Origin of the sequence: Candidatus Defluviibacterium haderslevense (genome assembly GCA_016712225.1) — a bacterium.
Taxonomy (GTDB): Bacteria; Bacteroidota; Bacteroidia; order Chitinophagales; family Saprospiraceae; genus Vicinibacter; species Vicinibacter haderslevensis.
The window spans coordinates 801,029-858,699 of record JADJRL010000003.1 but is presented as its reverse complement, the minus strand read 5'-3'; the positions used below and the strand labels follow the sequence as shown (position 1 = coordinate 858,699).

The 57,671-nt window shown below is 33.7% G+C and carries 50 protein-coding genes and 2 tRNA genes (1 of these 52 cut by a window edge); 16 read left to right on the top strand and 36 right to left on the bottom strand.

What is annotated here, in order from left to right; genetic code table 11:
- Positions 1 to 565 carry the 3' end of a multicopper oxidase domain-containing protein gene (locus IPK88_03600; protein ID MBK8242486.1) on the top strand. It extends 1,922 nt beyond the left edge of the window, so 565 of the gene's 2,487 nt are visible here — the last part of the coding sequence; its start codon lies off the left edge, out of view; the stop codon is at positions 563 to 565.
- 27 nt (positions 566 to 592) lie between these two features.
- On the opposite strand, the gene IPK88_03595 is transcribed toward IPK88_03600, so the two are convergent.
- The 6 genes from IPK88_03595 to IPK88_03570 all read right to left on the bottom strand — a co-directional run bounded on the left by IPK88_03595 (position 593) and on the right by IPK88_03570 (position 7,487).
- Positions 593 to 1,033 carry a RecX family transcriptional regulator gene (locus IPK88_03595; protein ID MBK8242485.1) on the bottom strand — a complete coding sequence of 147 codons (441 nt, stop codon included), beginning with the start codon at positions 1,031 to 1,033 and terminating at the stop codon, positions 593 to 595.
- Between the two features lie 34 nt (positions 1,034 to 1,067).
- Positions 1,068 to 1,694, bottom strand: coding sequence for an HAD family phosphatase (locus tag IPK88_03590; GenBank protein MBK8242484.1), 627 nt, complete (start codon positions 1,692 to 1,694; stop codon positions 1,068 to 1,070).
- A 24-nt stretch (positions 1,695 to 1,718) separates the two neighbouring features.
- A complete protein-coding gene (locus IPK88_03585) occupies positions 1,719 to 2,276 on the bottom strand; it encodes a thioredoxin family protein (GenBank protein MBK8242483.1) in 558 nt (185 codons plus the stop codon).
- Position 2,277: 1 nt separating this feature from the next.
- Positions 2,278 to 2,952, bottom strand: coding sequence for a M15 family metallopeptidase (locus IPK88_03580; protein MBK8242482.1), 675 nt, complete (start codon positions 2,950 to 2,952; stop codon positions 2,278 to 2,280).
- 100 nt (positions 2,953 to 3,052) lie between these two features.
- The gene (locus tag IPK88_03575) at positions 3,053 to 4,165 is read right to left on the bottom strand and encodes a GyrI-like domain-containing protein (GenBank protein ID MBK8242481.1); all 1,113 of its coding nucleotides are present in this window, start codon (positions 4,163 to 4,165) and stop codon (positions 3,053 to 3,055) included.
- A gap of 160 nt (positions 4,166 to 4,325) precedes the next feature.
- Complete coding sequence (locus tag IPK88_03570) at positions 4,326 to 7,487, bottom strand: hypothetical protein (GenBank protein ID MBK8242480.1); 3,162 nt, start codon at positions 7,485 to 7,487, stop codon at positions 4,326 to 4,328.
- Between the two features lie 84 nt (positions 7,488 to 7,571).
- Here IPK88_03570 and IPK88_03565 point away from each other — a divergent pair, with 84 nt between their 5' ends.
- On the top strand, positions 7,572 to 8,780 hold the full coding sequence (locus IPK88_03565; protein MBK8242479.1) for a M20/M25/M40 family metallo-hydrolase: 1,209 nt from the start codon (positions 7,572 to 7,574) through the stop codon (positions 8,778 to 8,780).
- A 472-nt stretch (positions 8,781 to 9,252) separates the two neighbouring features.
- On the opposite strand, the gene IPK88_03560 is transcribed toward IPK88_03565, so the two are convergent.
- A complete protein-coding gene (locus IPK88_03560; protein MBK8242478.1) occupies positions 9,253 to 11,001 on the bottom strand; it encodes a M28 family peptidase in 1,749 nt (582 codons plus the stop codon).
- Positions 11,002 to 11,110: 109 nt separating this feature from the next.
- Positions 11,111 to 13,606, bottom strand: a complete 2,496-nt coding sequence (locus IPK88_03555; GenBank protein MBK8242477.1) for a hypothetical protein — start codon at positions 13,604 to 13,606, stop codon at positions 11,111 to 11,113.
- A 290-nt stretch (positions 13,607 to 13,896) separates the two neighbouring features.
- Here IPK88_03555 and IPK88_03550 point away from each other — a divergent pair, with 290 nt between their 5' ends.
- Positions 13,897 to 15,933, top strand: coding sequence for a T9SS type A sorting domain-containing protein (locus tag IPK88_03550; protein ID MBK8242476.1), 2,037 nt, complete (start codon positions 13,897 to 13,899; stop codon positions 15,931 to 15,933).
- A 36-nt stretch (positions 15,934 to 15,969) separates the two neighbouring features.
- On the opposite strand, the gene IPK88_03545 is transcribed toward IPK88_03550, so the two are convergent.
- The 6 genes from IPK88_03545 to IPK88_03520 all read right to left on the bottom strand — a co-directional run bounded on the left by IPK88_03545 (position 15,970) and on the right by IPK88_03520 (position 20,459).
- Positions 15,970 to 16,353, bottom strand: coding sequence for a hypothetical protein (locus tag IPK88_03545; protein MBK8242475.1), 384 nt, complete (start codon positions 16,351 to 16,353; stop codon positions 15,970 to 15,972).
- A 180-nt stretch (positions 16,354 to 16,533) separates the two neighbouring features.
- Positions 16,534 to 18,087, bottom strand: a complete 1,554-nt coding sequence (locus tag IPK88_03540; protein ID MBK8242474.1) for a T9SS type A sorting domain-containing protein — start codon at positions 18,085 to 18,087, stop codon at positions 16,534 to 16,536.
- 173 nt (positions 18,088 to 18,260) lie between these two features.
- A complete protein-coding gene (locus IPK88_03535; GenBank protein MBK8242473.1) occupies positions 18,261 to 18,557 on the bottom strand; it encodes a helix-hairpin-helix domain-containing protein in 297 nt (98 codons plus the stop codon).
- 9 nt (positions 18,558 to 18,566) lie between these two features.
- Positions 18,567 to 18,863, bottom strand: a complete 297-nt coding sequence (locus IPK88_03530) for a hypothetical protein (GenBank protein MBK8242472.1) — start codon at positions 18,861 to 18,863, stop codon at positions 18,567 to 18,569.
- Positions 18,864 to 18,897: 34 nt separating this feature from the next.
- Positions 18,898 to 19,617, bottom strand: a complete 720-nt coding sequence (locus tag IPK88_03525; protein ID MBK8242471.1) for a hypothetical protein — start codon at positions 19,615 to 19,617, stop codon at positions 18,898 to 18,900.
- A gap of 128 nt (positions 19,618 to 19,745) precedes the next feature.
- On the bottom strand, positions 19,746 to 20,459 hold the full coding sequence (locus IPK88_03520) for an outer membrane beta-barrel protein (protein MBK8242470.1): 714 nt from the start codon (positions 20,457 to 20,459) through the stop codon (positions 19,746 to 19,748).
- A 333-nt stretch (positions 20,460 to 20,792) separates the two neighbouring features.
- Between IPK88_03520 and IPK88_03515 the strand changes: the two genes are divergently transcribed.
- Complete coding sequence (locus IPK88_03515) at positions 20,793 to 23,111, top strand: CotH kinase family protein (GenBank protein ID MBK8242469.1); 2,319 nt, start codon at positions 20,793 to 20,795, stop codon at positions 23,109 to 23,111.
- Positions 23,112 to 23,163: 52 nt separating this feature from the next.
- On the opposite strand, the gene IPK88_03510 is transcribed toward IPK88_03515, so the two are convergent.
- The 6 genes from IPK88_03510 to IPK88_03485 all read right to left on the bottom strand — a co-directional run bounded on the left by IPK88_03510 (position 23,164) and on the right by IPK88_03485 (position 28,576).
- Positions 23,164 to 24,054 carry a helix-turn-helix transcriptional regulator gene (locus tag IPK88_03510; GenBank protein MBK8242468.1) on the bottom strand — a complete coding sequence of 297 codons (891 nt, stop codon included), beginning with the start codon at positions 24,052 to 24,054 and terminating at the stop codon, positions 23,164 to 23,166.
- 164 nt (positions 24,055 to 24,218) lie between these two features.
- Positions 24,219 to 25,628 carry a beta-lactamase family protein gene (locus IPK88_03505; GenBank protein ID MBK8242467.1) on the bottom strand — a complete coding sequence of 470 codons (1,410 nt, stop codon included), beginning with the start codon at positions 25,626 to 25,628 and terminating at the stop codon, positions 24,219 to 24,221.
- A gap of 249 nt (positions 25,629 to 25,877) precedes the next feature.
- Positions 25,878 to 26,504 (bottom strand): carbonic anhydrase, encoded by a 627-nt coding sequence (locus IPK88_03500; GenBank protein MBK8242466.1) that lies wholly within the window; start codon positions 26,502 to 26,504, stop codon positions 25,878 to 25,880.
- A 72-nt stretch (positions 26,505 to 26,576) separates the two neighbouring features.
- Positions 26,577 to 27,020, bottom strand: a complete 444-nt coding sequence (locus IPK88_03495; GenBank protein MBK8242465.1) for a GNAT family N-acetyltransferase — start codon at positions 27,018 to 27,020, stop codon at positions 26,577 to 26,579.
- A 42-nt stretch (positions 27,021 to 27,062) separates the two neighbouring features.
- Positions 27,063 to 28,016: a PD40 domain-containing protein gene (locus IPK88_03490; GenBank protein ID MBK8242464.1), complete on the bottom strand. Its 954-nt coding sequence runs from the start codon at positions 28,014 to 28,016 to the stop codon at positions 27,063 to 27,065.
- 68 nt (positions 28,017 to 28,084) lie between these two features.
- Positions 28,085 to 28,576, bottom strand: coding sequence for a DUF4199 domain-containing protein (locus tag IPK88_03485; GenBank protein MBK8242463.1), 492 nt, complete (start codon positions 28,574 to 28,576; stop codon positions 28,085 to 28,087).
- Between the two features lie 119 nt (positions 28,577 to 28,695).
- On the opposite strand from IPK88_03485, the gene IPK88_03480 reads away from it, so the two are divergent.
- Positions 28,696 to 29,952: a T9SS type A sorting domain-containing protein gene (locus tag IPK88_03480; protein ID MBK8242462.1), complete on the top strand. Its 1,257-nt coding sequence runs from the start codon at positions 28,696 to 28,698 to the stop codon at positions 29,950 to 29,952.
- 224 nt (positions 29,953 to 30,176) lie between these two features.
- On the opposite strand, the gene IPK88_03475 is transcribed toward IPK88_03480, so the two are convergent.
- Positions 30,177 to 32,603 (bottom strand): TonB-dependent receptor, encoded by a 2,427-nt coding sequence (locus IPK88_03475; GenBank protein ID MBK8242461.1) that lies wholly within the window; start codon positions 32,601 to 32,603, stop codon positions 30,177 to 30,179.
- Positions 32,604 to 32,889: 286 nt separating this feature from the next.
- On the opposite strand from IPK88_03475, the gene IPK88_03470 reads away from it, so the two are divergent.
- Complete coding sequence (locus tag IPK88_03470) at positions 32,890 to 33,909, top strand: AI-2E family transporter (GenBank protein MBK8242460.1); 1,020 nt, start codon at positions 32,890 to 32,892, stop codon at positions 33,907 to 33,909.
- A 35-nt stretch (positions 33,910 to 33,944) separates the two neighbouring features.
- Here IPK88_03470 and IPK88_03465 read toward each other — a convergent pair whose 3' ends face one another.
- The 12 genes from IPK88_03465 to IPK88_03410 form a co-directional block, all read right to left on the bottom strand.
- On the bottom strand, positions 33,945 to 34,118 hold the full coding sequence (locus IPK88_03465; protein MBK8242459.1) for a type II toxin-antitoxin system PemK/MazF family toxin: 174 nt from the start codon (positions 34,116 to 34,118) through the stop codon (positions 33,945 to 33,947).
- Positions 34,094 to 34,354: an AbrB/MazE/SpoVT family DNA-binding domain-containing protein gene (locus IPK88_03460; GenBank protein MBK8242458.1), complete on the bottom strand. Its 261-nt coding sequence runs from the start codon at positions 34,352 to 34,354 to the stop codon at positions 34,094 to 34,096. The genes IPK88_03465 and IPK88_03460 overlap by 25 nt, the downstream gene beginning before the upstream one ends.
- 217 nt (positions 34,355 to 34,571) lie before the next feature.
- Positions 34,572 to 35,435 (bottom strand): alpha/beta fold hydrolase, encoded by an 864-nt coding sequence (locus IPK88_03455; protein ID MBK8242457.1) that lies wholly within the window; start codon positions 35,433 to 35,435, stop codon positions 34,572 to 34,574.
- Between the two features lie 76 nt (positions 35,436 to 35,511).
- On the bottom strand, positions 35,512 to 36,078 hold the full coding sequence (locus IPK88_03450; protein MBK8242456.1) for a Crp/Fnr family transcriptional regulator: 567 nt from the start codon (positions 36,076 to 36,078) through the stop codon (positions 35,512 to 35,514).
- Between the two features lie 561 nt (positions 36,079 to 36,639).
- Positions 36,640 to 37,134: an SRPBCC domain-containing protein gene (locus tag IPK88_03445; GenBank protein MBK8242455.1), complete on the bottom strand. Its 495-nt coding sequence runs from the start codon at positions 37,132 to 37,134 to the stop codon at positions 36,640 to 36,642.
- Positions 37,135 to 37,491: 357 nt separating this feature from the next.
- The gene (locus IPK88_03440) at positions 37,492 to 38,373 is read right to left on the bottom strand and encodes a restriction endonuclease (protein MBK8242454.1); all 882 of its coding nucleotides are present in this window, start codon (positions 38,371 to 38,373) and stop codon (positions 37,492 to 37,494) included.
- Between the two features lie 179 nt (positions 38,374 to 38,552).
- Positions 38,553 to 38,936: a hypothetical protein gene (locus IPK88_03435; GenBank protein ID MBK8242453.1), complete on the bottom strand. Its 384-nt coding sequence runs from the start codon at positions 38,934 to 38,936 to the stop codon at positions 38,553 to 38,555.
- Between the two features lie 329 nt (positions 38,937 to 39,265).
- Positions 39,266 to 40,252: a HipA domain-containing protein gene (locus IPK88_03430; GenBank protein MBK8242452.1), complete on the bottom strand. Its 987-nt coding sequence runs from the start codon at positions 40,250 to 40,252 to the stop codon at positions 39,266 to 39,268.
- Positions 40,252 to 40,578, bottom strand: a complete 327-nt coding sequence (locus tag IPK88_03425) for a HipA N-terminal domain-containing protein (GenBank protein ID MBK8242451.1) — start codon at positions 40,576 to 40,578, stop codon at positions 40,252 to 40,254. The genes IPK88_03430 and IPK88_03425 overlap by 1 nt, the downstream gene beginning before the upstream one ends.
- Positions 40,575 to 40,793 (bottom strand): helix-turn-helix transcriptional regulator, encoded by a 219-nt coding sequence (locus IPK88_03420; GenBank protein ID MBK8242450.1) that lies wholly within the window; start codon positions 40,791 to 40,793, stop codon positions 40,575 to 40,577. The genes IPK88_03425 and IPK88_03420 overlap by 4 nt, the downstream gene beginning before the upstream one ends.
- 465 nt (positions 40,794 to 41,258) lie before the next feature.
- A complete protein-coding gene (locus tag IPK88_03415) occupies positions 41,259 to 42,527 on the bottom strand; it encodes an adenylosuccinate synthase (protein MBK8242449.1) in 1,269 nt (422 codons plus the stop codon).
- Between the two features lie 346 nt (positions 42,528 to 42,873).
- Complete coding sequence (locus IPK88_03410) at positions 42,874 to 43,692, bottom strand: class I SAM-dependent methyltransferase (GenBank protein ID MBK8242448.1); 819 nt, start codon at positions 43,690 to 43,692, stop codon at positions 42,874 to 42,876.
- A gap of 58 nt (positions 43,693 to 43,750) precedes the next feature.
- Here IPK88_03410 and IPK88_03405 point away from each other — a divergent pair, with 58 nt between their 5' ends.
- On the top strand, positions 43,751 to 46,579 hold the full coding sequence (locus IPK88_03405) for a CRTAC1 family protein (protein MBK8242447.1): 2,829 nt from the start codon (positions 43,751 to 43,753) through the stop codon (positions 46,577 to 46,579).
- Between the two features lie 592 nt (positions 46,580 to 47,171).
- On the opposite strand, the gene IPK88_03400 is transcribed toward IPK88_03405, so the two are convergent.
- A tRNA-His gene (locus IPK88_03400) sits at positions 47,172 to 47,247 on the bottom strand.
- A gap of 62 nt (positions 47,248 to 47,309) precedes the next feature.
- A complete protein-coding gene (locus IPK88_03395) occupies positions 47,310 to 48,083 on the bottom strand; it encodes a phosphopeptide-binding protein (protein ID MBK8242446.1) in 774 nt (257 codons plus the stop codon).
- Between the two features lie 76 nt (positions 48,084 to 48,159).
- On the opposite strand from IPK88_03395, the gene IPK88_03390 reads away from it, so the two are divergent.
- The 8 genes from IPK88_03390 to IPK88_03355 all read left to right on the top strand — a co-directional run bounded on the left by IPK88_03390 (position 48,160) and on the right by IPK88_03355 (position 54,537).
- Positions 48,160 to 48,702: an RNA polymerase sigma-70 factor gene (locus tag IPK88_03390; GenBank protein ID MBK8242445.1), complete on the top strand. Its 543-nt coding sequence runs from the start codon at positions 48,160 to 48,162 to the stop codon at positions 48,700 to 48,702.
- A 52-nt stretch (positions 48,703 to 48,754) separates the two neighbouring features.
- Positions 48,755 to 49,759, top strand: a complete 1,005-nt coding sequence (locus tag IPK88_03385) for a FecR domain-containing protein (protein ID MBK8242444.1) — start codon at positions 48,755 to 48,757, stop codon at positions 49,757 to 49,759.
- Between the two features lie 35 nt (positions 49,760 to 49,794).
- Positions 49,795 to 52,443, top strand: coding sequence for a TonB-dependent receptor (locus IPK88_03380; protein ID MBK8242443.1), 2,649 nt, complete (start codon positions 49,795 to 49,797; stop codon positions 52,441 to 52,443).
- Positions 52,443 to 53,408 carry a DUF4249 family protein gene (locus IPK88_03375; GenBank protein MBK8242442.1) on the top strand — a complete coding sequence of 322 codons (966 nt, stop codon included), beginning with the start codon at positions 52,443 to 52,445 and terminating at the stop codon, positions 53,406 to 53,408. The genes IPK88_03380 and IPK88_03375 overlap by 1 nt, the downstream gene beginning before the upstream one ends.
- A 59-nt stretch (positions 53,409 to 53,467) precedes the next feature.
- Positions 53,468 to 53,552, top strand: a tRNA-Ser gene (locus IPK88_03370).
- A 33-nt stretch (positions 53,553 to 53,585) separates the two neighbouring features.
- Positions 53,586 to 53,834 carry a GIY-YIG nuclease family protein gene (locus IPK88_03365; GenBank protein MBK8242441.1) on the top strand — a complete coding sequence of 83 codons (249 nt, stop codon included), beginning with the start codon at positions 53,586 to 53,588 and terminating at the stop codon, positions 53,832 to 53,834.
- 104 nt (positions 53,835 to 53,938) lie between these two features.
- Positions 53,939 to 54,187 carry a GIY-YIG nuclease family protein gene (locus tag IPK88_03360; protein ID MBK8242440.1) on the top strand — a complete coding sequence of 83 codons (249 nt, stop codon included), beginning with the start codon at positions 53,939 to 53,941 and terminating at the stop codon, positions 54,185 to 54,187.
- A gap of 104 nt (positions 54,188 to 54,291) precedes the next feature.
- Entirely contained in the window at positions 54,292 to 54,537 is a 246-nt protein-coding gene (locus IPK88_03355) for a GIY-YIG nuclease family protein (GenBank protein MBK8242439.1), read from the top strand.
- On the opposite strand, the gene arr is transcribed toward IPK88_03355, so the two are convergent.
- Complete coding sequence (gene arr, locus IPK88_03350; protein MBK8242438.1) at positions 54,493 to 54,921, bottom strand: NAD(+)--rifampin ADP-ribosyltransferase; 429 nt, start codon at positions 54,919 to 54,921, stop codon at positions 54,493 to 54,495. The genes IPK88_03355 and arr overlap by 45 nt on opposite strands.
- A gap of 811 nt (positions 54,922 to 55,732) precedes the next feature.
- Between arr and IPK88_03345 the strand changes: the two genes are divergently transcribed.
- Positions 55,733 to 57,478, top strand: a complete 1,746-nt coding sequence (locus tag IPK88_03345; protein MBK8242437.1) for an outer membrane beta-barrel protein — start codon at positions 55,733 to 55,735, stop codon at positions 57,476 to 57,478.
- Positions 57,479 to 57,671 lie beyond the last annotated feature (193 nt).

Below are 57,671 nucleotides of genomic sequence, written 5' to 3'. Positions count from 1 at the left end.
TTTTGCAGATGATCGAAAATTTCATTTAATGGCAAGAATGGGTTTAGAAAGTAATGGCACTGATGGTGAGGCTATGATTGCAAATACTCGATGGAAGCTAAGTACCCTTTGGCATTTGGGATTACATGCACGCCACGGGTACGAAAGTGAAACCATGATAGGAAGATATTTTGGCAAAATGCAATGGCTATATGCTTATACAGGTTTTGATTATCACTTCAAACAAATGAATCCTTCTGAAAACAATATTTTCGGGAATGATGATACTAATTTATTTGGCCAAAAGAGCGATAAAAATGATCGTAAGACAGGAGTTATAGGCATCACTTATACTTTGCCAATGTTATTTCTCGCAGATGCCAGAATTGACCTTGAAGGTAAATTTCGTCTTCAATTGGGAAGAGAAGATATTCCAATTTCAAAACGACTACGAATGAATATTATGTTTAATTCAGACAAAGAGTATATGATTGGAGGGAGATATATTTTAACAAAATACTTTTCTTTATCATCACATTATGATAGCGATATGGGAATTGGAATTGGATGCACGTTGATGTATTGATCTTATTAAATATAGTCAGAATAAAAACTATTTTCCATGGTCCAAATTCATATTTTTGGCTATCTGAAAAACGAGTGGTTGTTCATATCCTTTTTGTACCAGAGATAATATTGTTTTTTGAAATCTTTTGAAGGGAAGTTCATGAGCTAAAGCATCATATTTTTTTTGAATGAGCATTTTTATTTTTTGGATATAGTCTTCGTCATTGATTTCTGTTAAAGCTACATTTATAAGTGAGTCGATGATGTGGTGTTGTTTTAACTGTTGTTTGATTTTTATTTTGCCCCAATCATTCATTCTGAATTTGCCACGAACGATCGCTCTGGCAAATCTTTCTTCATTGAGAAAATTTTGCTGAATGAGTTCATAAGTGATTTCATCACGCAATTCAGCATCCAATTGTAATTCGTAGAGTTTCTTATTGACATCAGCATGGGAACGCTCTTGATAGGAGCAATATTTTTTCATTTTTTCTAAAAAGACATCCCGGGTAGAATATATTTTAGCCATTGAACTTTGCTACTATATGTTCAAAAATATCAGCTATATCATCATTATAATTATGATGATAACTATTTATTCCAAGTTTTTGTGCAGCTTCAATATTTTCTATTTTGTCATCTATGAAAAGACATTCATGGGGTTGCAAGGATGCATCTTGTAGAACATATTCATAAATTTTTGGATCTGGTTTTCTCAAATGGATATCATGTGAAAAATACATTTTATTAAACAGAGCTTCGAAATCTAATGTAGGATAGTTTCGTTTTATCTTATGTTGTACTGATCTTAAATGGGTGATGTTGGTATTACTCAATAAATAAATGTTGTAATCAGATTTAAGTTTTTCTAAAAAATGAATTCGATGTTCCGGTAAATCGAGCAACATGGCATTCCATATTTTAACATACACGTCGCCTTGTAAAACCTGTAATGATCTTCGCTGTAATCTATTGAAAAAGCTATCTTCAGAAATGAGGCCACATTCGAAAGGAAAAAAAACTTGTTCGTTGATATCTTCACAAAGTTTGGGATCTAATATTTCTTCCAGCCCTTGCCAGGTTCTGTGCTCATCTAAATTGAGCAGAACATTTCCAAAATCAAATAGCAGATGTTTAATGTGATTCATATTAGAAATGAGTTTGGCAGAAGCTTATTTTTTCCATTTTATATTGCAACCCATACTTGGGTATTGTATTTCTGAAGGTGCTTCATTGAGTAATAAAGCGTCTAATGCATGACGTATATCAGCACCATTTAGGGGTAAATCATTTCCGGGTCTGGATGCATCCAATCTTCCATGATATGCAAGTTTTAACTCAGCATTGAACACATAAAAATCCGGTGTGCATGCTGCGTCATATGCTCTTGCTACTTCTTGACTTTCATCATAGCAATATGGAAAAGGATAATTTAATTGTTTAGCTTGAACAAGCATGAGTTCAGGAGAATCATCAGGATAGTGAGTTACATCATTTGAACTGATAGCTATAAAGTGAACGCCTTTAGGAATATAATCATTAGCTAATCGAATTAATTCCGGATTAACATGAATGACATAAGGACAATGGTTACAGATGAACATAATGACTGTTGCCTTAAATTCATTCTGTTTAGGCAAGCTTATCCATTGATCAGTAACGACATTTTTTAATTGAAATTCAGGAGCAACTGAATGTAATGGAATGGGATTCGAATCCGTTAGGGCCATATTAGTGACAGGTGTTTATTGACAATATAAAGTCATGTAGAAAATTAGTTTTTTTAACCGATTCAGCTCCTTTGAAATTGTTAATATCTCTTAATTCAAATTGCGCAATTTGTTCGCGCCAGATCTGATCTGCTATTTTTGCATAGGACCAATGCCATTTTTCTTCTTTATATCCTTTTGGTCTTAAATGATCTTTTGCCGTATAGGTTTGACAAAATCCAAACCTGCCTGCATTTTTTTGTAACCAATCGAAAACAATATTGCCTTCTTCGCTTTGAAAATATTCGTCTTCAACTGCATTGATATCTATATCAGTGCCCCAATGATGTCTGGTAAATCCGGGAGGCGCTGTATATTCCATAATTTTTAAAGCTCGGTGGAAAAAGTTCTTATGCGATATTGTTAGTTTTTTTTGTTCGACTAGTGTTTTTCCGGTCCATTTATTTTCCCACAAGCTTTTTTGATAATCGAAATTGCGAGTTGCAGAAATGATTTTTAAATGTACGGAATCTGCTAAAGCGGCCTTGGCCATTTCAACAAATGCCTGATAAGCTTCTTGGAGCATGTAGAGTTCACGATAACAATACATCGAGTCAATCTGAACGAAATCAGGATGCATTTTGGGATCAAAATGTCCCAGGAAATACGTTTTGTTAGTCCACATTAAGGTTTTCATTGGATCAATGTTTATTGATTTTTCAGAAAAAACATCCTGACCATATATGCCAATAACATATAAGAAACAAAGACTTAATATGATTTTTCTTTTTATATTATTATTTATTTAATGCTTTGAGTTTTTCTCTACGCTCAGCTTCTTCTTCCTGAATCATCTCCTCCATAGTTTTTTTCTTTTCTACACCTTTTGAATAGGAGCCCTGGTTGTTCAACAGGTAAAATATATTGGTCAACCACTTAGAAGTATCTGGTTCTTGTGAAGGACTCGTTACATATTCTTCAATGATGGGTTGTTGTAATACAAATTGAGAACTGCTCATGATATAATCTAATTTGGAATGTGCTTTTTTGAGGGTATTGTACATTCCAAAATGTTCTAATTTCAAGCACGGGATATCAGGTATATCTATGACTTCAAAATCCAATGGGGCTTTAATATTTGCTTCTATAGGAAGTGCTGCCATTATAAATACATTATTAGAGCTGCCCTCCCAATCAAATATCATTCCCACAGGAGGTCCTGTAAATGGAATATTCAATGAATCCAGTTTCGCATAAATTTTAGGATAGGATTCAGCGTAAAATTTAGGAATGTTTGAATTAAATATTATGGAACGAATTCCGAAATATCTTTTTTTCTTGAAGATCGTTGATTCAATACCAAACTTGGTATTAATCATTCCTTCCAAATATGATTTTAATGAAGTTAAATCATTTGCCAATAGTTTTTTAAGATTATCATTTGCATTAAACCACAGTGCCCTTTTAATAAATGGAATGGGTTCAACTGAACGAGCTTTGGCATATAAATAAAGTGAATTTTTTCTTTCCGGAATGATCTGGAAAGTAATTTTAACGTTAACCGGTGATTGATCATTAATAACCAATGCAGTTAAAACGGAATCTTTAAAGGCTTCGTTTAATTCAACAGATCCACTTCCGAATTTCGGGCCAACGAATGAAAAACTAGCGCCTTGGCTAATTTCGAGTTTTCCGGTGGTATATTTTAAGGCAGGATCTTCCTTGGACCAACTAACCCATTTGGGCCACTCTTTGGTATCCGTCATGGTTACAAATAGAAATCCTTTCGTGCAATTTATTTTGATATCTGCGGATGCATTAATCACTTTGGGAGAAAACATACATGCTATGCAGTATAAGATAAATGCGATGAGAGCAATGATGAAAACCCATTTAAACTTGAATATCATTTATTTTGATGTTTTAGGTTCTAGTATACACTAAGTAATAAATTTAACTTAATGTAATACGAAAATTACAATTTATTGAATCGCAAAGATAAGCAATCTTAACTATTCGATGTTACGGCAGCAATATGCAATTCCAAGGATTGGATTAAACTCTTGATAATTAATTGGTTAATAAGCTTTCTGTAAAATGAGACGGAATACTACTTTGGGACTCATCCTGACTGGTTAATCGTATGGTGAAATGGATCGATTTGGAGCTTGGAGGATGGGACTTATTAGAATACCCATCACCCAGAGGCCATTGATAATAATCCAATAAGACTGTATTGGTCGGATCATTGAGTATATCAATTCCATGTCTGTATCCAGTTCCTAGTTTGTTATAATTAAACGGAAGTACATTCGCTTCAAATTCACTTTGCCCCAAAGCCATCAAGTAGAGTCCTTCAAAAGTCTTTAGACTTAGCCACCGAACATCTGATTTATTGCCCATTTCCTGAGGTCTTACCGCCGGAATATTAAATTCTGATGCGGTGCTTTTATATAATCCAATATTTAGACCCAGCTTGCGATCCTGATAGCTTTCCAAAGGACCTCTGCCATACCATTGTACAGTTCCAAAAACCGCAGGCATTTCAAATATCCAACCAATTCTTGGTGGCATGTTTTTAAGTTGATCCAAATGATCTATTTTCATTTCAAGGACAACATCTGCAGAAGGGTAGAAGCGATACCTAAATTCTATCGGTAATAAACTAGAAGCAGGTAATGTAGCTTTAACGATGTAATTTATATAATCGGGATGATTGGTTTCCAGTGATTGAGATACTATAGTCAACTGATCTCCCAATGTTTTCCAAAAATTGATTTCATTAGATTGATTGAGATAAATATCATTATCAGTTGGTGCTCTATAGAAATTTGGTTTAATCGGAGTGACAAGCAGTTCTTTATTTTTACAAATCCAGGATGAAATCAAGCCCTTGTTTTTATCGATTTTAATACTGTACAAATTATTACTGATGTGAATTGAATTATTTTCTTCGGTGCTTTTTAATTTTTGGAAAGCGGATTGATTGATGGGTTTACCTGCTGACTTCGGCAAAATAAATTGTTGTAATCCCACTACAACAAAACGATACATCCCATTATTCAATGATTTTTTATTGATGGTTATCAAAATGGTATACTCACTTCCTGGATTTCTAGTAAAGCTATTGTAATCCACACGAACAGTTTTTTTCAGTCCGGCATCAATCATTAAATTTTCGAATTTACCTTCTTTGATTTTATCACCATTCTCGACTACAGTCCAGAAATAATTAAATACATCCCCATGGTTTTCCAAGTGATCGTTTTTAATTTCAAAGAGACCTTTATTCAAATCAATGGCACTAACAGTAAAGGGTGAAAATAAATTATTGGCAATTTTGAGCGAAGCTTTGGGTGTTTTATTGGAAGTCATTAGGCCATTTACACACCTGAAAGAATCCGAATTCGTCTCTGAAAAATTTCCGCCATAGCCGAAATACAATTTGCCTTTATTGGTTTTCATAAAAAAAGTTTGATCCGCCCAATCTTCAATAAATCCTCCTGCTTTATTGTCATTGTTTTTTATATGATCCCAAACTAATGTTAATCCACCAAGTCCATTTCCCGCATTGGAAGACATCCGATAATAAAGTACGGGTTTTGATCCATTCGAAATATTATCTTCGGAATTGACTAAAACAAGATCCCCAAAACTTTTCAAATTGGATTGCACACTGACTGGTCTTTTCGAATCTCTAGATTTAATATACTGATAGGCTAGTTTTGTATTATCTCCAAGTCCACAATTATATCCTAATGACCAGGTTAGAACGTTGCAATAGTTTTTGTTGCGTTCGAACATATTCTTCACTCTTTGGAGATAAATTTTTGAAACAGAAGTATCTGCTGACAAATCAATATTTTGAGACAACAGAGAACTCGTATTCAAATTCGCTTCATCCATTAGATATAATCCATATTGATGAGCTATGGTATACCACATGGGGTCCTGAGGATAATGACTATTGCGAACGGCATTAATATTATTTAACTTCATCAAGTCAGCATCATTAGCCATCCAATCTTTATCTACTACATAACCTGTGATGGGATGAAATTCATGACGAACGACGCCTTTTATTTTTAACAGTTTGTTATTAACTAAAAATGATTTTGATTTATATTGTATACTGTTAAATCCAATTAAATACACCGTTGCTTCCTGGGTTTCTCCCTGAGCATTTTTGAGTTGAATAAATAAATAATATGCATCTGGATGTTCATCAGACCATGTTTCTACATTTTTAATTTGAGCGACAATATTTTTTTTAATTTCTGATTGTTGATTAATATCGAATGTAATGGTCTTATTAAAAACTTCTTTGGTAGTATCTTGAAATAATTGGACTTGGAGTTGATACCCGGAATAATTTTCGGCGGCATTATTTTTTACTTGTACATCAAGATCTAAAATACCTTGATTACCTTGTACATCTGTTTTAGCATAAAAATCTTTGATTCTACATTTGGGACGAGCCAAAAGGTAGGAATTCCGATATATTCCTGTCATAGACCACATATTGTGGGATTCAAAATAAGAAGCATCACTCCAACGAAAAATAATCAAACTAATCATGTTGTTTTCATCTTTCAGAAATGGGCTAATATTAAATTCTGAAACTGCTTTTGAATCTTCGTTATATCCAGCTAATTGTCCATTTACATAAACAAAATAGGCGGAACTTATGCCTTCGAAAACGGCAAAAACATCTCGGGACTTCCATTGGGTAGAAATATCTAACGGTTTTTGGAGTACCAAAACGGTATTCGAATCCATAGGCACTTGTGGATAATTAGATTCAAAGGGCAATCCATAATTTTTAAAAATGGGTTTACCGATACCACCCAATTCTATGCAGGATGGAAATGACTTTTCAAGCCAATTGATATTGATGGGTGATTTTTCTATTTCTCCAGGAACATAATCAGGACCGGTAAAATATTGGTATCTCCAAAATCCGTTTAGACTACGATGGTAAGCACTACTTTGAAAGGATTGCGATTGGGCTTTTTCCGTAGTTTCGAAGGGTTTAAAATCTGACCGAGGCGCTTCACGTCCAAATTCCATTACCTTAGGATCTTTCCAATAATTAGGAAGGGTGATGGGGTTTTTCGGTTTACTTTCGACTATTTTTTCAATGGTTTGTTTGGGGACATCTTGTTTGCAATGGGTTGTTAGTAAGCACATGATGCCAAACAAATAAATGAACGGATTACCTTTTTTTTCCATAATTTTGAAGCTCTAATTAACATTGACCCTTTGAGTGGTCAAATCGTTTCCTTGGAATACTTAATTCACAATAATTGAATAAATATGAATTATAAATCACTGGCAAAACTACTATTTATCATCTGTTTTCCTATTATAATTGGGGCCCAAGATGTTCAGCAAATTCATGTTGATGTCGTTTATTTGGCTTCTGACGACTTAGAAGGTCGATCTACAGGGTCATCAGGTGAGCAACTAGCGGCGGCCTATATCGCATCCAGGATGGATGCATTAGGGTTAAAAGCCAAAGGTACGACCGGGTGGTTTCAAGAATTTTCATTCTCATCTGATCCACACGATAAAACTAAAAAGGATATTACCGGACGAAATGTTTTGGGATATTTGGATAAAAAGGCAAAAAAAACAATTATCATCGGAGCTCATTATGATCACTTAGGTCATGGAGATGCGGGGTCCCTTGCGGCAAATGATAAATCTATCCATAATGGAGCTGACGATAATGCCAGTGGTGTAGCATCATTATTGTGGCTTGCGGAGCAACTCGTAAATGATAAAAAATTGGCCTGTAATGTACTATTTATTGCATTTTCCGGTGAAGAGCATGGCTTATTTGGATCAAAGGCGTTTGCGGAACAACCCACAGTCAATATGTCAGATTGGATAGCTATGATTAATATGGATATGGTCGGACGACTGAATGCTGAACATGTTATCGCTATAAGTGGAACCGGGACGGCCAAGGAATGGCCCAGTATACTCGATAAAGTAAAACCAGAAGGATTTACTTTTAATTACTCTGAAAGCGGTGTGGGCCCATCAGATCATACTTCATTTTATTTGAAGGGTTTACCTGTTTTGCATTTTTTCACAGGTCAGCATAAGGACTATCACAAACCATCTGATGACAGTCCATTGGTTAATTACAAAGGCATTTATCAGGTTTCTGAAATCATACTAAATGTCATTCAGCGAATATCAAAAGATGGAACCCTAACATTTCAAAAAACCAAAGATGAAAACAATGAAAAGGCTGCAAGCTTTAAAGTGACTTTGGGTATAATGCCAGACTATGTTTTCAGCGGTAAAGGTGTCAGAATTGATGCAGTATTGGATGATAGACCAGCCATGAAATCTGGTATGAAAGACGGTGACATTATTTTAAAAGTTGGAGATCTTGAAATCAAGGATATTTATGATTACATGAAGTCACTTGGAATGTATAAAAAGGGTGATAAAGCTAAAGTGCACCTTCTTAGGAAGGATCAAGAGATGGATGTTGAGGTGGAGTTTTAATTTTTATTAGAAATCTGTAGATTTAGAACTCCGTGCCCTACGCTAACTAGAAAAGCGGTTGAAAAATTATTTTGGTTGTTTGATATTTTTCTAAATATTAATTGACGTTTTAATTAACAACTTTTTGTTCTTTTTTCTTGAAAAAAAAGAACCAAAAATTCAAGACTTTAAGGTCTAAGCCTAAAATGATTCCATGAAACCTAAATTCAAAAAACTCGCCATTGGACTTCTTTCATTTGTTTAGCTTAACACTTGCCCAGCTCGCATTATTGTTCTTTTTAAAGCATTATGTTAGGCTCATACAGTTTTGAATTTTTAACGGTTTCATTACATCATTTTTTTACGGCTTACCCCTTAAGGTCGATCCAAATTTATACGACTACTTAATATTATATATTTTTCCTCGATTTTAATTTGCGAAGTTGCCCAATGGATGATCATATTTTCTTGAATAGGGCAAGGAGTTCTGATATTAATAGCTAACCATTTCCATTTTCTTGGTGTCTATTTTAGTCCCATTGATTATTAGCGAATAAAAATAAGTTCCGCATTCAAATTGGTTCCAGGAATAATTGTAGAATAATTCATTAACACCTTCTGTTAAATCAAGTTTGATCTGTTTTATAATTCTTCCATCTTCAGAAGTTACGATCATACTTGCTTCTTTAATAAACGAAAGATCATTTACGATAATGGGAATGAGTGTGAGTTCGTCAAATGGATTCGGTCTATTCTGAAGCAGTTCAATAGGTTTAGTTGGTTCTACTTGTTTAATGCTATTGAGGACTCTTGCACTATATTCTAATCCAAACATACTGATCCATTGTTCTTGATTTACGCCACAAGCAGTAACATAATATAGGGTAGGCGAAAGTCCTTCTACGAGTATTTGAGTTTGATCAGTTATTATAATTGTATCAAAATATGTGTTATTTATTTTTCGAATACCATAAATATATTTTGTGGCATTTTGCGGATTATCTATTTTAATATCTAAACTATTAGTTTTAGGTGTGACTTGAATTATAAATGGAAGCAGGGTGGTAGAACTAGCATTAGCTATGGATAAAGCATTAACGATGGCATTGTTTTTTAGATAATTAAAATTGACATACAAACTATCTAATATGCCATCTCCATCAATATCCTTACCGAGGATATCGCGACTGCTGTGTTGCCGATCTACATATCCAGCCTGGCTTGGATTTCCATCACCGTGTTCGTAAGAAGAAGTGAAGCGAATAGCAGTGTAACCTTGTTCTCTAAAGGGAATGTGATCACTGCCACGCCCTGTTCGATCTTCACCATACATTACATCAATTTGGGGTGCATTAACCATCACTTTACTTAGATTTTGTTCCACTAAAATTCTTGTCATGCGCGCCAAATTTTTAGACATACTATTCGTAGTTCCTGAAGAAAAAATTCGGAGTCTCAAACTGTCGAATTGATGAGGCCCGGGACAACTAGGAGGGGATGATGTAACTCCACATTCGATACCTCCAACAATATCATTATTGAATACTGCTTTTATGACTAAATTATTGGTTTTACAAAATGCGGCAAATGAACGGGATCCTCCAAGGCCTTGTTCTTCACCAGTTATCCAAATAATAGCTAATGTTCTATTGAGTTGAACCTTACTCAACACTCTCGCCATTTCCATCAACAGCGCTGAACCACTTCCATTATCATCAGCTCCTTCAGCAAGACAAAGACTATCACAAACATCTTCGCATCGACTATCCAGGTGTGCTTCTACGATGACGAGTTCATTTTTTAAAGAGCCGGTACCAGGAATTAAAGTGAATAATTCGGTGTGTCGAACTTTGGTACACATGAGATAATCAAAATTTAATTCACAGGGTATCAACACAGAATTAGCTTGTTGAGCCCATCGATCTAGGTGAGATTTAATCCAGGCTCTGGCTCCTCTGATACCCTCATTGGGTTTAGAAGGATCGTCACTTATGGTATTTCTATTTCTAAAAGAAATTAAACCTTTGAGATATTGATGCAAAGAATCGGCATTGATTTGTTGTACTAAATAGTTCCCAAGTTGAGCATCCGGAGGTACTATCCTTTTCGAAAATGAATCCGAATTGAAATTGCCTTTCATCAGGTCAAGACAAATAGGATTGGATAAACTAAAATTGGTTTGACTTAACAGAAAACCATGGAAGTTTACCAATAGGAGAAGAGTGAATATGTATTGTTTCATGAACGCTAAATTAATCAATATCCAGAAGAAATCGATTTATTTAAGAAAGAACATAATAGATTGCAAATCTTGAAGCTTCAGGAATAATACAAAGCTTTTGGGTGCCGAATTATCGAATGATTATTTTTTGATTACAAACAGATTGGTTATTTGTGTTTTGAAGTTGAATAAAATATAATCCACTTGTGTATTGGTCACTGTGGATTTCTGTGGATGTTAAATTTGAAGATAAATTGTTAGTGCTTACATTTCGTCCATAAATATCAAACATATTTATTTTAGAAATGTCGTAATTTTTTGGCCATGATAACGATATGGTATGATCTAACTGAACTACATTAATTGAGCTACATGAATGGATAGGTTGAATGTTTTTGGTATTTGTGATCTCCTTTTCTCTACCACACCATATACCACCTCCCATGGTAGTGATCCAAATTTTTTGTTTGTCATATGGATCAAAAAATACTCTCTTTGGTCTAGGAAAATAAAAGGATTCCAACCTTTTGAATGAGGGAATTTCTGAATTAACATTCTCACTATAATACAATCCACCAAATTCAACAGTAACATACATGGCATTTGTTTTTGTGGGGTGAATAGTCATGCTTTCTGCCATTTCATTTTGGAAAATTCGTTTCCAAGTTTGACCTCTATCTATTGTTTTATAGATACCACCATTCCCGGCATTATTGGGTCCTTCGAATGTTGTAAATCTTCCCCAAACGGATGCATACCAAGTGTTTTCAAGTGGATCATGTGGATCAATAATTATATCTTTAGTATAAAACATCATTTCTGAAGGTGTCAAATCTTCCCAGGATAGGCCTTGGTTTCGACTATAAAAAATTCCACTACTTGTAGTTAATGTAACTCGGTCTTCCAGAGTACGAGCAGAATAACTGACTAACAGGTCTCCATTTTTTAAAACCAATATATTATATGGATGCCCCTCAGTGCGTGGAGGTGCTAATAATTTTTTCCATGTTTTGCCTTTGTCTTCAGTCTTATAAATTCCACCGTTTTGATAATCGACTACACTTATATACAATCTACTACTATTCGTTGGATCCATGGCTAACCAAACAATAGGATAATTCATCTCAATTAAAGTATCCCATGTGATGCCATTGTTATGGCTTTTTAAAACCAGAGAACCACCACTAATGTCATCATCATTTAATCGATAGCCTAAATACATATCATTAATTTCAGATGCAACAGCATAAATGGTATGATCCATTGGATCTGCAACCATACGATACCAATTATTTTTTGCAACAGTACCCCAGGGATAAAATACATTTCTGGAGAACGTATAAGTATTTCCAGTGTCTTGAGTAAACTGATTACCAATGTCAGTCATACAGGAGAAAAATGAGTCTTTTCCCACCCAAAATAATTGATGCCCGGTGGTTACATCCAAACCAGAACTTTTAAAATACTGTTGTGGACTGGAATACGTACCTTCTTTATTTAAATAAGCTGAATCAATGGATACCTGACGCCAGGACGTTCCCCCATTGTAGCTCATATGAGAATATCCTTCTGTACTGATAATGATATTAGAATTGTAATCACAAACATCAAAACCTAAAGCTGCGCCACCCCACAAGTATGAAAAAGGACCACCATCTCCACCGTAACCTGTTCTGATATTTTGATTGTCAATAGCTTTAAAAATATTATTCCAGGATTTTCCCTGATCGGTAGTTTTTAGTATTACAGGCAAATCATTTTCATGACCTGCAAGGTAAATTGTATCTTTTTGATTGATGGCCATATCCACCCATTGGAATTTAATAGAAGATGGAATGTTAGTTGAAAAATCGCGCCATGTTTTGGTAGCATAATCCAATGTAAAAATTCCGGTAATATGATGTCTTAATTCAATAATATCTTCCCAGGGATATAATGAATTAGAGGAAGCAGTAATCAAATAAAATTGTATTTGATTATTGAATTTTCGTCCAACCATTTGAAAAATGCCATCATTGGTATTGGCGCCAACAAAATGTTCTAAACTAAATTGTAATCCTCCATCATGAGAAACCAAAAGTCCTTTTCCTGTTCCAACAAAAATTTGATCCTGATCCCAAAACACACCACCGATCCAACATATTTCATCTTGAGGCTTCCAAATTTCTTTCCAATGTTTTCCCTGGTCTATGGATAAAAACAATCGATTGTATTCAGATACCAATAAACGATTATAATTGTTTGGGTCTGCAAACAATCTATGGATTCCGGTTTCAGTCGGATCATTGATTTCATTCCATGTTAGACCTCCATCAATACTTTGGGCAGGCACACCTCTTTGGAGTGGGGATTGAAGATTAGTCAGAGATCTTTTTACTGTATATAATATTTTTGGATCATTGGTAAATTGCACTACAGCTTTTGTGGTACTAACTAATTGTTGATAAGGTAATAAAGTCCAATGATGACCACCATCATTGGTTTCATAAACTCCTGCCATATCGCAATTAAGGTAGACATGATATGGGTTTCTGGGATCTATCGATGGAGCAAACATATATCCACCACCCCCAACACCTTTGCGCTCAAACTCAACTACTTGAGCATAGGAGGTAAGAACATTCATTAGAAAAATAAATGTGTAAAAACATCGATTCGATAAAAAGGATAGATAATGATTCATTCGCAAACTTACTAAAATAATGTATGATGTAAGTCATGGTCTATGGGAAGAGCTGTAACGATCATCTTGATATGCATAAGGAATATGTAAATTCTTTAATTATCATACTATTTTGTTTCATTTGTTTTATCAAAAAAAGCAGCGTAATGAAGTCAAAGGTAGTCTTACTAATTAACTACCAATATTGTTATAATTTTACAAATCCATCATTACCTAATTTAATTGAAATTATTATGAACATTAAATATTATATTTTTTGCCTACTTGTTGGTTTTAGTTGCTTACTCCATGGTCAAACAAACATAAACATTGATCCAAATAAAAAACTTCAGATCATAGATGGATTTGGTGCCCATCAAGGTGGTGATGTTGTTAACCAAGCCTGGTGGTTGAATTTATATTATGATGACATGGGATGTAGTATATATCGCTTAGACCTTACTCCTAAATTAAAGGCACCGGTATCTGATTTAAGTTATTTTTCACCTTGGTTTATGGGATCGGCTACGAAGAGTGTGTTTAATTTTGAGGATCAGGCCAATCCGAATGGACCTGAGAATAATAGGGTAAGAACCTATACAGGTCCGAATGATTATTCCAGGACTTTTGGTGGACGCCAGGCGCCTATCGCTGTTATGGGGCCAGATATTGAAAAAAACATGAATCTATTCAGCTTTCCTAATGATGCTGCAGTGGTGGAAGGATTTAAGAAAAAAGCTCAATTGGGAGATTTTAAACTTATGGGTTCTATTTGGTCACCAGTCCCTTGGGTAAAAGTGTCATCGGGGAATCGTTATCCAGAAAACTGGTGGCCTGGCCCGGTAGTTAATACGCCATGGCCTTTTATTTGGGGAGGTAATTTTTCAGGGGGAAGACTGGATGTATCTGGGACCCCTTTAGCCGTTTTTAATGATGTATCTGTGGGTGGGACAGGACCTACATCATCTTTAACCCAGTTTGTTAGAAGTACCGCAGCTTATGTATTGGGATTGCAGCGTCTTTATAAAGTTCCTTTTTATTCCATTAGTATTCAGAATGAATTGAATTTTGAAGTATTTTATAGTTGCGCTACTTACCCACTTTCTTCGCAATACATTACCGCGGTAAAAGCAATTCGTGCAGAATTTGATAAATACCCTGAGTTGAAAAACATCCGAATCATGGGACCCGAAGATCTATTAGGTGGTGATTCGTATGGTATGTGGGAATACGGAGGTCCGACTCATAAAAATCTTCAGTATCTCAAGAATATTGAGGCAGATCCAGTGGCCTCTAAAGCTGTAGATTTCTATTGCATTCATGGTTATGCTAATGATGGTGTAAGTTCTGCAGGTGCAAATCCAAGACAATGGGATTGGTGGGTAAATGGATGGACTACGAGTCCTGCACAAGGAATACCAGCTAATGTTAAAGGTTTTGCTAGTTTTAATAAAAAATCTTGGATGACTGAAACTTCGGGTGAAAATAAAGATTGGTTGTATCCTAAGACAGGTTTCCCGGGTGACGGAGGACTTGGTGTTGCTATTCGAATTCATCAAGCATTAACGGCAGGAAGACAAAGTGCATGGGTATATTGGACATTTACAGATAGTGATGATGCCGGGAATGTAAGTGCATCCGGTTTATCCAATCAATCGTCAGGCGCTGTATCTCCAAAGTATGTTGGAGCTAAACATTTTTTTAAATACATCCGTCCAAATTCTAACAGAGTTGAAGTTGTTTCAACAGGTAACAATGCCATATTATCGAGTGCTTACTTCAATGATTCCAGTAAGACTATAACGGCAGTATTATTAAATACCAGTTCAACATCACAAACTGTGCAAATAAAATTGGCTTTCGCTGATATGAGATTTAATGTGTACAGTTCAAATGAAAATAATTATTGGAAAACTTCATCAGTGGATTTAAAATCGGGTACGATTAATTTAACTATGAATCCATATAGTGTTACAACATTGAAAGGATCTTTACCAACAACCCAAGTTAATAATCCAAAAAGTGATGTGATAACAGAAATGACTTTAAGTCCTAATCCATGGTATCATCATGCGAATATTCATTTTAATTTAAAACACTCAGGACTTGTCCATATTGATGTGTTAAATCTATATGGACAAGTGGTAGAAAATATATGGAATGAACCATTGTCTTCCGGGAATCATAATATTCCAATGAAACAAGATCTTCTAACTCCTGGTATTTATTATATCAAAGTACAAATGGCAAATGATATGAATATTGTACGTATGATCAAATTAAATGAATAATGTTTCAATTAAAAGAGCATATAACAAACCTTGTAATTAATACCCGACAATTACATTAGCATTTCCAAGCCAAATACATTCAATTGCAGTATTGACTATTTTTACTTTAGTTTGAATATTAAGGTCTTGTGCTTGATCAATAGTAATCGTTTCGCTGAATGGAAAAACAGAAACCGTTTTTTGAAAAAGTATGGTTGATGCGTTAGAAATAATAATTTCTATGCCGCTGCTTTTGCATAAACTTTCTGATGTAACTTCAATATTAAGTCTGGTGTTTGCTGGAACAGTCATTGTTTTATTAACCGAATCAATGTCTGCGCCGACAACCCATTCTTGTTTAGTTTGGTAATTAAATCTCGTACTTAAAGTATCTTCATGACAAGATATAAGGGAACTGATGAACAATGCAAATAGAATCATTTTCATAATATTTTATAATGTTTATATAATTATTGCAGTCATTAATCAACATTAATTAATCATATGCAATGTTACAAAATGAAAACGATGATACAAATAAAAAGTTGTTGGATATAGGGATCTATTATTTGTATAATTACAAGAAATATTTGTATAAATACAAGTATTACATTAGTAACATTAAATTTTTATTTGCCTGATTACCTTTATTTTATTATTCATTTCCAATTTGATAAAATATAATCCATTTGGAATATTCAATTCATCGAGATTGATTTGTTCAATGTACTTACCATATGTTCTGGTTTCATTCTGAATCATTTTTTTGATTAAATTTCCCTGCGCATTGAGTACGGAAAGGTTGATTTTCGTTTTATGTCTGACTTTGAATGAAACGTAGGTAAGATTTTTTGAAGGGTTGGGATAATTCTCAAAACTTAGGTCATTATCATTGGAAATTATTTCATGGTTAGATGTCAACAATTCATTCAACGTAGTCAGGTGAGTCCATACGCTCAATTGTCCCATATTGAGTCGGGTCCAAATGGGTCGAATGATTCCATTGTGTGCTGTAATGTTGGTATAATCTCCGAAAAAAACATTTTTTGTGGGTACAAATGGGGAGGCACTGATTCTATGATTTGTGAATGTTTCTCCTCCATCAACAGATACGGCTAGATAAACATCTGTTTGATCATCGGTATAATTACGTCTATCATAAAATACAAAATACAAATAACCTGTAGTTTGATCTATGGTCATCCATGTAAAAAATTGATGGGTTGTAGTATTATCTATATTAACTTTTTTAGGAGAGGCCCAACTGATTCCACCATCCTTGGATTTTGTAAGCCAAATGTCTGTATTGCTTGAACCATTTCTTTGATCAGCCCAATTAATGTATATAGTTCCCCTATGGGGACCACTGCTCACATCACAAGCTGTTACCGGAAGTCCATTCGCTCTGTATATCCCCGGCACATCAAAATCCCAACCACCGGGGATTGTACCTATTACAGATTCATAATATAACCAAGTATTGCCTTCGTCTAAGGATTTATTAAACATTAAACCTAGGGGCCCAGCCCAGGAAATATATATTTCCCCATTGGGTCCAATCGCGGGGACAGCCCCTTCTACTGTATTATCGCTATCAATACAATCGCCTGCAAATTTGTTGATTTTTCGTGGAGTAGACCATGTCGCACCGGCATCAGTTGATTTTGAAAAAAGGATGTTACTACTATCTTTTGGGTTTGAAGATCCATAAGTGTCAAATTGAGTCCAGGAAACATATAGATTGTTATTTCTTCTATCAACAGCACTCCAATGTTTATCCTGATCTTTTTGTCCATTGAGTCCGGTGAAGGATCCATCGTTCCACGTAATACCGTTATCGGTTGTTTTTTGGCAGACTATACGATCGATCCAACTACCTTGTGGTGGATTGGATAAATGGAAAAAATAGAAATGACCTGCTGTATCAACAATAATGTTGGGATCACCCCATACGCCATAAGATGAAGTCAATATTTGGCTTTTCCAGGTTCTTCCAGTATCAAGGCTTACATAACAATTATTAATATTGGCTCCTGCAATTAGTACATTAGGAGATTTTGGATTGATAGCGATAGAAGGTTCGTTTGGATTATTTTGGATTCCAATGAGAACGTTTTGTGCATTAATGGTAAAAAAATGCATTAACAGTAAGCAGCTACTAACGATGTATTTCATCAGATATTAAAATTTATCTTATATTTATTGATATCATCACCTGATTCAAAAGCAAGATATCATTAATTGAACAAATATATTCCTAAAAAGATTAGGACTGAATGAGCTACATAGAGAAATCTTCCATTCGTGCATTCGTGGAATTTTTTTTTTGACAATATCCTCCCCATTTTTTATCCATTATTATACATTGTATTTTTCCAATTCCACCATTTCAATTTGTCAGGATCATGGTGATCTTCTGTTGCATAGTATACTGCGCAACGAAAAGTATAAAGCATACAAATGTCATGTGTGACCCCACTTATACTATTCAGTTTTTGATAGAGTTCGAGAGGATTCTTATTTTTTAATTCAGAAATATCTCGGAGACCAATATTCCATAGATCCATTGCACAAGCTTTACCTACGCTAGGGATAGTTTGAAATTGTTTGAGTACTTTATTTTTATAAATTAATGGATCTGGCATTTATTTTAATCAAGAATTATTTTTCAAGCTGAAGTATAATTTATTTTTTTCTTTTGTTCTTTGAATCAGACCCTTCGATTCGAGATCAAGTTTGACCCATTCGACATGCCAACCTATGTTTCCTTCAAAAGGAATTTTATTTTTTATTATTTCCGCGCTAGTTATGGTGATAAGTTCAGTATGCGTTATAGCACCATGAATTGTTAAAACATCCAATATTGCAGACTGTAAAACATTATATTTTTTAACATTCATGCTGATGCCTTTCTTGCCTTCAGGATGGATTAGGAGTATTTTGTCTTCCATATTTATTTTATTCGTTGTCACTGTAGATTATAAATCAAATTTTATAATTTAAACCAAACCGAATAATACTGGAATAACATTCATTGATCCCACCCACATAGCCAGATTTATAATTAACTAATCCAATTGAATAAGCTGCATATAAACCGTACTTTTTATATTGTATAGTAGATTGAATTCTGGGTCTGAAATCAAAGCGAATGGTGCTTCGATTTTTAGTGATGGGTTGTTTTTCATTGTCAAATTCTTGTACCCATGATCCCCGTTCTTTAGCAAAGAGACAATATGCTAAATCAGTTCCGGCAAGAAAATCCATTGAATACTTTTTTAGTTTTACACTATAACCAAAATATGGATTTACATTAATAAAATGATGGTTTAATATTGATTTTCCTGAAGCATTGTAAGGTGGAAATGAACCAAAATCTTGACGAATAAGTATATGTTTGATTAATATCAAACTTCTTAGATTTTCGTACCCAAGATCAATTCCAAGAATGAATTTTCTTTTTGTTAATAGTTGAAGATTAATTGAAAATCCATATAGTAGACCATTTTTAGATCCATATGGATTATTTGTACATGTTAAATTATCTTCAGATGCTTCATTTACTAAAATAAATGTCTCTTTTTCTGCTGAAGGTCCTCGAAATGAAAATAGTCCTGAATTCAAGGATATCCCAAATTCGGTTTGTTGACCAAAAGTATTAATGGTTTTTAATAATACTAAAAGGATAATTGAAGTAATTCTCATAGTGTTTAATTTGAAATAACATTAAAACTGCAATTGTGTTAAAAATTATATTCAAATATAGTTTAAATTGGTAAATGGTAACGTACTCAAAATATATTTTATTTTTAGTTAACTATTTTCGTTTTGTATCAAAATTTATAATTTAGACCAAATCTAATGATACGGGAATAACATTCATTGATTCCGCCAACATATCCAGATTGATAATTAACCAAACCATAAGAATAGTCCAAGTAGATACCGCAATTTTTATAATTTAATGTTGAATGAATTCTTGGTCTAAAATCAAAACGAATGGTACTTCTATCTTTTGAATTGCTATCTTTAAATCCATTTTTGGTATCTATAGACGATTTTTCATGAGCTAAAAAACAATATCCAAGATCAAATCCGGTATTGAAGTCTAATGAATATTTATTTAGAATTATTCTATAACCTACATATGGATTTAAATTGATAAAAGAATGAGAAAAAATTGTTTCCCCAGAAACAATGATGATTTTATCATTAACATCATCATTGTAGAAAACTTTATCAATTGATATTTTACTTCGTAGATTTTCATAACCAAGGTCAGTGCCAAAAATGATATTTTTCTTAGTTATTCGCTGAACATTAATAGAAAGGCCATATAGAAGGGCATTTTTAGACCCATAAGGATTGTTTGTATAATATTTTGTTGCTACTGATGATTGACTTACATTTAAAAAAGTTACTTTTTCGGATGAAGGACCTCGAAATGAAAATAATCCAGAATTCAAGGATATCCCAAATTCAGTTTGTTGACCTGCAGCTTTAAAGGTAAATAGGAATACTAAGAATAATTGTGTATAAATTTTCATTCGGGATTTTTTTTTGCTGAATTAAGCTCAAATATCTTACCAAATATAGTTTATAAATTTGAATAGGAATAATGTAACATTTAAAATTTTATTTATTTCAATGACTTAGATGTAATTCAGGTAAATTTTTATAAATCAAATCCATTTGTTAAAGGTTGAGTGGTTTTTTAACTAAAAGGATTTAAAAGTATCTACTTTTTATATTTTTTAAAATTAATTACATTTTTTAAGTACAAACGCCTGATTTTTTACTTTCTTTATTGAAATCGGAGAATAGTAATATCTTCGAATTTGTTTTTGAAGCCATTTGATCATATAAGTAAATAATTTAATATGTATATTAAAACCACTGAATTTGTTGTTTTTACGCTAAGTTTTATCTTTATATGTATGCCAAATCAGTATTTAATCGCACAGAATAGCGACTTCTATAGTTTGGATCAGGTTCAGGAAATCAAGCTGAATTTCGATTATCAGGATTGGGATTACCGCTTAGACACTGCCAAAGCTGGAAAAGAAGATTATATATTGGCTACCTCTTGTTATATCAATGGCGTAAAATATGACAGTGTGGGTGTAAAGTATAAGGGGAATAGTTCCTATAAAAACAATCAGGTAAAAAATCCACTTCACATTAAATTGGATTGGATATTAGGTAGTCAGGATTATCAGAAATACTCCAGTATTAAATTGGGTAATAATTTTTCTGACCCTTCTGCTGTTCGAGAAGTTCTATCCTATGAGATCCTTTCCAATTACATGGATTGTTCTCAAGCAAATTTCTCAAAATTATTTATCAATGACAAATATATTGGATTGTATACCAATGTTGAAGCTGTGAATAAGAAATTTTGCAGTGATCATTTTGGATCATCGGATCATGTGTTTGTTAAAGGGAATCCAGATAAGCCCGGGAATAATTCTACAAGTAATTTGGTATTTAATGGGTACGATAGTTCCAAGTATTATATCTATTATGGAATGGAGAATGTGATCGGTTGGTTCAAACTCATAGCACTTATGGATACGTTGAAAAACAATGCAACAGCAATTCCAAAAATACTAGATGTAGATCGAGCACTATGGATGCATGCTTTTAATAGCGTCTTTTCCAATTATGATAGTTATACAGGTTCCTTTTCTCAGAACTATTATCTCTATGAAGATGATTTTGGACGATTTTTGCCGGTGATTTGGGACCTGAATATGAGTATAGGAGGATTCCCGGGAAGTGTCGGTGGCGGCGGTGCTACGACTGTTGATAAGATAACTTTTTTTAATGGTGAATCAACAACAAACAGACCTTTGTTGCAAAAATTATTACAAAATTCAAGTTATAAAAAAATGTATACCGCACATGTGAGAACCTTTTGTAAAGAATTTATTGCAAACAAAGCATATGAGACTATGGCCATTCAACTTCAATCTAAAGTGGATAGTTTAGTCAAAACAGATCCCAATAGTTTGACCACTTATTCATCTTTTAAAACTTCATTAACGGCTGCAATATCTTCTGGTGGCGGATTTGGAACTGCTCCTGGAATTTCTACCCTTATGAATGCTCGATTAGCCTATTTTAATACGGTGAACGAATTTAATGCCTTGCCACCTGGGATATCCAATATAGTATGGTTAAAACAAGAACCGAAAGTAGGAGACACCCTTTGGGTTAATTTATCAATTACTAATGGCACTACAGCATTTCTTGCATATCGAAAGAATAAATCTTATCCATTTGAAAAACAACCATTGTTCGATGATGGATTACATCACGATGCTGCAGCGAATGATGGAATTTATGGAACCTATATGATTGCAGAAACTAAGAAAACCCAATATTATATTTATGCTGAAAATAATCTGGCTGGGATTTTTTCTCCAGAGCGGGCAGAATATGAATTTTATACATTAGAAGCAACTGAGGCATTTGCAGATATCAATAAGGGAGATGTAGTGGTTAATGAGTTTATGACGAGTAATAAAACTACCATTATTGATCCTAGCGACAATAAATATGAAGATTGGGCAGAACTGTATAATAACACCAATCAGTCTATAGATTTGAGCGGACTCTATTTATCTGATGATTATGAGAAAAAAGATAAATGGGAATTTCCAAAAGGCACCTTGATTCCGGCAAAAAACAGAATCGTTCTTTGGTTGGATGAAGATAGTAGTGATAGTAGTAGTCTTCATACTAATTTTAAACTTTCTGCTACTGGAGAAGCACTCATTTTGTCAAGACCTGATGGATTAGTTATTGATAGTTTAAGTTTCGGGGCAATTCCTACAGATAATTCTTATGAACGATGTCCGGATGGATTAGGGACGTTTAAAATAACAACCGCTCCAAGTTACAATAAAGCTAACTGTAATGGAGCAACTAGTACTTCTGAGACTGAGGGTGTTCAAGTGTTGGTTTATCCAAATCCTGCTGATCAAATGGTTCAAGTTCAATTTGGAAATTCAGTATCAGGTCAATTACAGATTGCTGATGTCCAGGGTAAATTTCGTGAATCCATACCCTTTAATGGAAGGGAAATATTAAACTTATCGGTCAATTATTTAGAACCTGGTATGTATGTCCTATTTTTTAAATTTGATAATGGATTTCGATTAACTAAAAAATTAAGTATTACTGGACGATCTTAATAGAATTTAGTTTTGTTGATGAAATGTTTTCTTCTCAAACTTTAAAAAAATTCTATTTTTGAAATTTAGAAGGAGAACATCCAAAGTGTTTTTTAAACGTTTTGCTAAATGCGGAGATATCAGAAAACCCAGATAACAAGGCTGCTTCAGAAATATCTGCACCCTGTTGTTTAATCAATTCTAATGCGAAGTTTAGTTTTTTCGAAATAATGTATTGTTGTGGGCTCATGTCAAATACCAATCTGAACATTCTATAAAAATGAAATTCAGAAAGGCAACATTCTGAAGCCACAGTTGAGATTACTAAAGGATGGGTAAAATGTTGATTGATATAATCTAATGCCTGGTTGAGTTTTCTAAGCAGAACTTTTTTAGTTTCGGATTTTATTGCAGGAATTTGTTGAAGTTGTTTATAAATGGGTATGTGATCCTGAACTATATTTTCTGCCAGTTTAAGATAAAATTCTGAACTGAATTCATGTTGACCATATGGATTTTTGGAAAGAACCTGATCCAGAGAACGAAGTAACTTACCTGTTTTGGTAAACGTTGAGGAATACTGATTTTCTAAAAAATGAGGTGAATTAAAAAAATCATCTTCAGGAATGTCTTCTGCAGGAATTTCAGGTGAAATATAACTTGAGATTACTTCTGAAATGAGCCTTGGTGAAACATCAATACAAATACCTTTTACCAAATGGTGGCTGTCTATTTCTACAAATCCTTCTGAAAAATGATTCGCTAATAAATATTCACCTTGATTTACAAAATATGGATTACCGTTTACTGTGTATTTTTCACAACCTTCAATGACATATTTTATTGAAAAACTTCTAAAATGTATCGGACTTAGTAATTCATTAAATGCAGAATAATTGATTAAATTACTTTTATAAGGTAATGTTTGAGTATTCAGACTATTCCCATTAAAAACATTGTACATTCAAACTTTTTTAATTAGCGATAAAGTTAAATGAAAATCCAGACCTATAGTAAATTGAGGTCTAAAAATATCAGACTTTAACTAAAATGAAAAGTTAAATATATGGTTAGGGAGATTTTAAATGTAATGCCGATTATGAGCATTTTATTACTCCATCAAGAATACTATTTGAAAATTTTAATGGTGGATGATTCTTTTGAATCTATGACAACATTCAAATAATAGAAACCCTCAGAGAGTAAAGATAAATCCTTAAAGTTCCATTGATGTGTTCCTGCAAGAACTTGACCATCGTGAATGGATGAAATTTTTTCTCCTAAACTGTTGCATAAAACTAAATCAATTTGATTCACCGGAGAAGTTAAATGGATTGATATGTTCAATTTATCTTCAATTGGATTAGGAAAAGTATTGATTTCGAAATCTGGCTTCGAAACCGAATTGGTACTAACTGCTGACTTCCAATTATTGTAGGTCTTTAATAATGCGGATACAATAGGAAGTAAAGTCCAGGAATTATTTTTTGAATCATTGGTTAATACAGATATACTGATGTCTTTTTCAGGGAAATACCAGGAACTTGCAGCATATCCAAGGTCTCCACCATGGCCATAAGCGAGAAAACCATTGAAACTATTTTTCATAAGTCCTAAGCCATACTCACCACCTTGACTACCAGAAGCTGGAACCGTTTTTTTGGCTTCATCCAATGTAGAACTTGATAGAAAATCTCCGCGCATATAGGTTCTCATCCATTTCGTAATATCTGATGCGGTGGAAAAATATCCGCCTGCTGATCCGGCAACAGAATTTAATGATAAATAGTTGATATAGAAATCGTGGGCATCGTCTGCAATTCCGTCACCTGTGATATCAAGCCATACATGAGCTACATTATTATTCAAAGGTTCATAGGCAGGAATTGAAATAGATTTTAAATTTATTGGATCATAAATTAGTTTTCGCAGCTCTTGATAATATTCGTTTCCGCTTACTTTTTTGATGATCATACCCAAGAGAAAATAATTGGTATTAGAATAAGACCATCTGGAACCTGCTAAAAAGAGCGGTGCTTTAATAAAGTTTTTAATGAGCGGTTCATAATTCCAAATAGAATCCAAATTATTAATTAATATGGGTTGCAACTCTGGATTGGAAAGTACATCATATATGCCGCTGGTATGTTGTAACAATTGTCGGATTGTTATTTTTGGATCTATATAAGTTATGGTATCCAAATAATTAGATATCGGATCATCTATATTTAGTAATTTTTGTTCATGAAGTTTTAATATACATGCAGAAGTTATGGTCTTGGTTACACTACCAATGAGATAAACATCATTTACCTCGACGTTCACATTTGGGTTCTCAGATGAAATGCCTTTAGCACCTGCCCAAATGGCTTCATCAGGGCATTGTATGGCTGCACTAAGGGATTTAATTTGCAGTACAAGTCTCATGCTATCGAGCGTTTTATTAAGTGCCGAATCTAATCCTGCCGGAATATTTTGTGCTTGAATCGATGAAACGAATAATACAATAGTGAACACACGTTTTATCAAATGAATCATAGATTTCTTTTTAATTTGTATTTTAAAATCACGCAAATTTCAAATAATAATCGTTCCTATGTTTGTCAAATCCTGCTTATTTAGAAATATAGAATATGAAATTATTTAAAGTCAATAGTTTCAGTAAAGTCGTTTAACTAAAGTAAGATGGTTATCCTTTTTTAAGCTATCCAAAATACTGTCCAAAGAAACAAATTATTGATTGCAGAAAAGTAATACAACAATCTTTTTTAGAATTAGGCGAGGACCTTATTTTTCAAAAAAAGCAACTTTTCCTGTTTCTACATCATAAACTCCGCCGACGATTTTTAATTGGCCTTGTTCTAAAAGTTCACGAATAATATCGCTGTCATCTTGTATTTTTTGCATGATTAGATGAACATTGATTTCTGTAACATTATTGACAAATTGTTCATTATTTCCATTGCGATTCGAGGTGGTTTTAGATTCGAGTGCAATGGCGGGTTGTACTTTGTCTAATAGTGTTGTTAATTTTCCAAATTTAATATTGTCACAGGCGCCGACGATAGCTCCACAACGAGTATGTCCTAACACAAGTATAATTTTGGTTCCCATGATTTTGGTGGCAAATTCCATACTACCAAGGATATCATCATTTAAAATATTTCCTGCAATTCGAATGCTAAATACATCGCCAAGTCCCTGATCAAAAATTAATTCTGCGGAAGTTCTCGAATCTATACAACTTAAAATAGTTGCTATTGGAAATTGGCCTTCTTTGGTTTCATTAACCTGCTCTAATAAATTTCGGTGTGCCTTTAGATTATTTACAAATCGATCATTACCATCAATCAATATCTGGAATGCCAGATCAGGCGTTATGCTTTCCTGAGTATCTTTTGAATGAGTTCGCATATTTGTAATTTATATAGAGGCGAAAATAACATTTTATTGAAACTAAAGCGAAGAATTAATTCGTAATTCCAATTATTTGTCCCAATAATAATAATAATGATCCTCATCCAATATAAAATCGGTTCTCGGATACAATTGATTACCAATATCATTGGATTTTGCTGTTTCTAAGATCAAACCTACGGCATCTGTATCTATAGCCAATTTTTTAGCTTCATTAATGAGTAAAACAGAAATTTGCTGGCCACGACATTCCGGCAAAACAAATAAATCGTTGAGCAACCACAAACGACATAATCTGGTAGAGGAAAAGAGTGGATATAATTGAACAAATCCAGTAAGTTTTTGATGGACTGATTCAGCAACATAAATGACGGATTCATTATTTGTTATTCGTTCCTTTAAAAATAGAGCAGATTTTTCTAAATCAGCTTCCTTTTTGTAGAACAATCTGTATTCATTAAATAGTTCGTTGAGTTGCGGAACATCTGCTAATTGTGCTTTTCTTATATTCATCGTCAAAATATGATTTCTATTTTTAAAATTTATTGTATATGTTTAGTGAAGCATTGTGGTATTATACTTAGATGGATCAAATGGAATTTGATAGAGTCTACTTTGGCCATTTTCATATTGATTGATTTCCATAAGTATAGCTTGAATATTTTGTGGTTTGTTGAATTGTTTTGTTACACTACTTCTCTTGCTTGTAAAATAAAGTATTTTGGATTTTGCATTATAATATGGACAATAATCCATCAAAGATGAATTGATTTCTTTACCTAAATGAATACTTTTAGTCCAAATATTATTTTTTTTATTAAAGCTCACGTACAAATCTCCGCTACCTAATCCATCAGTTCTATTGTATGCTGTATATAAAAGAAAGGATTCATCAGGAGCAATAAATGCATTGAATTCAAAACCTGTGCTGTTAATCGAATCACTAAGCGAAATGGGTTCACTGTAAATTCCATTATCCCATGTACTCATGAAGATATCATCCTTACCTTTTGAATTTGTTCCATCACTTGTAAAGTATAAATTGTGATTTGAGCTTAGCGTTGGATAGAATTCATTATTATTCGTATTAATTGGTGAACCAATATTGATTGGCCTTGACCATTTGGCAGACTTATTGGTTCGCTCTATATACCATATATCGAAATCTTTAGATTCAGTTGTAGTATCTTTCAAAGGACGATTTGAGACAAAAAAAAGTTTCAATCCATCAGGAGTAAAGAAAGGTTCCATATCCTGATATTTACCTGAAAAAGCAGCTATTTCAGGTTTGGTCCAGTTTCCATTTTTCAATTGGCAATAGGCGATACTTGAGCATTCCTCAAGTCTGCTTTGAATGGTAAAATACAGTTCGTTTTCAAACGGAGATATAGCAAGGTCTCTTACATTAGGAAACAATGTTACGATGTCAGGAATGTATGGTGTAATCGTTGTAGACTTAGTTTGACCTATAATTGGACTTATCCAAATCCATTGAATGATTAACAACATTAAATAATTACTTTTAGTAAACAACGAAGGAATAAAAGATTTATAATTGGAGGAAAAATATTTTTTCTTCACAAATCATGTGTTTTCTTATTCCTTAAAAAATAAGCAGTTAATGCACTAAGCAAAGTTCCCATTCCTATAGTTCCTAACATCATTTGGATCAAATAACTTTTTAAATTAAAATAGGTTTCTGCGCCTGTTTGTGTCATATAGCCCTTTTCAACAGAATATTTAATCATATTGGAAAAATATTCAGGTGAAATCCAATTCGTGATGATGAATTGTATTAGGGGTGTCAGGATCAATATAATAAAGGTCATGATGAGGCCGCTAATGAATCCTTCTTTAAAAGTCATCATGTCGTGATAAGCTATTTTGTTTTTATTTTTTAAAGCCAAAACATAAATGATAATTGTTGGGAGCAGAATCAAATTGGTATAAATCGGATGTTTATCAATATGAGTACTATGAAGACCAATTAATTTTTCTATGAACATCCAGACTATGGTCATTAACGAAAAAATCAAAGCCCATTTTATTTCTATACGGTATGGATACATAATATAAAATTTCTGTAAATTTAACTCAATTGTGGCTATAAAAAATTGATATTTTCATTTTTTTTTGAAGGACATTAATTTTGTGTTAAACTTTTTTTTAATTCCAAAGTCTTAGTGTTATGAAAAATCGCTATACTATTATTTTCGTTGCTTTATTATTTGGTTTTAGCCAAATACTGCCTGGACAAAAAGATTGCTCGTCCTTACCATCTGGATTAATTCCAATGACAGATTTTAGTCCGGGAATTTTATACAAAGGATATACGGGTGGCTTATTTGGAAATGATTTGAATCAGAAGACAGGAAAACACCTTGAAGATGCTGTTTCAATTGCTAAGGACATTGTGCCTCGGAGTGCTAATGGTCTGCCGGATGTTCATGGTCTGATTGGGTTTATTGGTATTGGTGCAAGCAATCCACGAACTGAGTTTAATGCTTTCGTTGACATTGCTAAACAAAACATAAGATTAAACTCCAAATTGGTTTTTGCAAATACCTGTATTGGCGGTCAGGGTATTCAGAAAATGAAAAATATTGATGATAATTATTGGAAGTCTGCTTTGAAAGTACTTGATAGTTTGAAATTATCTCAAGAGCAGGTTCAAGTGGCTTGGATAGAGACGGATAATACCGCTCAAGGAGATACTAGTTTCCCCAATGCACCCATGAATCTTGCAACAGAATATCAACAATTATTGGTTACTGTAAAACACTATTTTCCAAATATAAAAATTTGTTATCTGGCTGCTCGCGGATATTCAGGATTTGCTATGCCTACTCCCGGTGGTGTCGGTAAAGGATTGTTACACCCAAGGGATTATTTAAATGGTTGGGCGGTTCGTTTTGTAGTAGAACAACTCATCCAACAAAAACCCGGCTATGAATATGAAGGAGCACAGGCGACTATTCCATTTACTACCTGGGGAAATTATAGCTGGAATGATGGTAATTTAGCAAGAAAGGATGGTTTTTATCTGGATTGCAATACTGATATTGGTTCTGATGGATTGCATCTTACCGCTTTAGGTGAACAGAAAATCGGAAATTTAATGTACACTTTTTTTTCAACTGATGAATCTTGTGTGCCTTGGTTTTTTAATACTACAACGGAAACTACAGAAACTAATAAATCAGGTAATCAAAGTATTTTGTTTTCCAATTTAATTCCAATGGGTAATCAGGAATTGTCCATTAACCCAAGGGTAGAAATTATAGATATTCTAATATTTGATGCTCAAGGAAAATTAATGTCATCAAATTTCCAGGAAAAGTTAAAATCAATTTCAATATCTACATTCAATAAAGGCATCTATTTAATTCAAGCTAAAACCAAAGAAGGTCTGGTCCCTAGAAGTGAAAAATTTGTAATTTACTAAAGCTGTAATACTATATATTTATTAGTATTAGTTTCTTAACTATTATACAGTCAAGTGTTTATATGCTTTATATTTTAATATTTTTTTAGTTGTACTATGATGTCCCTTTACCCATTAACCGATTACCCTTCAAACTGATTACCCGATCACCATTCAAACCGATTGCCCTTCAAACCGATTACCCTTCAAACCGATCACCATCCACAACTGACGACTAAGTTACATTACTGCACCCGTCCAGCTTCCACTTCCAATCCGGTTTCGCGTTTGCGTGATTTTACATTTTGGTTTCCAAATTGATATCCCAGACTTAGGCTGATTCTGCGACTATCATATCTTCCAAAACCTTCAGCTCTTAGGCCATTAAAATCAGATTTGCCATCCCATCCGGACTGATAAAATAAATCACTGCCACTCAATTTGACATTCAGGCGTTCATTAAGAAATTTCTTTTGTATGCCCAGGTCTATACTCCAACTTGGTTCAAAAACAAATACACCACCCCAAACACCCGGACCAGAATAATATCCTGATAATTCAACTTTAATACCTTTCGGTAAATTAAATGTATTTTGTTCATAAATCGAATAATTAAAAGCCTGAACATCTACTGTAGCACCATCACCATAGTCCGCCTGATTATCTGTATACGTTGAACTTAAATTGATATAGGCGTTCCAAAATGAATTGATATCTATGGGCGCACTTAAATTGCCACTCCAAATTTTTTGAGTAGCTAAATTTTCCCAGTTGATATAACTCGCTCTTAGGTCCGATGTATCAGGTCCAATAAGTCTTGTGATTTGATCATTGGTTAAACTATATCCAAATTTTAAATTATATCTTGAAGCAAGCGTATATCCTAATTCTATGTTATTGACAATTTCCGGATTTAGAAATGGATTGCCTCTTTCGAAGGACAATTGACTTAACTGGTTATTAAAAGGATTTAAAACATTATAGTCAGGTCGGTTTATTCTACGTCCATAATTTAGTGCAAAATTATGTTTTGGGGATAATTGCCAACTGATTCCTGCGCTTGGAAACCAACTCAAATAATTCAATTGAACCGGAGGTTCTTGTAATTCGGGTAAGAATGCTTTTAGATCTCCTGTTGCATCTGTTTGTTCTAATCTAAGTCCACCGGAAACCTGCCACTTACTATTTAAATTTCTATTATAATTGATATATCCGGCATAGACATTTTCTTCATATTTAAATCGATTGGAGCGTTTATCATTTCTTACAGGAGTAAGGTTGATTTCATCGTATACTAAATAAGTATTATCAGAAATAACACGACTTAATTTGCTTCCAATACTGATTTTGCCGGTCCACAAATCTTGATCATAATCTAATTTTAAAGTATAAATATCAATATCTGTTGGTGTACTAAATTGGTTGACGGATTCACTTAAAACTTGGGTTTGATCGGCATTGAAATATTGGTTTGGTTGATTTCGATCTGACGCATTATTAAATCGCCCAAAATCTAAATCCACATTGAGACTTTTTCCTTTTTGAGCGACATACCTGTAATTGAGATTATAAGTATTTTGTCTTCTAATATTGTGAGTCTCTGTGTGAGCTATTAAAATACTATCAAAAACATAAGGGATGACATCATTCGCTAATTTAATACGATTGAAACCTAAAGGATCGCCTTTATGATATCCATTGGTTACTAAAACGCCAATCGTATGATGCGGATTTATAAAATAATCACCGCCCAATCTGATATTTGTAAAACGACCATTGTATAAAGTTTCGTTGAGTTCTTCTATATACAATCCGTTTTGATAACTGATAAAATCTAAAGTATTGAATCCTTTTTGCTGACCCAATCCTGCATTGCCAAAAATATTGAATTTAGTGTTTCGATAATTTGCAGTGGTGCTTATATTGTATCTTCCATATTTGCCTTGACTTAATGAGGTGTTTACAGAACCATTCGTTCCAAAATTTTTATTTCTTTTCAATCGAATATCTATAATTCCTGCATTGCCTTCTGCTTCATATCGGGAACCCGGATTCGTAATGATATCAATTCTATCGATTTGATCTGCGGGTAGATTTTGAAGGTAATTGGTTAAATCAGCACCGTTAATCGGAAGTCGTTTACCATCGACATAGATTAAAGCTCCAGAGCGTCCCAAGACTGTAATATTGTCATTATTGTCTACAGTGACACTGGGTGCTTTGCGCAACAAGGTGAGTGCATCTGAACCAGCGCTATTTATGGTTCCTTCAACATTGAAAACCAGACGGTCCGGCTTAACTTCTATTAAAGTTCTGTCAGCTTTAACGATAGCTTCATGGAGTTGAATTCCTGATGATTTAAGTTTTATGGCTCCAAGATCTATAGGTGCTTTGGATTTGACCTGAATGTTTTCTATGGTGTAATCTTCCATGCCTAAGTATCTGACTAAAATATTGTAATTTCCTTCAGGCATATCATTGAAACTGAATTGTCCGGTTTCAGTACTTAAATTGGCTTTTGCCAAACTACTATCTGACGATTGGAACAGCAATGTATTTGCAAAAGGTAATGCTGATCCATCTTCTTCCAACAAAAGGCCTTTAATTGAGGTGTTTTGAGCACTGATAGATAATGCAAAGGAGAGTGATATAAGATTGAAAAATAGTTTCATAAATTGTAGACTATAGTATTAAATATTAGTGAATGTGCAACTTGTCTAAAAGTTCAAAGCCAAAAGTAGGTATTATTTATATCATCTACGAAACAATTCGTAATTTAAGAAATAATTAACAACTTTGGGAATATGCTGAGTATTGAAGTAGCCATTAGAGTAGAAAACAGAATGCAGAGCGAAAACATATAGTTTTGATTCATTACAACCTGTTAAAATAATGACTTTAATACAGAATAAGCAGTATATTACGATTCCTAATGCCTTGCGATATAAACAAATTACTATGAACCAAATTTCAAATTCACTAACGCGCCAAATTTTTTTCATTCTGGTTATTTTATCATTAGTGATACTCATATTCTGGAATTTAAAAACATTTATTCCTTCCTTTTTAGGTGCTTATACACTTTATATATTACTACGAAAACCCATGTCATATCTTACCATAACTAAGAAATGGCCTAAAGGAATTTCAGCTATCATGTTGATGATCATTTCTATGATTTTGTTTTTATTTCCAATGAATGCCTTGATACAAATACTTGGTAAGCAATTTTTGCCTTATTTACAAAATTCACAAAATATATACATCTATGTGCAAAAATTTATACATGATTTGGAAGTTAGATATGGAGTCGAAATTATGACCCAGGATAATATTGGATCAGTTAGCGATTGGCTGGTTCAAGAAGGCCGTATGATTCTAAGTGCTACATTAAATAGTCTGGGTCTGGTGGTTATTTTATATTTCATATTATACTTTTTATTAACTAACGGTAAGAATATGGAACGCAAGCTATTGTCCTTTCTCCCACTAAATGATACGAATACCAAATATTTCAGAAAAAACCTCCAGGCCCTGGTTTTTAGTAATGCCATCGGGGTTCCACTAGTTTCTTTATTTCAGAGTTTAGTTGCTTTGCTTGGGTATTGGATCGCTGGCGTGGATGAACCTTTTCTTTGGTTTGTTGTGACTTTTCTTGTTTCTTTTGTTCCATTTCTTGGTGCCATGTTAGTATATATCCCACTTGCTTTCGTTTTAATATATAATGGACATGTGCCATGGGGTGTTTTTTTATTATTGTATGGATTTATAATTGTTGGATCAGTTGATAATATTTTTAGATTTTGGTTGCTAAAAAAAATTGGTGATACCCATCCATTGATTACTATATTTGGAGTTATTGTAGGACTTAAACTGTTTGGCTTTATAGGTCTTATTTTTGGACCCATTCTCATTTCATTACTGGTCTTACTTATTGATTTGTACAATCAGGAGTATAGTAGAACGGAAGAGAATTAGAGAAAATTAAGGAGATGATGAATCAAGGTATGAATCTATTTTTTTATTCGGAACACTTTGTGTAAGCAAAATTTTTTTAAGATTATTGTTCGTAGATAATGGTTCATCTCATTAGGTGAGAGGACCACATATGGGCTTGGTTTTTTTATCCTACTCCCAATGGTAGGATCAAGGTTAACAATTACTATTTTGTGTTGGTTGGTTTGCATTCCCAAGTTGACTCTTCTTCAAAAAAATCATTCATCAACAGTTCATCATCTCCATTTTTTCGCATTTCTTTGAAAGATTTGGTCCAATTATATCTGGGTTTTTTTATAGGTTCAATGATAATACAATGGTCTTCCAATCTTAAGTTTACAAGCTCCCCTATTTCATATTTTTCAAAAATGACTTTGCTTAAACGAAGTCCTTTAGAATTGCCAATTTGTATAACTTTTGCTTCCATTTTTAGATTTAATGAAATAAAGTTATTACATTATAATCACATCTCTTAATTAATTTTAAAATTATTGGTACTCTTAATTTGGCATTCTTAGTTATCGTCCGCATTAGTTGATCTGTTTGTACAATAAACTATTTTGTTAAACTTTAATCAGAGTTTTTGATCTTCATATCTTTATTTAAGTAGGCGTTTGTATATTAACTGAATTTTAGTTACGGTTTTAGTGTTCGTTTAGAAAGTCAAGTATAGCACTTATTACTTTTTCGGGTTGTTCTTCTTGTGGAAAATGACCGCTTGTTTCCAACTTTAATGTCTCTGAATTGGTAAAAGCGCTTTGAAATTTTTCAAGGTTTTGGGGCTTGATAATTGCGTCTTTCATTCCCCAAACAAACAATGTAGGCTTGGCTGAAATGGATTGACGTTTGTTCCAAAGATCATCAAACCAATCCTGATCGTTAAGCAAGGATTTGGCAAATGCCAATGCCCCATTTCGTTGGGATTTGTTGGCAAATGGCTTGGTGTATTGATTTAATAAATGTTTCGGAAGTTTGTTGTAGCCAAACGATTTAGGTAAAATAAACTTAGGTGAAAAGTTAAGATAGCGATATAAAAAAGGTAGCAAGGGACTTTTTAAAATCCTGCTTAACTTAATAAAGTCAGGATCATTTTTACTGCTCCACAACCATGTGTTGAGAATAACGAAACGTTTTATTTTTGCGGGGTATTGCATAGCAAAGTTTAATCCTATTGGACCACCAAAATCGTGTACAACAAGCGTAATGTTGTCCAACTGTTTTTCAAGTACAAATTTTTCTAATGTTTTGCTATGGTTTTGTGTTGTGTAATCGTAATGTTCTGGTTTGTCTGAAAGTCCAAATCCAATGTGGTCAATAGCAAAACATCTATAATTTATTTTCAGTTTTTTAATAATGTTGCGATAATCAAAACTCCAAGAAGGCGTTCCGTGAACAAACAAAATAGATTCGCCTTTTCCTTCATCAATATAGTGCAACTTTTGTCCGTTGATATTAAAATAGTTTGATGTAAACGGGTACTCTGATTTGTCAAGCCAATGATTTGCCATCTTAAAAATGATTGTTGTGAAAAACTATGGCAAAGTTCGGTATTGATTGGAACACAAATGTTGGTCAATACCAACATCAGAACTTAACGCTATTAAAAAGCTTGCTAAAATTAGTTGGGTCAATACCTAAATAAGACGCAATGTATTTGTGTGGGATAATTTGAAGTAAATACGGACTGCGCTGGCAAAAAGTTTTGTATCGTTCTGCAATCGTCATACTGTGAAGTTCAATATGTCGGTTGATCATACCTGCCAAAACAGCTTCCGTCATTCGTCTGAAAAGTCGCTCTATTTGTTGCGATTGGTCAAACAGGTTTTGAAGGTCGTCATAAGTGATGTATTCAAATTCGCTATCAGTAAGGCAAGTCAAAAAATATTTTGAAGGAATTTGAAATGAAAAAGATTCAGGAATGGCGCATAGATTTGGAGCGTATGTAAAAGCGATGACATGTGTTTTGTTTTCTGAGTCAAAGTAAGACATTTGAACACCGCTTTTTACAAAATATAGTTCCCGTTGTGTTTGTCCTGGGACCATTATAAAGTCACCTTTCTTAAAGGTTTTAGCTTTCAGATTTTGGGTCAATAGATCATAATCAGAAGTACCGAGCTTATGAAATAGTTTGAAGTATTCTAGTCGTTCCATAAAAGCACAATTTACACAAAGTAAAGCTGATTCCTTCGAATATTAATAAATGAAAGGATAGATCAACTTTTGTTGATAATTCTTTATTTTTTGATTGGACAAATCTTTGATATCCAGTCTCGTCTGAAAGTCTTGTAAACTGGTAAATGAAAATGTATCAGAAGGGAGGACTTTCATATTTTAGTTTCAATTGAGTATTATTTTTAAAGTAATATTCTATGAGTAGCCTAAAAATACTACTTGACTTTATAATTTTCAATATTTATTTTAAAAAATATTGATTATAAAATTTTTTAAGTTAGTAGGCTTAAAATATAATATTTCCATTTAATATTTTGCATTCATTGAATGTACAATTTGAGATTGAATGAAGCAGTTTTTATTCTCAATTTACTAATGTTCTTGGCATATCAAAACTTGTCCTAATGCATTAAAATAGACATTGGACTATCTGGAAGCATATTATATTATTTATATTCAGAGTTCTAGAACTTCAAATCTTTTGTTTTGGATGACTGCTGTATATGTGGATGAATGTTAGCTACTGGCATATATATCGATTCAATTATTCAACATTCCTGTAATACGATTATCCTTATTTCTTAAGTCAAGTCCACCTTCATAAACTGATTTTAAGTTTACTAAAAAAAATGACCAACCTGAGTCACATCCAAGTCGAATTCCTTGTTTTGATTGGTCGTCAGTTGGAATATTTTTTTGTGTTAGTTCTACTATTACATAATCATGTTGAATTGTAAGTTTAACGTCTACTAAGCAATCACCGGCAAAAGTAAATTGTATAAAATCTTTTCCGTTTGCATCCATTATTGTTCCACGTTCTGTTGTATCATATAAATACCAATTCCATTCGTAAGAACATCCTTTTTCAATTGATTTGTCATTATCTAGTTGGTTTAGTTTAGGGTCAAAATAAACTGCCTTACTTAGAAACCATTTTTCAATTTCTGATGCTTTGGTCCAGGCATTATAAATATCAGCCAGTTTTGCCTTGATTGCTATTCTTCTCGTAAATGTTGTCCAATCGAAATTTGTCATTTTGTATATTTTTAATTGTTTTTTATGCAACTATAGGTTTAGTATAATTTCCGCAAGTGCATTTAACTCCTTTACTTAATCTGTCAGTGCAGTTTTAAGTTTTTTCCGCATATCGTTTTTATTCTCAGTTTGACTACTTTCCAAATGCTTTTTAATATAATTGTCAATTGAAATCGGTACAAATCCCATAATCATTATTATTTATAAATATCACAACAACGGCTGTCGCAATAACAAGTGCGGGATTAAATTGCTACTCAACTGTCTGCCAGCACAAATGTAAATAAGGATTCCAAATGTTTCAACAAACACGTAATTCCTCTTTATTTATAATGTTTCTTAGCGGTTTTTTTATCTTTACTGTTCATCAAAAAAGTCCTCGTCAATTTGTTTAATCTCATATGTTGTCTTTACTTGAATGCCAACGTTAAATTCATGCATTAATGTTACTAATTTCTGTCCGTCAATGCATATAATTTTGTGGTGAGCAGAACGAGCTTTATCAAGTGACTTTTCATCAAATTCTGATGTTGTTACAAACACTCCTTTATTTGTGTCACCACTCATTGCTCCAATAAAATTTCGAATGTCTTTTTCTCTTACCTTACCTTCATTGAATCGTTTTGCTTGGATATAAATTTTATCAAGCCCGAGCTTATCCTCATTTATGATTCCATCAATTCCACCGTCATTTGATTTTGAAGTCTCAATGAATTCTCCATAACCCATTTTCTTCAATAGTCGCAAAACTACCTTCTCAAAAAAGTATGGATCAATGCTCTTTAATTTTTGAAGAAGGTCCGCTTTTACATCGCTATCAATTCGATTGAAACCTTCGTCTATAAGATCTTGTGGAGATGAAATCTCAGCTTGAGTTTTAATGTCAACTGTCACAGAGACTTTTTCTTGTTTGTAAAAGTCGAACAATGAACTTTCATTTTCTAAGTCTCTTACTGTTAATGTTGCGGAGTGGTTTTTGCCTTTCTCAGTAATTTGAACAAATCCACGTTGCGGAAATATTATATAACCTCCTTTTTTTAAATACGATTTTCCCCATGCTATTCTATTGTCAATAAGCAAGTCACCTGACTTTGTTTCTTGTTTTAATTGTTCTTCAGATAAGTCAGAATAAAACCTTGTTTTTACTTCCTCTAAAAGTTCTCGGGACTTTAAAACTTTATCGTCTTTAAGAATTTCAAGAATTGGAATAAAAGTCTCATCAAATTTTGGTATTTCCATTTGTGCCTTGTTGTCGTTTATAAAATGACCAATAATGGATTTGGCATAGATGCTGCATCGTCAAACCTTAGCAGCCAAAAGTATGAAATTAATTTTTTAATACTAGAAAAAATTACAAGAAAATGATTTCTGATGCCTGGTGTTGTAGAGTCTATGCTTTTGTAGTTGGCAGTTTATTGCTACCATAATGGTGTACTTTTCTTGAATATAAACCACTCGGCTAGCAGAGAAATAACTAAAAATAACCACATAAGTTTTTTCATGAGATTGGCAAATTGAGCATACTTTCTTTCATTGTCTCGTTTGTCCATATGATCAGCAACAGTAGATAATAGAAAAAGAATTGCACATAGAAGGACAATGCAAAATATCCATAAGGGTTCTGAATGTAACATTAAATTAATACCACGTCCTCTTCTTCCTGGAATAATGATTGGAAAACTGTTATTATATAACCCAATAATACTTAATGTTAAAATAATTATTGAAGCAAAAATATTAAACATTCGTTCTTCAATTTCGATTGTATTGGGAATATATTCTTTATTGTTTTCCTCTTTCATTATTAAAATTAAGAACTATTAAATCATTCCCGTCAATGTCAGAGTGTGAAAATACCTAAATCCAATGAGGTTACAATGCAATATTAAAAATTTTCTAAGCTAGGTATCCGAATATATTAAGCTTAGTGGGGAGTTATTTCACAACCTGACATTTTGCGGTTACCCAAAGGTTGGGACTTTTATTACAAAACTCGAATTGAAAAACTAATGTTTAATAAGCCTCAACCTTTCTTTGAAACAAGAAACCCCGCCTTTTGGGAAGGTATTGTTACCACTAGTACTTGTTGGTATTAATGAACAAATTCCATATTCTTTTTAAGAATCATATCTCATACTTTAGTCAGTTGTTTTAAACGGCCCTGAAACGATTGGAAATAATTTCTTTTAGTGGTATCATTTAGAAAAGAAGCAGCAACCATTTTTTCAACTAAATCTGATTTGGAAATCATCAACAACATAATATCCTGAAAAGTCTTTTCACTGATTTCAGCTTTCTTCGCTAGTTTGGCGAATTGCAAACCGATTTTGCCTTGGGCTAGATTTCTAGGCAATAGACCATCATCTAATGCAAAGTCTTTATCTTCTACATGGATACGGCTATTTAGCAAGTCATAAGCTGGGCTTAGTCGATAGTCTCCAAAAGGTGTTTCTAATATCGAGAAATTTTTAAAGTGTGCATCTCCATTTGAAAAAAGATAATTAAAGACAAGTATTTTTAAAAGTTTTGGTGCGTCTAACTTGTAGGTTGTTAAATATTGTTGCATTAATTCAAATAGATCTAAATAATTCCCGAGATACTTGTAGTGTTCTCCATGGGTTTGTGGGGTTCTTTTTGCTAAGGAAGCAAAGTCATCTTGAGCCAATTTTAAGCCGTCTTCTTTTACATCAAATCTTTTGGTGATGTAGGCAGGTGTACCATCTTTAAAAAATATCAATGCATTTTCTGCGGTCTCTATTCCATAAACCTGACGGGCAATTTGCATGGTTAAATGCTCATTGGCGGGCATTTGATCTGGCTTTTTACCTGCGCCTGGAATTGGTTTCAGAATATAAGTACCTTGTTCATTTTCATTAATAAGCCTTAGCTTGTTTTTGTCAAGCAATACAGAATATTTTTCTTGTACACCTGATATCGACATGCGGTTTCGATTCTCTTCAAACATCTGATCGGTTTCTGGATTGGATGCTGGAGAATCGTAAGGCAAAACATGATGCACCTTTTTGCCCTGGAAAACTCTATTCAAAGCGGTTCTGCTATACGTATTAAAACCTTCTGATAATGTACCGGGACAATATTTAATTTCTGGTAAACTCATTAATATTCTAGTTTAATAATTCTAACCGCACCTATGCTGTCATTTTTTGCAGTAGTCATGAGCAATCCGAAATAGTCCTCTCGGTCGATTCTATTTAGTTTGCATACCACTTGCTTATTAGATCCTTCAGGAAGCATGTTGAAAAAAAATGGAAATAGGTATTTAGAATGAAATTCTTTTTCGGTTTTAGGTAAAGTTAGACTGATGCTTTGCTTACTATTATTGCCTACCCAGTCATCGTGATAACGAAATGAAAACGAACCATCATCGTGTTGGGTTAAGATACCCGCTTCTTCATTCTTGTATAATACTTTGGCTTTTCTCATTTAGTAGGCGTTACATTTTTAATTTTTAGGCAAACCTCCATACCCAACACATCAGATATCTTTTGCAATGTTGACAGCGTAGGATTTCCTTTTCTGCTTTCAAACTGTTTTAGAGTTCTCAAACCAACACCTGATAGTTCTGCTAATCTTTCCTGTGTTACTTGTAGAGCTTCCCTGCGTTCTTTTATAGTTTTTATTAATTCTGTAAAGTGCATTATATAGCATTATTTCATGCAAATATAATACTAATTTTAAAAACTTCAACAAAAAGAGCAGTAAATCGCACTATGTTGTATATGTCTTGGTTTTTATTATGTAATTACAATAAAAGGTGCATCTTAAAGCACTATATTTTCTAGTAAAAGCATTTGTCTCGGTTTTAGTAGTATTGGTGGTAATGTTTTCGGGCTTTTCGTTCGGGCGGGTTTAGAACCACAAAGTTTCAATTTGTTAATACTGTTTGTCTTGTCCATCATTAATAATAGGTAACAATATGAGAAACGTTGAACCAAATAAAAGTCCATACAATTTCTTGAATCTTAAAATGACATAATATTTAATGGAAATAATTCAAAACACACACCCAACTCAGATGAATTAACAAAAAGTATGGAGCTACATCAATAATGAATCCTTTGGAATAGTCCAAAAAGGCTTATAACAAAAAAACAAGACGATGTTTATCTCACCAATAATTCATCTCGCCCAGGGCCCGTTGATAAAAAACTAATTGGAGCCGGGCAGACTGATTCTATATGTGCTAAATAGGTTTTAATGGCTGTGGGCAACTGATCAAAATGTTGGAATGATGCTAAGGATTGATTCCATCCTTTGAAGTCTAAGGTATCTACCCGGTCAATCATTCTCATATCGAAAGGTACTTCAATTGTATGAGTTCCATCTTTTAATTGATAGCCATTGGAGACAGATATTTGGTCGAAGTTATTGAGTACATCGATTTTGGTTAGACATAAATCCGTCACTCCATTGACCATCATGCTGTATTTTAATTGAACTAAATCAAGCCATCCGCATCGTCGCGCACGACCTGTTGTAGCTCCAAATTCACCGCCTTCTTTACGTAAGCGTTCTCCGATCTCATTATCCAATTCAGAAGGAAACGGTCCAGATCCAACTCTCGTACAATAAGCCTTAGCTATACCTATAACTTTACGAATGGAATTGGGTGGAACTCCTAATCCGGTGCTTACACCCGCAGTAATTGTATTCGATGAAGTAACGAATGGATAAGTTCCAAAATCTACGTCCAGCATGGTCCCTTGAGCACCTTCAGCAAGAATGGATACATTTTTTTGTAATAAATCGCCCAGCCAATATTCTGCATTGATGGTTTTTAGGGATCTTAGTTTTTCAATACTTTCAAGCCATTGTTTTTCCAAGGATTCTATTTCAAATTCTACGGCCGGATATTGTCGGATAAATTGTAGATGTTTTTCTTTTAATTGTTGATACTTGGTTTCAAAACCTGCAAGATGGATATCACCTACGCGAAGCCCATTCCGACCTGTTTTATCCATATAACAAGGTCCAATGCCCCTCAGTGTAGATCCAATTTTTTCTTTACCTTTGGATGCTTCAGAAGCGAGATCTATCCATCTATGGCTGGGTAATATTAAATGAGTCTTCAAAGAGACCAACAATCGTTCTTTCAAATCAGGAACCTGAGCATGAATTTGATCGATTTCTTTGGCTAAGGTTATAGGATCTAAAACAACACCGTTGCCGATGACATTTAAGGTATTTTTTCTGAATATACCGGAAGGAATGGTATGTAGGACATACTTAACCCCATCGACGTAAAGGGTGTGACCAGCATTAGGCCCGCCCTGAAATCTACAAACTACTTGATATTGATCAGCTAAATAATCTACGATTTTTCCTTTTCCTTCATCCCCCCATTGGAGGCCGAGTATTACATCTACAGGCATGATGTGAGCGAGATTGGTAAGGGGCGAAGGTAAATAAAAGATTAGACTTTAGCTTAAGCATTTATCCCAATTTATGCATTAGACTTTCTATTCCAAGTCAAAATACCTTCAAATACAATCACTTCCTCGATTTTTCTCCTTCACCATAGAGATGGCTATGGCTTGTCAAAAAATCTTGCGGGAGCGCTTGTCTTTATTGGTCTTTTGCCTTTCATAACGAAACCCTAATGCATAAAATGGGATTATAAAAATAAACATATATCCTGTTTGAATCTTAGTTATATTGTCTTGGATTGAACTAAAAGATTGTAAATGTTAAATCCAAAAAATGCATTACCTGCTTTCGTTATTTAAACAACCCTATTTGCCAAAATTTGTAAGGATAAGGGATATAAGTCAATGGCCCCGGGGTCAAGGATTCATCAGTAAACAATATACCCCATCTGATCAGTTCTAGACTGGACCGAACTCCAGAATAATTTTTAACTAAATTCCATGCCCGATACATGTCCTTGGACCAATGGATATCATCCATGAGAATGATACCCTTGGGGTTTAATAATTTTAAAAGTTGTTGGACATATAGACAGGTTGATTCAAATGAATGATCACCATCCAAGAATATGAAATCATACCGCTCATTTTTGTGATCTTCTAAGAATTCATTGAATCTAGCATGTTTTATAGTAGCGTATTTCAGTTTATGACTTTGTAATAATTGTAATGTGTTTTTTGCAAAATATGGGTTGCCTTCCACTCCGGTTAAAGAAGCCTTGCGATCTACAATTCCCATCGTTAAAGTACTGACCCCTAGGCATGAACCCAATTCCAGCATGCGTTTAGGCTTTATGTAATAGACGAGCCGATACAATTCAAAAAGTCTGGGTAGGGGTGATAAGGCATTTTTAGCAAACTTTCCTAAATTTTGTCCTGTTTGTTGTCGCTCCTCACCAAACGGATTGGATGGGATCACATCATTTGAAGTAATCGTCTGGTGATAAGCCTGGTGTATGGTTCTAAAATCATAGTAACTGCTATCCTGATCAAAAACGGATTGGATTAAATCATAAATATAGGGACTGTGAATTCGGTAAATCGTTTCAGCACGCCAATAATAGCGGGCGAAAATCCAGATTTTTTCTAATAATTGATTTAAATGCCTCATTGAGAAGGCGAATATATTAAAATAAATTATATTTGTAAATTATTACTATATCATGTATATGAAGAACAACACTATATTTCAAATAAAATTTTTTGTAAGTATTTTTTTCATTAGTGTCGGTGTATCCGGGTTTAGTCAATTTGAATTTAAGGAAGCCATATTTCAAAAAACTTTTTTTTCCGGAATACCCATTTCTATAACAGATATCAATGGGGATTACACGGATGATCTGATCGTATTAGACCAGGGAAAACGCTTATGGATAGGATTAAACTCCGGACAAGGACACTATTTTTGGAATAACCTAAATGCCGAATCCAATTCAGTACTCTGGTCTGTTAATATTGCTGATTTAGACCGCAATGGTTATCAGGATATCATACTTGGTGGGAGTAACGATGGCATAAAGGTTTATTACCAATACCAGCAAGGATTTCAGAAAGTGGGTCTGGATCAATCCTTGTTTTTTTCACAATCCGCCACTGTTTATGATATCAATAGAGATGGGTGGATGGACTATACCATTTGTGATGATAATGCAAAATCAAAAGTATACATCAATCGAAAAGGGATTTTGGAATTGGATACCAATTTGATTCAGTTAGGTTTAACGCCATCAAGTATGGAGGCAGGTAATTATGGAATACTTTGGTCTGACTTTGATCAGGACGGTGATGGCGATCTTTATATTTCTAAGTGTAGAGCCGGTGTAGATAATCCATCAGACAAAAGAAGGATTAATTTATACTATCGCAACGATCATGGTGTTTTTACAGAACAGGGTGAAGCCTATGGAATAGCTTGCAATGATCAAAGTTGGACAAGTTTAAATGGAGATATAAATGGAGATGGCACTCTGGATTTGATTGTTTTAAATCACTATTCTCCGAATAAAATTTATATCCAAAAATCAAACGGATTATTTGATGATGTCACCGTTTCATCAGGTCTGAATTATCAGGGTACACCATTGGAAGGAGCTTTAAAAGATTGGGACAACGATAGTGATTTAGATTTATTGATTGCAGGGACACAGGTAGAATTATGGCTGAATGACGGCTTAGGGCATTTCACTAAAACCTATACGAATTTCGGCGCCAAACCATTTTCTTCCTTTGCAGTAGGTGATATAAACAAGGATGGTTATCTCGATATTTATGCCTCATACGCTGATTTATTGAATTACCCCACCAATCAAAAAGACCAACTTTGGTTGCACCCGGGAGGTCAGAACCATTGGGTAAGTTTGAGTTTCAAAGGTACCATATCCAATTTAAACGGGATTGGTTGTATGGTCTATTATTATCTGGGTGGGCAGAAGTTCGTTCGGGAATTACAAGGCGGCGAATCCTTTGGAATTCAAAATAGCTTGAATATGTATCTAGGACTCAAAGATCATACGAACATTGATAGTTTGCTGGTTATTTGGCCAAGCGGAATTAAAGATGTGTATTATCATTTAGTAGCAGATCGACCCTATTTAATTGAAGAAAATGGATGTTGCACATCTCAGACAGAAATCAATCCAAACTTTGATATTGTTAAATGCAAAGGGGAAGAAAGTAAGCTCCAATGTTCTTCCGGATTAACTCAGTGGGTATGGAATACGAAAGAGACCAAAGAAGCAATAAACATTAAACAACCCGGCATTTATTTTTATCAAGCAAGAGATTCCAATCATTGCCTGGTTCAATCTAAACCTATTGGATTAATCATAGATCCCATTGAGACTCCTAGACTTAATTATCAATATGAAAAATTAATTTGTGATGGTGTTTATTTGCCCTTAAGTGTCGTAGGATACAAGCATATTAAGTGGTGGAATGGCGATACGAATACCGTTCAAAAAATAGATCAGTCCGGAATATATTTTGCCACCGTTCAGGGACTTTGTCAGGAATTCAATACCGATACACTTCATCTGACTAAAATAGATCCATTAGCGACTCCTAAGGTTCAAGTCGATACCTTATTTGGTCCGGGAAAAGCACTATTAAAAGGAGATCGGGAGGAGCTGAATTGGTATGAAAATGAATCGGACCATACACCCCTATTTGTAGGTAAAAATTTTGAAAGTCCGGAATTAAAAGCTTCGCGGCAATATTGGGTTGAAGGTTTTACAAGTACCCAATACCAGGGCATTCATGGAGGAATGTCAAAGCCTGTATTTGAGTCAGGAGCCTATCATGCTTCTTTTTTAAATCCTGAAATGTTCTTTAATGCTTATCAAGATTTTATTTTAGATTCTGTTACCGTTTTTACGGATCGCGCAGGAATAAGAATTATAGAATTGAGAGATGGAAATAAGAAAGTATTATTATCATCCACACATGATTTAGTTATAGGAAAGAATCAAATCTTTTTAGGATTTAGTGTACCACAATCTAAAGGATTGTATAGTATTTCAACCAATGAGGACAACAATAAAACAGCATTAGGAACCTCTAGTCCAAGATTGGAGCGAAGCAACATTGGTTTTTACTATCCTTTTTTTATTCAGGATAAATGCCGTATTCTAACTTCCAGTGTGAGTGATGCCTATTATTATGCATTTTTTGATTGGGTCATTAGGCCTCTTGATGAAATTTGTACCAGTGATCGTATTGCAGTTCCAGTGGTCATAAGTCCCGTAAATAATGAGGATTTAAAACATCAAACAAATAAAATTCGGGTACAGCAGAATAAAGAAGAACTTATCATTTCATGTCATTCTGGAGTTATGACTCAAGTTCAAATTGTGAACGTACAAGGGCACATATTATATGATTCGAAAAAGGAATTAAGTACTTATGTGATCCCAATAGACCTATGGGTACAGGGTATTTATTTTATCGTTACGGTTGATGAATTCGGCAGTACAAATTATCAAAAAGTGATATTAAATTAACAAGAATAGATAATCTGCAATATCATATCTCCTTGCCCTGACCAAAATTGACAGGCCGCTGAAAAGTTATTTTAGTTATTTGACATTCTTTTAAATATTATTTTTCATTTTAAATAACAACTTTTTGTTCTTTTTTCATGAAAAAAAAGAACCAAAAATTCTAGCCTGCCTGACTAGCCACGCAGGCAGGGCTGTAAGGTCTAAGCCTAAAATGATTTCATAAAACCTAAATTCAAAAAACTCGCCATTGACCTTTTATCTTTTGCATGGATTCACACTTGCTCAGATCGCTTTCCAGTTTTCTTAATTTGCATAGTTTTGAGCTCATACAGTTTTGAATTTTTAACGGTTTCATTCCATCATTTTTTCACGGCTTATCCCTTAAGGCCGGCTCAAATTTCTATGGCTACTTATTATTATATATTTTTTCTGGAGTTTAAATTGCGAATTTGCCCAAAGGATGATTATAAATTTGTGAATAAGACAAAGAATTCTGAAGCTACTTGTATCAGAATAAAGTAGACAATTGATAAATTTCAAAATATACTAAAAAAACAAAGAGGCCTTGAACAATTATCCAAGACCTCTTTAAGGGTGGTAGACCGGGCTCGAACCGGCGACCCTCGGTACCACAAACCGATGCTCTAACCAACTGAGCTACAACCACCATGTTACCCACTAATCGGCATGAAGTATGCCGAATGGGAGCGCAAATATATAAAAAATAATTTTATTGTTGTTGTGGTTCGGATTGAAGTGTAAATTTTCGTTCGACAGGATTTAGAGGAACATTCACCAAAGCACCTAAAGAGTCGATTAGACTCAGTTTAATGGTGTTTTCACCCATTGGAAGCCCTTCTAAATAGTAAGGTTGCCACGTATCGATCGTAAATTCTTTTCCGTTAATATCAGCTTTTACCTTATAATTTGGTCCAAGGGTACAATTCGCTAAATAAAAATCCAACATGATTTTTTTAGTGTCAGCACCTATATAAATTCCTTTTGGACGGCTGTAAAAGATCATGGGTTGGGTAACAGGACTCACCTTGGTAAACGTATTCTGGGCAATATTAGCCAATACCAATGCACTTGCTGCTTTGGTTTTAATACTTTCATGGTAAGATCTGGAAAGAAAAGCTAGTATATAATGCTCCCCACTGTCGATTGGAAAGTCAAATGAAGGCGTGTATTTTGCCTCATAAGGTTTATTATCGACGATAAGGTGAATATGTTGACCTTTATCTGAATTCGCGCACATCTTTTGCGGTGCGTCAGGCGTTTGCATTCCCAATTGATAATTACCACTAATCCCAAATTCGAATGTTCCATTCAGATAGGTCATTGAACTTAAACTAACATCGGGAAATTCATGTGAAGGTGCGAAAGGGGTCATGACTACCTCACTATGAGATGGATCATTGGTTTTTTGAGAAGGGCTGTTTTGTTTGCAAGAAAAGAAGAATAATGTGCTCATAAACAAGCTTAAACACAATAATTTTTTCATATTTTAAATTTTTATATATATTTTCCATAAAATTATGCAAATTTGTGACATCTTTTCATTTTAATATTTACTATCTGTGGAATTACTCTCTGATGAGCACATTTTTAACTTAATTAAGGATGGTAAGGAAGAGGGAATCAATCAATTGTTTCATAAATATTATAAGTCCATAGTTATTAAAATTCATAGAATGTTAATGGATCAGCAAATAGCCGAGGATTTAACACAAGAACTATTCATGGATTTTTGGTCCAAAAGAGATCAAATTGCAATTCAACAGTCCATTGGCTCTTATTTGAACAGAGCAGCATACAATCGGGCATTAAACTTCATTAAATTAAAGAAACTAAGCTTCAATGATCTGGATTCAGTCAATGAAATAGATTTTATAAATCAAGACGAATATGATGAGGAGTCTGATTATGATCTCCAACTTGCTCAGGTGTATAAAACCATTGAAAACTTACCAGAGAAATGCAGAATTGTCTTTTCAATGAGCCGATTTGAAGAGATGACCTATGCTATGATTGCCAAAGAATTGGGAATTTCAATTAAAACTGTTGAAAATCAAATATCAAAAGCACTTAAATATTTAAGAAATCAAATAAAAAAAGAGTAATATTGTAGGGGGTTGGATAGATTATGTTGTCCTATATTTGTAAAACATATTTATGAATGCATTAAATTACATACACAAAAGACTTTCAGGAGCGCTAAACTCCCAGGAAGTGGAGGTATTTAATGCATGGTTGGATGCAGATTCAAGGAATAGAACCATATATGAACAACAAAAACGTATTTGGGATCAATCTGCCAATTTTGGCTCTGACTTGAATGTTGATGTGGATAAAGCCCTATTATTGTTCAAATCTAAAATTGCTACAGTAGACCAAGTTCCTAAAGAAGCCAAAAAAGTAAGCCTTTTCTCAAATCCATTTTTAAGAATTGCAGCATCCATTTTGTTTATTTTTGGATCTGTAGCCATTTGGTATGTAATGTCAGATAATGTTGTTACACATGACCAATTGGTTCAAACAGATGCTATTATAAAGAAATTGACATTAGCAGATAACTCTCAAATAACATTGAATGAGAAGTCTTCGCTGAGCTATCCTGAATCTTTCCCTGGTAGGGAAAGACGTGTAGCATTAAAGGGAGAAGCATTTTTCGCTATTGCTAAGAATCCAGAGAAGCCTTTTATTATTAGCACCGAATCCGGAGAAATTAAAGTACTGGGTACGCGTTTTAATGTAAAAGAAACCACAAATCCTTCAGGAATTGAAGTTTTGGTTGAAGAAGGTCGTGTTTCATTCCAGACTAAATCGAAGGATGCAGTCCATATATTAAGTGCTGGTGATAAATTAATCTTGAATAATACTACCAACCAAATTCTCATTCAGCACAAGTCGAATATGAATGATTTGGTTTGGTTTACCCACTCATTGGAATATGTGAATGCGAAGCTTGGAACAGTTGTTAGCGACCTAAGTAAGTATTTTAAAGTGCCTATTCATCTAGAACAACCATGTCTAGAAGGCCTTCGATTTACTTCACCTATGGATCTTAGCAAAAATCAAGATGTCAAAAGAATAGTAGAAATTCTAACTGAAAGTTTAAATCTTAAAGTAATACCTAGTCAGACGGATACCATTATTCTAGATGGTGTATGCCAGTAAATTTGTAACTTCACCGCTTGTAAAATCAAGCTTTTTTGAAGAAACGATTCACAACATGTTGCTTCTTGTTCATTTTTTATTATTGTTCTGCACAAGAACAATTTACACATAATATATACTTTAAATCTGATGCTCAATCCCTCGATCAAACATTAATTCAACTCAGTAAGGTATCACAAATTAATATTTCATTTGACCATACTTTGGTTTCAGGATTTAAGGCAGCCCCGATAAACCAATCGAGTACCTTCAAGGAAATCTTAGAAGAATTATTAGCTCCGACTAAATTGAAGTATAAAATTCTGGAAGACCAACAAATAGTTATTAAAGGAAAAAAGGAAAGCAATCCTAAATATTATTTATCAGGTCGAATTTCTGATAGTATTACTGGTGAATTTTTAATTGGTGCTATCGTTTATGATCAATTATCTGGAAAGCATATTGAAACTAATGATTATGGATTTTATAGTATCAATACTACGAATGAAATAGTGCAATTGGAATGTTATTATTTAGGCTATGCCAAATGGAAACAAAGAATCATATTAAAGAATCAAAACACAACAAGAAATATTTTTTTGTCGCCCGCTATTTCACTTCCTGAAGTAGTAGTAACTCAGAAAACCCCACATGCAAATAATCTGAATGAACATCCTGACATTAATCTAACAGATTTAAAAAATAACCCCAAGGTGCTAGGCCAACAAGATATCGTTAGAGGCTTAATGTTGGAACCAGGAATAACCAGTGGAGCCGATGGTTTCGGTGGATTGAATTGCAGAGGAGGAAGCTATGATCAGAATCTTTTTTTATTAGATGATGTTCCGGTCTATTATCCGAGTCACGGTCTGGGGCTGATGAGTATATTTAATGCAGATGCTATTCGTAATATTCGTTTTTTCAAATCAAATATTCCAGCAGCGTATAATGGCAGGTTATCTAGTATTATAGATGTTCATACTAAGGATGGTAATTTGAATCAATGGTCTTCTGATATTAGCATTGGATTACTTAATGCGAACGCATTAATAGAAGGACCAATTATTAAAAATAAACTTTCGATATTAGTAGCAGGTCGAAGAACCATCCTTGATCCATTTATTAAAGAAACGACTAAATTTTTTAAAGATAAAGAAGGAAAAGAAGGATATTCAAATTATTATTTTTATGATTTGAATGCAAAAATAAATTTAAAAATTTCGAATAAACAGCGATTTTATTTAAGTTATTATCAAGGGAAGGATTTATTCACTGATGAAGAATTATTATTTGATATTCAAGATCAGGAAGCAACGACTTACAAGAAATTTTATCATTTGAGCTGGCGTAACGAATTACTTTCTGCTCGTTATAATGTACAACTAGCCAAGAATTTATTCTCAAATGTGGTTGTTTATAGTAGTAAATTTCAAAGTACATCCGAACAATATAATTCGTATGTTTCGCAAGTGTCTAATGTTCGAAATGATTCAGCATTACTGGGTAGATCATTTTATTCAAACATATTAGAAAAAGGATTATTATGGAGATTGGATTATTCACTCAGTACGCATCATCGAATAATAATGGGAATAAAATTATCTGACCAGATTTTTAAACCAACAATATATAGTTACAACCAAAAGAATTTTTTAAATACAGATTTAATTCAATTTATTCCTGAACCAAATGACAGCATTGGCACCGTTAATCGTAAAAAAAATCAGGAATATAATTTTTATATTGAAGATCAATATACGATTAGAAAAATATTGGAATTGACAGCAGGATTTAGATCTGCAGTATTTACTTATGATCACATCAATCAAGGCTCCATTTTTCCAAGAATTGCCATTCAATCTAAAGCGTGGAACAATGTGGTTATTGGAGGAGCTTGGGATCAACAAATACAATCTTTGCATCTGTTGAATTCAAATTCTATTGGTTTACCAACGGATTTATGGATTCCTTCAACACAACAATTCAAGCCCCAACATATGGAGTCTTTTACTCTATTTATGAATCTCAACGTTCTCAAACATCAATGGCGTTTTGAAGCCTACGATAAGGCATTAAAAGGATTAATTCATATCAAAGAAGGGGCGAGTTTTGATTTAGGAAGTTTGAATACCTGGCAAGACCAGGTTGTATTGGGTAAAGGACATTCAAAGGGATTTGAAGCAAGTGTTGAAGGTAAAATGGAATCCCTGAAGTATCGATTAAATTATACAAGATCTCATTCTACCAGACATTTTGCAGAAATCAACAATGGGCAGACGTTTGATTATTTGTTTGACCGACCACATCAACTTAATATAAGTCTGTATTGGAATGTAATGCCACATTTAGTTATATCATCGTTGTTTGAATATAGTTCCGGAAGTCCGATCAGTTTACCTATTGGAAAATATGAGTACATATCTAGGGATTTAGATGCAACTAAAACCATAGTATTTGTCAATGATGAAATCAATGGATTGCGCTTACCAAATTATATGAGATTGGATTTGGGTTTAAATTATACTATACGCAACACAAAGAACATTCAGGAAATCAGTTTTGGAATTTATAATATTTTAAATCGAAGAAATCCTGTTTTTATTGAATTGGCATCAGATCCTAAGAATCCAACACAGGATATATTTAACCAGGTTAGCCTGATGCCATTTCTACCTTCATTAAGTTATCGTATCAAATGGAACTAATGGACAAATATCGATTTCAATATACGTTTACAAGAATACCCGATGTTATGAGGTTTAGCAAATTATTTTATGTAGTCTTTTTATTGACTTGTATGCAATGCAGGAGTCCATATAACATAGATATTGGCGATCAGAATGTATTGTATCAAGTATCTGCTTATGTAGTTCCATCAAAACCTATACTTTTTTATGTGTCCAAAGTTGGCCAGCCAGTCGGGGAAGCTGATTACCAACTCAAGGATACTGCCAAAATTTATTTTACAAACGGCAGTAATGAATATCTCATTGAACCTAAATATTTTCCAAATCAATTAAATCCTGTTTATCAATTGTCTAATTGGAATGCAACTTCTGACGAAAGTGAAATTAAAGTAATATTTAATTCAGGACAAGAATTAAGTTCTAAGGTCGGTATTCCAAAAGATTCGATTTCATGTAGTATTGATTATACTGAGACCAGTTTTATTGATAATGCAGTCCAAAGCGTAAAACTACAAATGCATTGGCCGGATCAAACACAGACATTTCATTATTACCATTTGGTTATTAAAAAAGTAGACTGGAATTATGACGGACAGGGTGGATATAAGTCTGAGGGCCTTTCTAATGTAGAAATAACACCTGCTGACAGCAGAAGCCTCAAGGGAGTTACGATCTTGAGTCATGAACCGGGCCTCCTATTAACAGATGCCCTCTTAATGGAAAACAACATGAATTTGGATTTATTGGTTAAAACCACAGGGCCGATTAGTAGGAATAAGGAACGATTTAAGGAATTACAGATAGAACTAAGGACGGTTTCTGAAGAATATTATAAGTTTCACAAGTCTGTAGCGCTACAATTGTCGTCAAGTCAATCGGGTTTTCCTGTTTTGGAACCCATACGAACTTATACTAATATCATTGGTGGGCAAGGCATTTTTGCCTCCTACAGGAGTACATTTAGTACTAAATTGATTCAATAATAATTATTTTAATAGTTTTTTGTAGAAATTGCTGTGGTTGTCTATCTTTGCGCCCACTCGGAGGAATGGCAGAGCGGTCGAACGCGGCGGTCTTGAAAACCGTTGACTGTAACAGGTCCGGGGGTTCGAATCCCTCTTCCTCCGCTTCTTTAAGAATGACCCCTATAATGAGTACATATGTCATACAATGTGTACATACTCTATTCTGAAGTTCAAGATAAATATTATATCGGCAGTACACAAGACGTTACTGAAAGACTCGTTCGCCATAATTCGGGAAAAGAAAAATATACAAGCAAGTATATTCCGTGGAATCTTGTGCTTAGTCTTGAAAAGGAAACTAGATCTGAAGCCTATCATCTTGAGATTAAGATAAAAAATCTTAACAGAGAAAAGCTTTTAAAATTTATTGAAAAATATAAATAATAATTCGAATGCAGACGCACTCTCCGAGTGGTCTGCATGCCGACCGAAGCGTCGGCATCCCTCTTCCTCCGCTTCTTTAAGAATGACCCCTATAATGAGTACATATGTCATACAATGTGTACATACTCTATTCTGAAGTTCAAGATAAATATTATATCGGCAGTACACAAGACGTTACTGAAAGACTCGTTCGCCATAATTCGGGAAAAGAAAAATATACAAGCAAGTATATTTCGTGGAATCTTGTGCTTAGTCTTGAAAAGGAAACTAGATCTGAAGCCTATCAACTTGAGATTAAGATAAAAAATCTTAACAGAGAAAAGCTTTTAAAATTTATTGAAAAATATAAATAATAATTCGAATGCAGACGCACTCTCCGAGTGGTCTGCATGCCGACCGAAGCGTCGGCATCCCTCTTCCTCCACTTCTTTAAGAATGACCCCTATAATGAGTACATATGTCATACAATGTGTCCATACTCTATTCTGAAGTTCAAGATAAATATTATATCGGCAGTACACAAGACGTTACTGAAAGACTCGATTGTCATAATTCGGGAAAAGAAAAATATACAAGCAAGTATATTCCGTGGAATCTTGTGCTTAGTCTTGAAAAGGAAACTAGATCTGAAGCCTATCAACTTGAGATTAAGATTGAGCTAGTACTCTATAGCCTCAATTCCTTGTTCTTTAAGTTTTGCTAATGCTTCTTGCATAGCTTTGACTTTTTCCGGAGCGTGACCTTTCCAAAGAGTAACTTCTCCAACTATCTTAAATGGATATTTTGAGCGGTAGGATTTTGTTGGATTACCAGGGAATTTTTTGTCGGTCAAATTGGGATCATCTTCAATTGGACCGTTGGGCTCAACTAAATATATTCTTTCACGACCTTCACCTAAAGCTAATTCAGCGCCCCAAATGGCTGCATCCAGAGTGGCAGTGAGATAAATGTATTTCGCAATATGCTGTTGCCCATAATTCGAGTTAATACCAATTTCAATAGCATCTCCAATCTTAAGGTCAGCCTTTGTACCGTGGAAGAAGGTTTGAGCAAATGGACTTGGAGTAGAATCGTTCGATTTGTTCATTCGGTTGTTTTTTTATTTCAATATTTTGATGTTTTGACTTTTTGTGTTTTGTTGATTCCTGAATTCAAACAACAAATTTATTTTTATTTTAATCAATTGAATATTTCAAATTAAGTTTAGCAGCGCAAATTTTTTGAAGTCTCTGATTAAATTTAGATTCAATTTTTGAAAGCTTGTTTTAGTGATGACATCAAAGTTATACTTTTTTTAAAAATTTTGAATTATAATCTATAATTATTTTTTCAAAGAGACTCTAGTCAGTTGCAATGAGATCCTGTACGATATAATTATTTTTTTAAATGCATATTAAATCAGATCATGAGTATCTATTTCATTTACATTGGCGGATTTATTTGTATTATTTATCATTCCCATTAATGCCGTTTTTGAATTATAGTTTTTGTTGGATCTTTTAATTTTTGTTGTATTGTTAATGTTCCAAAATTAGAAATCAGTTATTCGCAGAATAAATCTCATATGATTTTATTTTGATAGCGATTTTCAAATTTATTCTACCTCATCTCATATCATATCAAAAACGGCTAGCACATTTCTTTTTTCATTTTATTTGAAATTTCGCAGCTCATATTAGAATAAATAATTTTTGTTCATCATCGCAATTTATAACCGAGAAAGTCAAATATCATCTTATCGTTGAATAATTGATGAAAAATAATTGAGCATTCTGCAAAGTAAAAAGTATAAATTTGATTGAAAATCATTGTAATACATATGAGAATAATCTATAGAAGTATTTCATAAAAGATTACTATATTAGCACCCAGTTATTTTTTACTTTTAATATTATAGTGTGGGTACATTCAATAAATGTTTGATCTTGTTGATGATGATGATTTGCATTGATCATAAAGTCATTTCACAAGGCAATACAACTAGCTTATTTTATGAGCCGATACTATTAAAAATGGGTTGGACAGAAATTCAATTGCCAAATTATATTAGAGAACCTTTTTTATTAAATGTTTCCATTGGATTGGAAGTTAAACAAGATTCTTCAAAACATATTTGGGTTAGGCCATTGGAGACATCTAAAAGTATTTTTTATGTAGACATCGATACGAAGGATAATCCAATATCTCTTATGTTTTTTGCAAATAGTAATGAAATTAAGAAACCAATAGATACATCAGTGAGTAATGATTCAATTCAGATCATACTTGAAAAGTATGTTGATCGAAGGTTCTATATATCCGTGGACCCGCGGTCAGAAGAGCTATTTATATTATGGAATAATACTATTCTTCCATATAGAAAAACGGGCAAAACGCTAGTTGTTTCATTGCCAAAATATGCGGATAAAATCGATTCTTCCTATTTAAGAGTTTACACTACAATACCTCATCAAGCCATTCAAGAACTCATTATCCCTATAGAATTTGGAAAGCCTACTCATAACTTATTACCTACTTTTGGATTAGATTGGAATATGATGAATCAACAAAAAATGGATACATCATCAAACCCTGAAATCAATGAACTAAGTGCAGCTCAATTAAATAATAATAATACAACACAAGATATGTTACCAAAATGGCTTGGTTTGTATTGCGATATCTATTATGCTCACTATACAGATTCTGTGGGCGACAATACCTATCAACAGTTTCCTGGAATTTCTCCAAGAAACAATGCTATAGGATTGAATACCCTTCAAATCAATTTGCAATATGAAATAAAAAAAATACGGGGAACTTTCGTTTTTCATATTGGTGATTATGCTAAAACGACTTGGTCGAATACTTTTAATCAAGTCATGGAAGCGAATATTGGAATTCGACTTCATAAATTATTATGGATGGATGCGGGATTTTTTAGATCATATATTGGAACAGAAGGTTTATTACCGAGAGAAAATATTTGTAGTTCAGAATCTATTTATGCCTGGCACGAACCATCACATGTCAGTGGTGTCCGATTGAATTATACACCTACCAATAAGTTGACATTGAATATTTATCTGTTGAATGCATATAATGGTTTTGAAGATTTCAATGAAAAAAAATCCGTAGGATTTGCATGCAATTATATATTGAATGAAAAAGGAAGTGTCGGTTATACAAACTATCTTGGTGATGATACGGTTAAAGATTCAATGAGTATATCGCATCTCCGATTTTATCAGAATATTTATTTTAATTATCAACTTAAAAAACTTAAGTTACAAATAGGAGCTGATTACGCAATCCAACAACACGCTGATTTGAACAATGTATCACGTGGAGCAAATTTATTTACTGGTGTTGCAAGTGCGTATTATGCTATTCATTCTAAGTTTGGAGCATACGGAAGACTGGAATATTTTAATGATCCTAACGCGATTCTTTCAGCTCAAATTATGGATACTAAAGGGCATCTAACGGGATATTCTGTATGGGGAATTACCGCCGGACTTGAATTTAGACCTTACAATAAATCCTATGTACGCCTTGAAGGCAGGAGATTGGAAATGGATGCAGACCAACAAATTTTCAGATGGAATGGTAAGTATAGAAATGTCAGAACTGAGTTGATGTTACATATGGGAGTGAGTTTTTAGGTGAGCTGTTTTGGATGGTAATCGGTTTGGAGGGTGATCGGTTTAAATGGTGAACGGTTTGATGAAAGGTAATCCGGTTGAAAGATGATTTGATTAGAGTTGTAAAAAGAATTGAGAGGGATTCTGAAATTAAGTTTTAAATTTTATTGTGGTTAGTTTGAATTAATTTTTTCTTTGGAAGAATTGAATTAAC

Coding starts and splice junctions, on each gene's coding strand:
- IPK88_03510 (MBK8242468.1), bottom strand. CDS start 24,054: ATGTACAATGTTTTTAATGGGAATAGTCTGAATACTCAAACATTACCT.
- IPK88_03585 (MBK8242483.1), bottom strand. CDS start 2,276: ATGGCCCTAACGGATTCGAATCCCATTCCATTACATTCAGTTGCTCCT.
- IPK88_03480 (MBK8242462.1), top strand. CDS start 28,696: ATGAAAAATCGCTATACTATTATTTTCGTTGCTTTATTATTTGGTTTT.
- IPK88_03515 (MBK8242469.1), top strand. CDS start 20,793: ATGTATATTAAAACCACTGAATTTGTTGTTTTTACGCTAAGTTTTATC.
- IPK88_03445 (MBK8242455.1), bottom strand. CDS start 37,134: ATGACAAATTTCGATTGGACAACATTTACGAGAAGAATAGCAATCAAG.
- IPK88_03440 (MBK8242454.1), bottom strand. CDS start 38,373: ATGGAAATACCAAAATTTGATGAGACTTTTATTCCAATTCTTGAAATT.
- IPK88_03450 (MBK8242456.1), bottom strand. CDS start 36,078: ATGGAACGACTAGAATACTTCAAACTATTTCATAAGCTCGGTACTTCT.
- IPK88_03500 (MBK8242466.1), bottom strand. CDS start 26,504: ATGCGAACTCATTCAAAAGATACTCAGGAAAGCATAACGCCTGATCTG.
- IPK88_03375 (MBK8242442.1), top strand. CDS start 52,443: ATGGACAAATATCGATTTCAATATACGTTTACAAGAATACCCGATGTT.
- IPK88_03410 (MBK8242448.1), bottom strand. CDS start 43,692: ATGAGGCATTTAAATCAATTATTAGAAAAAATCTGGATTTTCGCCCGC.
- IPK88_03360 (MBK8242440.1), top strand. CDS start 53,939: ATGTCATACAATGTGTACATACTCTATTCTGAAGTTCAAGATAAATAT.
- IPK88_03540 (MBK8242474.1), bottom strand. CDS start 18,087: ATGAAATACATCGTTAGTAGCTGCTTACTGTTAATGCATTTTTTTACC.
- IPK88_03505 (MBK8242467.1), bottom strand. CDS start 25,628: ATGATTCATTTGATAAAACGTGTGTTCACTATTGTATTATTCGTTTCA.
- IPK88_03550 (MBK8242476.1), top strand. CDS start 13,897: ATGAACATTAAATATTATATTTTTTGCCTACTTGTTGGTTTTAGTTGC.
- IPK88_03355 (MBK8242439.1), top strand. CDS start 54,292: ATGTCATACAATGTGTCCATACTCTATTCTGAAGTTCAAGATAAATAT.
- IPK88_03485 (MBK8242463.1), bottom strand. CDS start 28,576: ATGTATCCATACCGTATAGAAATAAAATGGGCTTTGATTTTTTCGTTA.
- IPK88_03475 (MBK8242461.1), bottom strand. CDS start 32,603: ATGAAACTATTTTTCAATCTTATATCACTCTCCTTTGCATTATCTATC.
- IPK88_03405 (MBK8242447.1), top strand. CDS start 43,751: ATGAAGAACAACACTATATTTCAAATAAAATTTTTTGTAAGTATTTTT.
- IPK88_03420 (MBK8242450.1), bottom strand. CDS start 40,793: ATGCACTTTACAGAATTAATAAAAACTATAAAAGAACGCAGGGAAGCT.
- IPK88_03595 (MBK8242485.1), bottom strand. CDS start 1,033: ATGAAAAAATATTGCTCCTATCAAGAGCGTTCCCATGCTGATGTCAAT.
- IPK88_03465 (MBK8242459.1), bottom strand. CDS start 34,118: ATGCAAACCAACCAACACAAAATAGTAATTGTTAACCTTGATCCTACC.
- IPK88_03525 (MBK8242471.1), bottom strand. CDS start 19,617: ATGAGAATTACTTCAATTATCCTTTTAGTATTATTAAAAACCATTAAT.
- IPK88_03435 (MBK8242453.1), bottom strand. CDS start 38,936: ATGAAAGAGGAAAACAATAAAGAATATATTCCCAATACAATCGAAATT.
- IPK88_03560 (MBK8242478.1), bottom strand. CDS start 11,001: ATGAAACAATACATATTCACTCTTCTCCTATTGGTAAACTTCCATGGT.
- IPK88_03495 (MBK8242465.1), bottom strand. CDS start 27,020: ATGAATATAAGAAAAGCACAATTAGCAGATGTTCCGCAACTCAACGAA.
- IPK88_03460 (MBK8242458.1), bottom strand. CDS start 34,354: ATGGAAGCAAAAGTTATACAAATTGGCAATTCTAAAGGACTTCGTTTA.
- IPK88_03430 (MBK8242452.1), bottom strand. CDS start 40,252: ATGAGTTTACCAGAAATTAAATATTGTCCCGGTACATTATCAGAAGGT.
- IPK88_03395 (MBK8242446.1), bottom strand. CDS start 48,083: ATGAAAAAATTATTGTGTTTAAGCTTGTTTATGAGCACATTATTCTTC.
- IPK88_03520 (MBK8242470.1), bottom strand. CDS start 20,459: ATGAAAATTTATACACAATTATTCTTAGTATTCCTATTTACCTTTAAA.
- IPK88_03365 (MBK8242441.1), top strand. CDS start 53,586: ATGTCATACAATGTGTACATACTCTATTCTGAAGTTCAAGATAAATAT.
- IPK88_03565 (MBK8242479.1), top strand. CDS start 7,572: ATGAATTATAAATCACTGGCAAAACTACTATTTATCATCTGTTTTCCT.
- IPK88_03530 (MBK8242472.1), bottom strand. CDS start 18,863: ATGGAAGACAAAATACTCCTAATCCATCCTGAAGGCAAGAAAGGCATC.
- IPK88_03575 (MBK8242481.1), bottom strand. CDS start 4,165: ATGATATTCAAGTTTAAATGGGTTTTCATCATTGCTCTCATCGCATTT.
- IPK88_03415 (MBK8242449.1), bottom strand. CDS start 42,527: ATGCCTGTAGATGTAATACTCGGCCTCCAATGGGGGGATGAAGGAAAA.
- IPK88_03590 (MBK8242484.1), bottom strand. CDS start 1,694: ATGAATCACATTAAACATCTGCTATTTGATTTTGGAAATGTTCTGCTC.
- IPK88_03535 (MBK8242473.1), bottom strand. CDS start 18,557: ATGCCAGATCCATTAATTTATAAAAATAAAGTACTCAAACAATTTCAA.
- IPK88_03385 (MBK8242444.1), top strand. CDS start 48,755: ATGAATGCATTAAATTACATACACAAAAGACTTTCAGGAGCGCTAAAC.
- IPK88_03455 (MBK8242457.1), bottom strand. CDS start 35,435: ATGGCAAATCATTGGCTTGACAAATCAGAGTACCCGTTTACATCAAAC.
- IPK88_03570 (MBK8242480.1), bottom strand. CDS start 7,487: ATGGAAAAAAAAGGTAATCCGTTCATTTATTTGTTTGGCATCATGTGC.
- arr (MBK8242438.1), bottom strand. CDS start 54,921: ATGAACAAATCGAACGATTCTACTCCAAGTCCATTTGCTCAAACCTTC.
- IPK88_03470 (MBK8242460.1), top strand. CDS start 32,890: ATGAACCAAATTTCAAATTCACTAACGCGCCAAATTTTTTTCATTCTG.
- IPK88_03490 (MBK8242464.1), bottom strand. CDS start 28,016: ATGTTGTTAATCATTCAATGGATTTGGATAAGTCCAATTATAGGTCAA.
- IPK88_03555 (MBK8242477.1), bottom strand. CDS start 13,606: ATGAATGTTCTTACCTCCTATGCTCAAGTAGTTGAGTTTGAGCGCAAA.
- IPK88_03425 (MBK8242451.1), bottom strand. CDS start 40,578: ATGAGAAAAGCCAAAGTATTATACAAGAATGAAGAAGCGGGTATCTTA.
- IPK88_03545 (MBK8242475.1), bottom strand. CDS start 16,353: ATGATTCTATTTGCATTGTTCATCAGTTCCCTTATATCTTGTCATGAA.
- IPK88_03580 (MBK8242482.1), bottom strand. CDS start 2,952: ATGAAAACCTTAATGTGGACTAACAAAACGTATTTCCTGGGACATTTT.